Origin of the sequence: Roseixanthobacter pseudopolyaromaticivorans (genome assembly GCF_043195145.2) — a bacterium.
Lineage (GTDB): Bacteria > Pseudomonadota > Alphaproteobacteria > Rhizobiales > Xanthobacteraceae > NCEH01.
Genome location: NZ_CM195539.1, coordinates 4,195,610 through 4,252,254, shown reverse-complemented (window position 1 = coordinate 4,252,254; position 56,645 = coordinate 4,195,610). Strand labels below are relative to the sequence as shown.

General features: G+C 67.0%; 49 protein-coding genes and 1 riboswitch (2 of these 50 running past the window's edge). Of the genes, 20 read left to right on the top strand and 29 right to left on the bottom strand.

Annotated features, from left to right (window positions below; genetic code table 11):
* The 5 genes from V5F68_RS19925 to V5F68_RS19905 form a co-directional block, all read right to left on the bottom strand.
* Positions 1-2,377, bottom strand: partial view of an EAL domain-containing protein gene (locus V5F68_RS19925; protein WP_394015826.1) — the 5' portion only. It extends 977 nt beyond the left edge of the window; 2,377 of the gene's 3,354 nt are visible here — the first part of the coding sequence; it begins with the start codon at positions 2,375-2,377; its stop codon lies beyond the left edge, outside the window.
* A 1-nt stretch (position 2,378) separates the two neighbouring features.
* Complete coding sequence (locus V5F68_RS19920) at positions 2,379-2,759, bottom strand: response regulator (RefSeq protein WP_394015827.1); 381 nt, start codon at positions 2,757-2,759, stop codon at positions 2,379-2,381.
* Positions 2,756-4,258 (bottom strand): sensor histidine kinase, encoded by a 1,503-nt coding sequence (locus V5F68_RS19915; protein ID WP_394015828.1) that lies wholly within the window; start codon positions 4,256-4,258, stop codon positions 2,756-2,758. The genes V5F68_RS19920 and V5F68_RS19915 overlap by 4 nt, the downstream gene beginning before the upstream one ends.
* A gap of 370 nt (positions 4,259-4,628) precedes the next feature.
* Positions 4,629-6,527: a molecular chaperone HtpG gene (gene htpG / locus V5F68_RS19910; protein ID WP_394015829.1), complete on the bottom strand. Its 1,899-nt coding sequence runs from the start codon at positions 6,525-6,527 to the stop codon at positions 4,629-4,631.
* 117 nt (positions 6,528-6,644) lie between these two features.
* A complete protein-coding gene (locus tag V5F68_RS19905; protein WP_394015830.1) occupies positions 6,645-7,658 on the bottom strand; it encodes an SDR family NAD(P)-dependent oxidoreductase in 1,014 nt (337 codons plus the stop codon).
* Between the two features lie 85 nt (positions 7,659-7,743).
* On the opposite strand from V5F68_RS19905, the gene V5F68_RS19900 reads away from it, so the two are divergent.
* The 3 genes from V5F68_RS19900 to V5F68_RS19890 all read left to right on the top strand — a co-directional run bounded on the left by V5F68_RS19900 (position 7,744) and on the right by V5F68_RS19890 (position 11,663).
* Positions 7,744-8,640: a LysR family transcriptional regulator gene (locus V5F68_RS19900; RefSeq protein WP_394015831.1), complete on the top strand. Its 897-nt coding sequence runs from the start codon at positions 7,744-7,746 to the stop codon at positions 8,638-8,640.
* Positions 8,641-8,724: 84 nt separating this feature from the next.
* Positions 8,725-11,082 (top strand): Orn/Lys/Arg family decarboxylase, encoded by a 2,358-nt coding sequence (locus V5F68_RS19895; RefSeq protein ID WP_394015832.1) that lies wholly within the window; start codon positions 8,725-8,727, stop codon positions 11,080-11,082.
* A gap of 23 nt (positions 11,083-11,105) precedes the next feature.
* A complete protein-coding gene (locus tag V5F68_RS19890) occupies positions 11,106-11,663 on the top strand; it encodes a GNAT family N-acetyltransferase (protein ID WP_394015893.1) in 558 nt (185 codons plus the stop codon).
* Between the two features lie 39 nt (positions 11,664-11,702).
* On the opposite strand, the gene V5F68_RS19885 is transcribed toward V5F68_RS19890, so the two are convergent.
* The 4 genes from V5F68_RS19885 to V5F68_RS19870 form a co-directional block, all read right to left on the bottom strand.
* Positions 11,703-12,884, bottom strand: a complete 1,182-nt coding sequence (locus V5F68_RS19885; protein WP_394015833.1) for a TDT family transporter — start codon at positions 12,882-12,884, stop codon at positions 11,703-11,705.
* A 259-nt stretch (positions 12,885-13,143) separates the two neighbouring features.
* Positions 13,144-13,920, bottom strand: coding sequence for a heme ABC transporter ATP-binding protein (locus tag V5F68_RS19880; RefSeq protein WP_394015834.1), 777 nt, complete (start codon positions 13,918-13,920; stop codon positions 13,144-13,146).
* Between the two features lie 3 nt (positions 13,921-13,923).
* A complete protein-coding gene (locus tag V5F68_RS19875; protein WP_394015835.1) occupies positions 13,924-15,006 on the bottom strand; it encodes a FecCD family ABC transporter permease in 1,083 nt (360 codons plus the stop codon).
* On the bottom strand, positions 15,003-15,755 hold the full coding sequence (locus V5F68_RS19870; protein ID WP_509274587.1) for an ABC transporter substrate-binding protein: 753 nt from the start codon (positions 15,753-15,755) through the stop codon (positions 15,003-15,005). Before V5F68_RS19870 ends, V5F68_RS19875 begins: the two co-directional genes overlap by 4 nt.
* Before the next feature lie 451 nt (positions 15,756-16,206).
* Here V5F68_RS19870 and V5F68_RS19865 point away from each other — a divergent pair, with 451 nt between their 5' ends.
* Together V5F68_RS19865 and V5F68_RS19860 are read left to right on the top strand one after the other, a co-directional pair.
* Positions 16,207-18,456, top strand: coding sequence for a TonB-dependent hemoglobin/transferrin/lactoferrin family receptor (locus V5F68_RS19865; protein ID WP_394015837.1), 2,250 nt, complete (start codon positions 16,207-16,209; stop codon positions 18,454-18,456).
* Positions 18,457-18,529: 73 nt separating this feature from the next.
* Positions 18,530-19,114, top strand: a complete 585-nt coding sequence (locus tag V5F68_RS19860; RefSeq protein ID WP_394015838.1) for a biliverdin-producing heme oxygenase — start codon at positions 18,530-18,532, stop codon at positions 19,112-19,114.
* A gap of 63 nt (positions 19,115-19,177) precedes the next feature.
* Here V5F68_RS19860 and V5F68_RS19855 read toward each other — a convergent pair whose 3' ends face one another.
* From V5F68_RS19855 to V5F68_RS19840, 4 genes are read right to left on the bottom strand one after another with little or no spacing between them, the layout of a single operon-like run.
* Positions 19,178-19,963, bottom strand: a complete 786-nt coding sequence (locus V5F68_RS19855; RefSeq protein ID WP_394015839.1) for an ABC transporter ATP-binding protein — start codon at positions 19,961-19,963, stop codon at positions 19,178-19,180.
* A complete protein-coding gene (locus V5F68_RS19850; RefSeq protein ID WP_394015840.1) occupies positions 19,960-20,967 on the bottom strand; it encodes a FecCD family ABC transporter permease in 1,008 nt (335 codons plus the stop codon). The genes V5F68_RS19855 and V5F68_RS19850 overlap by 4 nt, the downstream gene beginning before the upstream one ends.
* Positions 20,964-21,875, bottom strand: coding sequence for an ABC transporter substrate-binding protein (locus tag V5F68_RS19845; protein ID WP_394015841.1), 912 nt, complete (start codon positions 21,873-21,875; stop codon positions 20,964-20,966). The genes V5F68_RS19850 and V5F68_RS19845 overlap by 4 nt, the downstream gene beginning before the upstream one ends.
* Before the next feature lie 7 nt (positions 21,876-21,882).
* Positions 21,883-23,886 (bottom strand): TonB-dependent receptor plug domain-containing protein, encoded by a 2,004-nt coding sequence (locus tag V5F68_RS19840; RefSeq protein WP_394015842.1) that lies wholly within the window; start codon positions 23,884-23,886, stop codon positions 21,883-21,885.
* A gap of 107 nt (positions 23,887-23,993) precedes the next feature.
* A riboswitch (cobalamin riboswitch) is annotated at positions 23,994-24,204 on the bottom strand.
* Between the two features lie 224 nt (positions 24,205-24,428).
* Between V5F68_RS19840 and V5F68_RS19835 the strand changes: the two genes are divergently transcribed.
* Positions 24,429-25,496 carry a catalase family peroxidase gene (locus V5F68_RS19835; RefSeq protein ID WP_394015843.1) on the top strand — a complete coding sequence of 356 codons (1,068 nt, stop codon included), beginning with the start codon at positions 24,429-24,431 and terminating at the stop codon, positions 25,494-25,496.
* A complete protein-coding gene (locus V5F68_RS19830; RefSeq protein WP_394015844.1) occupies positions 25,493-26,056 on the top strand; it encodes a cytochrome b in 564 nt (187 codons plus the stop codon). The genes V5F68_RS19835 and V5F68_RS19830 overlap by 4 nt, the downstream gene beginning before the upstream one ends.
* A gap of 64 nt (positions 26,057-26,120) precedes the next feature.
* Here V5F68_RS19830 and panE read toward each other — a convergent pair whose 3' ends face one another.
* Together panE and V5F68_RS19820 are read right to left on the bottom strand one after the other, a co-directional pair.
* Positions 26,121-27,041 (bottom strand): 2-dehydropantoate 2-reductase, encoded by a 921-nt coding sequence (gene panE / locus V5F68_RS19825; protein ID WP_394015845.1) that lies wholly within the window; start codon positions 27,039-27,041, stop codon positions 26,121-26,123.
* Between the two features lie 50 nt (positions 27,042-27,091).
* Positions 27,092-28,498 carry an MATE family efflux transporter gene (locus V5F68_RS19820; RefSeq protein ID WP_394015846.1) on the bottom strand — a complete coding sequence of 469 codons (1,407 nt, stop codon included), beginning with the start codon at positions 28,496-28,498 and terminating at the stop codon, positions 27,092-27,094.
* A gap of 128 nt (positions 28,499-28,626) precedes the next feature.
* On the opposite strand from V5F68_RS19820, the gene V5F68_RS19815 reads away from it, so the two are divergent.
* Both V5F68_RS19815 and V5F68_RS19810 read left to right on the top strand, forming a co-directional pair.
* Positions 28,627-29,148, top strand: a complete 522-nt coding sequence (locus tag V5F68_RS19815) for a MarR family winged helix-turn-helix transcriptional regulator (RefSeq protein WP_394015847.1) — start codon at positions 28,627-28,629, stop codon at positions 29,146-29,148.
* A gap of 119 nt (positions 29,149-29,267) precedes the next feature.
* Positions 29,268-30,113, top strand: coding sequence for an oxidoreductase (locus V5F68_RS19810; RefSeq protein WP_394015848.1), 846 nt, complete (start codon positions 29,268-29,270; stop codon positions 30,111-30,113).
* Between the two features lie 74 nt (positions 30,114-30,187).
* On the opposite strand, the gene V5F68_RS19805 is transcribed toward V5F68_RS19810, so the two are convergent.
* Together V5F68_RS19805 and ribA are read right to left on the bottom strand one after the other, a co-directional pair.
* Positions 30,188-30,937, bottom strand: a complete 750-nt coding sequence (locus tag V5F68_RS19805) for an SDR family oxidoreductase (protein WP_394015849.1) — start codon at positions 30,935-30,937, stop codon at positions 30,188-30,190.
* 174 nt (positions 30,938-31,111) lie between these two features.
* A complete protein-coding gene (gene ribA / locus V5F68_RS19800) occupies positions 31,112-32,221 on the bottom strand; it encodes a GTP cyclohydrolase II RibA (RefSeq protein WP_394015850.1) in 1,110 nt (369 codons plus the stop codon).
* 228 nt (positions 32,222-32,449) lie between these two features.
* Between ribA and V5F68_RS19795 the strand changes: the two genes are divergently transcribed.
* Both V5F68_RS19795 and V5F68_RS19790 read left to right on the top strand, forming a co-directional pair.
* Positions 32,450-33,256, top strand: coding sequence for a RibD family protein (locus V5F68_RS19795; protein WP_394015851.1), 807 nt, complete (start codon positions 32,450-32,452; stop codon positions 33,254-33,256).
* Positions 33,216-33,767 (top strand): cytochrome b, encoded by a 552-nt coding sequence (locus V5F68_RS19790; protein ID WP_394015852.1) that lies wholly within the window; start codon positions 33,216-33,218, stop codon positions 33,765-33,767. Before V5F68_RS19795 ends, V5F68_RS19790 begins: the two co-directional genes overlap by 41 nt.
* Here V5F68_RS19790 and V5F68_RS19785 read toward each other — a convergent pair.
* The 4 genes from V5F68_RS19785 to V5F68_RS19770 are packed head-to-tail and all read right to left on the bottom strand — an operon-like array spanning position 33,754 to position 37,134.
* Positions 33,754-34,641 (bottom strand): SAM-dependent methyltransferase, encoded by an 888-nt coding sequence (locus V5F68_RS19785; protein ID WP_394015853.1) that lies wholly within the window; start codon positions 34,639-34,641, stop codon positions 33,754-33,756. The two genes, V5F68_RS19790 and V5F68_RS19785, sit on opposite strands and share 14 nt — an antisense overlap.
* Complete coding sequence (locus V5F68_RS19780; RefSeq protein WP_394015854.1) at positions 34,638-35,699, bottom strand: glycosyltransferase family 4 protein; 1,062 nt, start codon at positions 35,697-35,699, stop codon at positions 34,638-34,640. The genes V5F68_RS19785 and V5F68_RS19780 overlap by 4 nt, the downstream gene beginning before the upstream one ends.
* Entirely contained in the window at positions 35,696-36,100 is a 405-nt protein-coding gene (locus tag V5F68_RS19775; protein WP_394015855.1) for a 6-pyruvoyl trahydropterin synthase family protein, read from the bottom strand. The genes V5F68_RS19780 and V5F68_RS19775 overlap by 4 nt, the downstream gene beginning before the upstream one ends.
* A gap of 20 nt (positions 36,101-36,120) precedes the next feature.
* Positions 36,121-37,134, bottom strand: coding sequence for a zinc-dependent alcohol dehydrogenase (locus V5F68_RS19770; protein ID WP_394015856.1), 1,014 nt, complete (start codon positions 37,132-37,134; stop codon positions 36,121-36,123).
* A 120-nt stretch (positions 37,135-37,254) separates the two neighbouring features.
* Between V5F68_RS19770 and mdoH the strand changes: the two genes are divergently transcribed.
* On the top strand, positions 37,255-39,045 hold the full coding sequence (mdoH, locus tag V5F68_RS19765; RefSeq protein ID WP_394015857.1) for a glucans biosynthesis glucosyltransferase MdoH: 1,791 nt from the start codon (positions 37,255-37,257) through the stop codon (positions 39,043-39,045).
* 243 nt (positions 39,046-39,288) lie between these two features.
* Here mdoH and V5F68_RS19760 read toward each other — a convergent pair whose 3' ends face one another.
* Positions 39,289-41,673, bottom strand: coding sequence for a carbohydrate-binding family V/XII (locus V5F68_RS19760; protein WP_394015858.1), 2,385 nt, complete (start codon positions 41,671-41,673; stop codon positions 39,289-39,291).
* Between the two features lie 191 nt (positions 41,674-41,864).
* Between V5F68_RS19760 and aqpZ the strand changes: the two genes are divergently transcribed.
* On the top strand, positions 41,865-42,551 hold the full coding sequence (aqpZ, locus tag V5F68_RS19755) for an aquaporin Z (protein WP_394015859.1): 687 nt from the start codon (positions 41,865-41,867) through the stop codon (positions 42,549-42,551).
* Positions 42,552-42,645: 94 nt separating this feature from the next.
* Here aqpZ and V5F68_RS19750 read toward each other — a convergent pair whose 3' ends face one another.
* Positions 42,646-44,151, bottom strand: coding sequence for a catalase (locus tag V5F68_RS19750; protein WP_394015860.1), 1,506 nt, complete (start codon positions 44,149-44,151; stop codon positions 42,646-42,648).
* Positions 44,152-44,274: 123 nt separating this feature from the next.
* On the opposite strand from V5F68_RS19750, the gene V5F68_RS19745 reads away from it, so the two are divergent.
* From V5F68_RS19745 to V5F68_RS19720, 6 genes are all read left to right on the top strand, one after another.
* On the top strand, positions 44,275-45,195 hold the full coding sequence (locus tag V5F68_RS19745; protein ID WP_394015861.1) for a hydrogen peroxide-inducible genes activator: 921 nt from the start codon (positions 44,275-44,277) through the stop codon (positions 45,193-45,195).
* Positions 45,196-45,370: 175 nt separating this feature from the next.
* The gene (gene purM / locus V5F68_RS19740) at positions 45,371-46,453 is read left to right on the top strand and encodes a phosphoribosylformylglycinamidine cyclo-ligase (protein ID WP_394015862.1); all 1,083 of its coding nucleotides are present in this window, start codon (positions 45,371-45,373) and stop codon (positions 46,451-46,453) included.
* Positions 46,453-47,103: a phosphoribosylglycinamide formyltransferase gene (purN, locus tag V5F68_RS19735; RefSeq protein ID WP_394015863.1), complete on the top strand. Its 651-nt coding sequence runs from the start codon at positions 46,453-46,455 to the stop codon at positions 47,101-47,103. Before purM ends, purN begins: the two co-directional genes overlap by 1 nt.
* An 89-nt stretch (positions 47,104-47,192) precedes the next feature.
* The gene (locus V5F68_RS19730) at positions 47,193-47,867 is read left to right on the top strand and encodes a YoaK family protein (RefSeq protein WP_394015864.1); all 675 of its coding nucleotides are present in this window, start codon (positions 47,193-47,195) and stop codon (positions 47,865-47,867) included.
* 188 nt (positions 47,868-48,055) lie between these two features.
* A complete protein-coding gene (locus tag V5F68_RS19725) occupies positions 48,056-48,913 on the top strand; it encodes a HipA family kinase (protein WP_394015865.1) in 858 nt (285 codons plus the stop codon).
* Position 48,914: 1 nt separating this feature from the next.
* Entirely contained in the window at positions 48,915-49,832 is a 918-nt protein-coding gene (locus V5F68_RS19720; protein ID WP_394015866.1) for a hypothetical protein, read from the top strand.
* A gap of 101 nt (positions 49,833-49,933) precedes the next feature.
* Here the strand turns inward: V5F68_RS19720 and V5F68_RS19715 are convergent, their stop codons facing one another.
* From V5F68_RS19715 to V5F68_RS19690, 6 genes are all read right to left on the bottom strand, one after another.
* Positions 49,934-52,036 carry a molybdopterin-containing oxidoreductase family protein gene (locus tag V5F68_RS19715; protein ID WP_394015867.1) on the bottom strand — a complete coding sequence of 701 codons (2,103 nt, stop codon included), beginning with the start codon at positions 52,034-52,036 and terminating at the stop codon, positions 49,934-49,936.
* Positions 52,037-52,181: 145 nt separating this feature from the next.
* Positions 52,182-52,922 carry a TerC family protein gene (locus V5F68_RS19710; protein ID WP_394015868.1) on the bottom strand — a complete coding sequence of 247 codons (741 nt, stop codon included), beginning with the start codon at positions 52,920-52,922 and terminating at the stop codon, positions 52,182-52,184.
* A gap of 140 nt (positions 52,923-53,062) precedes the next feature.
* Positions 53,063-53,764, bottom strand: a complete 702-nt coding sequence (locus tag V5F68_RS19705) for a TerC family protein (RefSeq protein ID WP_394015894.1) — start codon at positions 53,762-53,764, stop codon at positions 53,063-53,065.
* 174 nt (positions 53,765-53,938) lie between these two features.
* Entirely contained in the window at positions 53,939-54,361 is a 423-nt protein-coding gene (ndk, locus tag V5F68_RS19700) for a nucleoside-diphosphate kinase (RefSeq protein WP_348843792.1), read from the bottom strand.
* 180 nt (positions 54,362-54,541) lie between these two features.
* Complete coding sequence (locus V5F68_RS19695) at positions 54,542-54,793, bottom strand: hypothetical protein (protein WP_394015869.1); 252 nt, start codon at positions 54,791-54,793, stop codon at positions 54,542-54,544.
* A gap of 176 nt (positions 54,794-54,969) precedes the next feature.
* The gene (locus V5F68_RS19690; RefSeq protein WP_394015870.1) at positions 54,970-55,626 is read right to left on the bottom strand and encodes a TetR/AcrR family transcriptional regulator; all 657 of its coding nucleotides are present in this window, start codon (positions 55,624-55,626) and stop codon (positions 54,970-54,972) included.
* Positions 55,627-55,798: 172 nt separating this feature from the next.
* On the opposite strand from V5F68_RS19690, the gene V5F68_RS19685 reads away from it, so the two are divergent.
* Positions 55,799-56,645, top strand: partial view of an aldo/keto reductase gene (locus tag V5F68_RS19685; RefSeq protein ID WP_394015871.1) — the 5' portion only. 137 nt of this gene lie beyond the right edge of the window; the window shows 847 of its 984 coding nt (coding positions 1-847); it begins with the start codon at positions 55,799-55,801; its stop codon lies beyond the right edge, outside the window.

Below are 56,645 nucleotides of genomic sequence, written 5' to 3'. Positions count from 1 at the left end.
AGAAGGCTTCGTCCAGCGAATGGTCCATGCGCAGGGTGGGTTCGCTCGCGGCCGTCCTGTTCGGCAGGAAGGTTGCGAACAGATTGCCGGAGATCCGGGCGACCCGGTCCGGGAAACGCGAGACCGCCTTCAGCCGGTGCGCGACCTGGCGCAGCACGTCGTCGCCCGCAGCCCGGCCCAGCGTGGTGTTGATGGAGACGAAATTGCGCAGGTTGCCCACCACGACGAGAAGCTGCTCCCCGTCTTCGTGGGCATTGTGCATCGCCTGCCGAAGGCGTTCGAGGAACAGGACCCGGTTGGGAAGGCCGGTCAGGCCGTCATACTGGCTCAGCTGCACCAGCCGGTCCTGGGTCGACAGGTGGGTGAGGGCGAAGGAAATGTCCGCCGCCAACTGCTTGAGCAAGAGCATCTCATCGGCCGTGAAGAAGCCGGAGACGCGCGCCCGCAGCACCAGCACGGCCATCGGCCGGGTCCCCTCCGCGAGCGGTAACGCGACGCAGGAGGCCGTTCCCGTCAGGGCGTCGTTGTCGATGGCGGGGGCGGAGGTCGCGATGGCCTCCGCAATCAGTTGCTCGGTGTCGATCGATGCAAGGCGGGGCGCATCGCCCGTGCCGGCCTGTGCGGGGCGCTCGCCTTCGGCGCAGGCGGCGATCCGGTGCACGCGGGGTCCGCCATCCGGCACGCCGCCCTCAAGCAGGATGACTTCGGCCTTGGCGAACTGGCCTTCCTCGACCGCGATCTCGCACGCCCCCTCCAGCAGAGCCGTGCGGTCCGCCACGCGGACGATCAGGGAATTGATGCCGCTGAGGACCGCACGGATGCGGGAGAGCCGCACGAGGCGCAATTCCTGCCCGCGCCGGTCGATGAACTGGCCCACCTGGCTGCCGATGGCCGTGAACAGGGCGCTGAGCGCCGGATTTGAGACATGCGGCGCGGCGCCGAAGAAGCCAAGCACGCCGATCACCTTGCCGCCGGTGACCACGGGAAACGCCAGGGCCGAATTCAGGCCGAGCGCGCGCACCAGGCGCGCGCGGCGCGATACCGTGTCGAGTTCGGCCTCGTCGAGCCAGACAGGGACGCCGCTTTCCCACGCGCGCGCGAGGAGGCCCGAGCCTTTGGGAAAGTCGAATTGGCGTGTCTGGGCGAGAAATTCGGCGGCGGCGGTGCTGTCGGCATGCCAGGTGGCGACATGGCGCAGACGGCTTGCCTCCTCGTCCACCTCCCAAAGTTCGCCCAGCTGGAAATTGGCGCAGGCGCAGATGGTGCGCAGGATTTCGGGGGCGGCCTGGTCGACGGTGGAGGTCACCGCCAATACGCCTGCGAGGGCATATTGGATCTCCAGCCGCCATTGCGCCGCGGCCCGCTCGGCCACTTCCTCCTCGAGCTGCCCGGAGCGCTCCGCCAGCTCGCTGAACAGGCAGTGGTTCTCGAAGATGCGCCCCACGTAGGAGGCGAAAATGGAGAGCAGGCGCTCGTCGTCCGGCGAGAACCCGTTGCGCCCGATCTTGTTCGAGGCGCACACCCACCCGAACGTCTGGGTGGCCGAGCGCACCGGCACGAACAGCAGCGAGCGCACGCGGGGAAAGGCGACGGGCAGGCCAAGGTTGGCCGCGTCCGTGGGCTCGCCCAGGTGGCGCGCCACGCCGTTGGTGCCGAGCGGAATGGGCTGCGGCCCGTTCAGCAGAAGCTGGCTTTCCACTTCGCTGATCAGAGCTTCGGGCAGTCCGCTCGCGGCCGCATAGCCGGTGCCCGGCTGGCCCGGTTCCCACAGTCCCACCACGGCATGGCGAGCGGCGACGAGATCGCGGGTCCAGCGGCAGAACACCCGCGCGATCTGCAGAGGCTCCCGCTCGGCCGCGATCTGGAGGCTCATCTCGATCAGGGCCATGAGGCGGCTGGTGGTCCATTCCAGCTCCTCCGTGGCCTGCACGAGCTTGTTGGAGACCAGCCGCAGGTGCTTGCGGTCGAACCCGGGATGATCTTGCTGCTGGGGCGGAACGATCGTGTGCTTTCGGGTCAGCACGTCGTTGACCACTTCCAGGATGAGGGCGGGATCGGCTGGCTTGGTCAGCACATATTGCACGCCGCACGCCTGGGCGAGGGTGAGCGCCTCGCGCTCGTTGTAATGGGCGGTGTAGAAGATGACCGGGATATCGGCGAGCCCGCCCGCCTGCCGCAGGGCGCGGACCAGTTCGTAGCCGTCGCCCGACGGCATCAGGATGTCGGAGATGACCAGGTCGGGGAATTCGGCATGCGCGATGGCCAGGGCGGTCGTGCCGTCCGAGGCCTCGATCAGCCGATGATCGCCATACTTGAGCAGCGTGACCAGGAATTCACGGTTGATGGCGTGATCATCGACGATGAGAATGGTCGCCATGTCATCGGCTCGATCGCTGCGGGGGCAGGTGACGGACGATCTGCTGCGCAAACGTCTCCGGGTCGATGGGCTTGGACAGGTAGTCATCAAAGCCTGCGGCGATGATGTTTTCGCGGTCACCCGACATGGCCGAGGCGGTGACCGCCACAACCGGGGTTCCGGCAAGGGCAGGGTCCCGCTTGATCGCGGCGACGATCTCGAAGCCGTTCATGCCGGGCAACTGCACGTCGCTGATGACGAGGTCCGGTCGGTGCGCGCGGACCAGATCGAAGCCCTCACGCCCGTCGCCGGTTTCAACCACGTCATGGCCGGCGCACCTGAGAAGGTAGGTCATGAGCTCGCGGCTGGTGGGATGGTCTTCGATGACCAGGATCTTGGTCATGAAACCGACCCCGCCGGCAAGGTGAGGGTAAAGGTGGAGCCCTTGCCGTATTCGCTTTCCAGCTCGATGCGGCCTCCAAGATGCTCGGCCAGCCGGCGGCTGATGTGCAGGCCGAGGCCGCTGCCCTCGCGCGGCCCGGTCTCGGATTCGAAGCGGGCGAAGGCGTCGAATACGGTCGGCAGATGCTCGGCGCGAATGCCCATACCGGTATCGGTCACGGTGAACTGAACCTCGCCCGCCACTCCCCCGGCCGCTGGACCCAGGCCCACGTGGATGCTGCCGTGGTCGCAGAACTTCACGGCATTGGCGCTGAGATTGGTGAGGATCTGCGTCAGCGCGCGGCGGTCGGTGAGGGCGATCAGGTTCTCCTCGGGCATGGCGAGGCTGAATTGAAGCCCTTTTTGCTCCACCTGATGCTGGAGCGCGCCGAACACGCCGCGCAGCACGTCCTGGCATACCACCGGCTCCATGCGCAGCTCGAACTTGTCCGCCTCGATGCGGGCGAGATCCAGCAGGTCATTGATGAGCGACAGAAGGTGGCGCCCGCTGCTCTGGACGGTCTTGAGCTGTCGCTCCTGGTCGTCGTTGAGGGGGCCGGGCAGGCGCATCAGCAAGGTGCCCGTAAAGCCGATGACGGCATTCAGCGGCGTGCGCAATTCATGGCTCATGGTCGCCAGGAAACGATCCTTGGCTTGCATGGCGCTGGCGAGTTGCTCGTTCTTCTCCCGCAGCGCCGCTTCGAAGCGCTTGCGCTCGGTGGCGTCGCGGATGGCGCTCAGCACCAGCGTGCCTTCCGGCGTCTGAAGCGGGCTGAGGCTGATGTCGACCGGGAATTCCGAGCCGTCCACGCGCCGCCCGTGCAGCTCAAGGCCCACGCCCATGGCGCGGACGCGGGGCTGCGCCACATAGCCCGCCCGATGGTGCAGATGGGCCGCGCGCAGGCGCTCCGGCAGGAGGCGCTCCACCGGCTCGCCGATCAGGCTGCCCGCCGGATAGCCGAACAGAGCCTCGGCCTGGCTGTTGATGAGCACGATGCGGCCGGTCGCGTTGAGCACGACGATCGCATCCGGCATGAGTTCGAACAGGTCGCGGAACCGGGTCTCCAGCAGCTTTGCGTCGCGCTGGACCCGCAATTGGGTCACGTCCTTTTCGCCGAGCACGATCAGCGGCGCGTTGCCGCCGCCGTTGAGGGGGGCGATGCGCTTGGCGGTGACGTCCACATACATCAGCACCCCGTCCTTGCGGCGGCGCAGGGCCTCATAGGTGCTGGGGCCGGCGGGCGGCAGATTGTTGAGGGGATCGGCCGCGCCATCGGGCGCATCGTTGGGCTGTACGAGTTCGCGCAGGCGTTCGCCGAGGGCTTCCGACTGGGCATAGCCATAAAGACGCTCGGCGCCGCGATTCCACAGCAGCACACGATGGTCCGCATCGATGGCGATCACCGCGTCGGGCGCCTCTTCGAGGATCAAGGCATCGTAGGCGCGGTCGCTGTCGATCATCTGTAGCTCTCTGCTCCGGCGCGGATCCCATCCGAAGCTTGCGTGCAGCTGAAGTGCCGACGCCTTTTCACAAGTATTTCACGGCGGCGTTCCCGCTTGCCTTTCAGCGGCGAGACATTTCCATTATTATAATAGTACCTGACAACCCGCGATAGATGTCGCGATCAAAAATCACCACCCTAATAAGTGGTTGCCGGGCCCCGAATCTGTTGCAAGTGCGAAAAGCACCTGATGCGCGGCGATCGCTTCACCAGTCGAACGTCGTCGATTGGATGGATGGATCATGACCTCGGCGAATAGACCACGGAAACGCCTTTCGGGCGACCGCACGGGTGCCGATCAGGCCGGTGCGGCCTGATCGGCCGCGTTTTCACCGCAGCGCGCGGGCGATCAGCCGGCCGAGCCGGGCGGAAAAGGCGCGCGGATCGCTCGGGCGTTCGCCATCGGCGATCTGCGCCTCATCGAGCAGCAGGCGCGCGGCATCCTCGCGGAAGGCGGCCTCGTCCTCGCCCAACTCGGCCAGCTTCACCACCAGATCGTGGCGTGGATTGATTTCCAGCACCGGCTTGGCGCCGGCACCGCCGCGCCCGGCGCTGGCCAGCAGCTTTTCCAGCTGCCGGTCCATCCCGGTGTCGGCGGCGACCAGGCACACCGGGCTTTCCGTGAGCCGGTCGGACGCGCGCACGTCGGAGACCGCCTCGTCCAGGGCCGTCTTGAGATAGGCGATGAAGGCCGAAACCGCTTCGCTCGCCTCGGCGGCGGGCTGGTCGGCGCCCGCCAGCAGCGGGATCAGCTTCAGGTCCGCCGAGCCCTGGGTGACGGATTTGAACGGCTTGCCCTCATAATCGAGGCCCGCCGTGACCCAGAAGCTGTCCACCTGGTCCGGCAACAGCAGCACCTCGATGCCGCGGGCGCGGAACCCCTCGAGCTGCGGGGAAGCGGCGATGCGTTCCAGGTCGCTGCCGGTGGAATAATAGATCGCGGTCTGGTTCTCCTTCAGCGCCGCGACATAATCCTTCAGCGTACGCCACGCGCCGCCGGAGGCCGTGGTCTTGAAGCGGGCGAGGTTCAAAAGCGCGCTGCGGCGCTCGTAATCCTCATAGAGCCCCTCCTTCAGCACCGGGCCGAAATTCTCCCAGATGGCCTCATAGGCTTTGGCATCGTTGGTCGCGAGCTTCTCCAGTTCGCTGAGGATGCGGTTGGAGACGCCTTTCTTGATGGCGGCGAGGATCGGGCTTTCCTGGATCATCTCGCGCGACATGTTGAGCGGCAGGTCGGCGGAATCCACCAGCCCGCGCACGAAGCGCAGGTAGCGCGGCAGCAATTCGGCTTCGTCGGTGATGAACACGCGTTTCACATAGAGCTTCATGCGCCCGTGGCGGTCCGGGTCGAACAGATCGAAGGGCTTGCTGCCGGGCACGAAGGCGAGCACCGCATATTCGTGCCGTCCTTCCGCGCGGTAGTGCAGGGTCAGCGCCGGATCGTCGAACTGGCCGGCGACGCTCCGGTAGAAATCTGCATATTCCTCTTCGCTTACCTCGGACCTGGGCTTGGTCCAGAGCGCCGCGCCGTCGGCGATCTCGGAGGGCTCTTCCTCGCTGGAGCCGATCAGCACGATCGGCACCGGCACATGGCCGGACTGGGCCTTGACGATGCGCTCCAGATTGTAGCGCTCGCAATAGGCGAGGGCGTCTTCCATCAGGTGCAGCACCACGCGGGTGCCGCGCGCGGGCGCCTCCGCCAGATCGATCGGGGCGATGGTGTAGGTGCCCTTGCCATCCGAGGACCAGAGCGAGGCCTGTTCGGTGCCGGCGCGACGCGAGAGCACGTCCACCTTGTCCGCCACCATGAAGGCGGAATAGAAGCCGACGCCGAACTGGCCGATGAGCTGCGTGCCTTCCCCGCCCGCAGTGGCGGCGATGCGGTCCATGAATGCCTTGGTGCCGGAACGGGCGATTGTGCCCAGCGCTTCCGCCATGTCGATCGCGCTCATGCCGATGCCGTTATCCTCGATGACGAGGCGGCGCGCCTCCGCATCGGGATGCAGGGTGATGCGCAGCTTCGGGTCGTCGCCCAGAAGGGTGGGTTCGCTGATCGCCTCGTAGCGCAGCTTCTCGCAGGCATCGGCGGCGTTGGAGATCAGCTCGCGCAGGAACACGTCCTTGTCCGAATAGACCGCGTGCACCATCAGGTGCAGCAGCTTGGCCACATCGGCCTCGAAGGCGTGGGTCTCGGGGGCGGGGACGCTTGGGGCGCTCTCGGTGGTCATGGCGCAGCTCTCCAGTTGAAGGCGACGACCAGATGGCGGATGCCCCCGCCGATTTCAAGGGCTCGCCCGGGCGTGCACCGTCCGGCGGGGCAATGTCTCGCCGATCACGCCCCGCTCTCACGGTGCGGTCTGATGGCGCGGAATACCGGCCTCGTCTGGCAAGCAGCCGAGGCCCGCGAGGGTCTCGCGCACCGCCGTGACGAGAGGTGTATGGGGTTCCGCGCCGAGAACCGCCACGAGGCGGGCATTGTTCATGCGCAGCGGCACCCGCCAGAGATAGCGCATCTCCCCCATTTCCCGGAACGTGGTCACGAAAGGCGCGGCGAGCGTGACGAGCCACCAGGGAAAGGGCCGGACCTTGAGGTCCGGCCGGCCGCAAGCCGCGCGGATGGCGGCGCTCATCGCGTGCCCGTCGGCGTCCCAATGGCCGTCCATGTGGAACACCTCGAAAGCGCCGAGCGCGTCGCCGCGTTCCGCCAACTGGACCATGGTCCGCGCCACGTCCGGCAGATAGGCCCATTGGTGGCCGATGCCGGACTGTCCGGGCGTGCTGATGGCGCGCACCGGCCGACCGGGCCGCACCAGGCCTTGGGAGAACCAATTGTTGCCGGCATGGGGGCCGAAGAAATCACCCGCCCGCACGATCAGCGACCGGACCCCTTCGGCCGAGACTGCGCGCAGCCGGCGTTCCATGGTGACGCGAATCGCGCCCTTGCGGGTGCTCGGGTTCTGCGGGGCGTCTTCGCGGGGGGCGAGGAAGGCATCGGGGCCGAAATTATAGACCGTGCCCGGCAGCAGGATGCGCGCACCGTTCGCCCGCGCCGCCGCGATGGAATTCTCCAGCATGGGCAGCACGAGCTTATCCCAGTCGCGATAGCCGGGCGGGTTGACGGCATGGACGATCAACGTCGCCCCTTTCGCCGCCGCCACCACTGCGTCCGCATTCATGGCATCTCCCTTGATCCACTGGAGGCCGCGCTCCGGCCGGTGCCAGCGCGGGGCGGCGGTTTCGGGATCGCGGGCCAGCGCACTCACCTTCCAGCCCCGGCGCAGCAGTTCCGCCGCCACCTCGCCGCCGATGCCGCCCGTGGCGCCCAGCACCAGGGCCGTCTTCTCCAAAGTGGTTGTCATGTTGGTCTCCCGTTCGGCGGGATAGAACGGCGTTTCGGGCTCATATGGAATTGTCAAATCTGGCGCTATAGCTAGTATGAAATGTATGAGCCTATCCGCTGCCGACTGGGAAAATCAGCGCGCGTTTCTCGCGGTGCTGGAGCATGGCAGCCTCTCTGCCGCCGCGCGGGAACTCGCCGTGGCGCAGGCGACCGTTCGGCGGCGGCTGGAGGCGCTGGAACGCGGGCTCGGGCAGGCACTCTTCACCCGCTCGCCCTCCGGCCTTACGCCCACCGAGGCGGCGCGGGCCCTCGGGCCGCATGCACGCGCCATGGCGGCGGCGGCCGCCGCGTTCGCGCGCACGGCCTCGGCGGACGCGGGCGCCGTCGCCGGCAGCGTGCGCATCACCGCGAGCGAGATGGTGGGCGCCCACGTACTGCCCGCCATCCTGGCCGAATTGCTGGAGCGCCACCCGCGCCTGCGGTTCGAGACCCATCTCAGCAACCGCACGCAGGATCTGCTGCACCAGGAGGCGGACATCGCCGTGCGCATGGTGCGACCGGTGCAGAGCGCTCTGGTGGTGAAGCATGTGGGTGCGGTGAAGCTGGGCCTGTTCGCTGCGCCGGCCTATCTGGAGCGCGCGGGCGTGCCGCGAGATGTCGCCGATCTTGCCCGCTTCGCCATCGTCGGCCCGGATCGCGACGTGGATTTCCTGCGGGCCCTGGCGACGGTGGGCGAGGGCGTGGTGCCCGGCGCGCTGGCCTATCGCACCGACAGCCATTTCGCGCAGCTGGAGGCGATCCGCGCGGGGGCGGGCATCGGCGTGTGCCAGATCGCGCTTGCGGCGCGCGCCCCGGTGCTGACGCGCGTTCTGCCCGATCTGTTCACGCTGCAGCTGGAAACCTTCGTCGCCATGCACGAGGACCTGCGGCAGGTGCGCCGGGTGCGCGCCACCTTTGACCATCTGGTCGCGCGCCTTCAGACCTATTGCGCCCTGGTATGAGGCCGCAAGTTCGTGAGTCGCGCTGTCACGGCACTGTCATGAAACGCGTCGACACCTCCGGTTCGGATCAGAGCGGGTGCCCAGATGGATTATTTCAAGCGCTTCAATTTCCTGTTCGCGACCCCGGTCTTTGACGCGGAGGACCTGGAAGGCGCCCGCTACAACCAGATCGTCAGGGAGATTGAAAGCTCCGGCTTCGAGGTGGTGAAGGCGCGCAATCTGGAAGACGCGGAGATCGCCGTTCAGACCGATGCCGCCATCGGCTGCATGCTGGTGGACTGGGGCAAGAAGGGCCTGGAGGGCAAGACCGCCTCGCTCATCAACCTCATGCGCCGCCGCGGCCTCGATTTCCCGATCATCCTCCTGATCCGCCGCAAGCGCTTCGAGGATGTGCCGGTGGAGGTGCTCGACTTCATCGACGGCTATGTCTTCCTCTCCGAGGAGACCCCCGCTTTCATCGCCAAGAACCTCATCAGCCGGCTGAAGCAATATGCTGAGACGCTGAAGACCCCGTTCTTCGGCGCCCTGGTGGATTATGCGGAAGAGGGCAACCAGCTCTGGACCTGTCCGGGGCACAATGGCGGCGTGTTCTATTCCAGAAGCCCCATCGGCCGGGTGTTCATGGAGCATCTGGGCGAGGCGGTGTTCCGCGACGACCTCGACAATTCCGTGCTGGATCTCGGCGACCTGCTGACCCACGAAGGTCCCGCGCTCCAGGCGCAGAAGGAAGCCGCGAAGATCTTCGGCGCGGAGAAGACTTATTTCGTGCTGAACGGGACTTCCACCTCCAACAAAGTGGCACTCACCGCTTTGGTCACCGACGGCGATCTGGTGCTGTTCGACCGCAACAACCACAAGGCCGCCCATCACGGGGCGTTGCTGATCGCCGGCGGCCTCCCGGTCTATGTGCCCACCGTGCGCAATGCCTATGGCCTCATCGGCCCGATGGATTTCGCGGCGCTGGATGAAGAGGCGCTGCGCGAGCGCATCCGCACCCATCCTTTGGTGAAGGACCCCGAGGCCTGGAAGAAGCCGCGGCCGTTCCGCGTCGCGGTGGTGGAGCAATGCACCTATGACGGCACGATCCACAATGCCGAGATGATCCTGAAAAAGATCGGCCACCTGTGCGACTACATTTTGTTCGACGAGGCGTGGGCGGGCTTCATGAAGTTCCACCCGCTCTATGCCGGGCGCTTCGCCATGGGCCTTGCCGATCTTGGCCCCGACGCGCCGGGCATCATCGCCACCCAATCCACCCACAAGCAGCTCGCGAGCTTCTCCCAGGCCTCGCAGATCCACATGAAGGACCGGCACATCACCGGGCAGAAGCGGCGCGTGGAGCACCGGCGCTTCAACGAGAGCTTCATGCAACACGCCTCGACTTCGCCCTTCTATCCCTTGTTCGCCTCCCTCGACGTGGGGGCGCAGATGATGAAGGGCCGCTCGGGCGAAGTGCTGTGGGACGACACGATCCGCCTCGGCATTGAGCTGAGGAAGAAAATCCGCGCGGTGCGGCGCGAGTTCGAGGAGAAGGAGCAGCGCCCCGAGCGCCGTTGGTTCTTCGAGCCGTTCGTGCCAGACCGGGTGGCGATCCCCGACGTGTCGAGCCCCGGCGCGGTGCACGATGTGCCGTGGGAGAGCGTCGCCACCGACCAGCTCGCCACCAACCCGGCCTTCTGGCATCTGACCCCCGGCGCCGGCTGGCACGGGTTTGACGGCATGGCGGCGGGCTTCGCCATGACCGATCCCAACAAGCTGACCCTCCTCACCCCCGGCTTCGACCGCGCCACCGGCGCTTATGCCGAGCACGGCATCCCGGCGCCCGTGGTGGCGCAATATCTGCGCGAGAACCGCATCGTTGCCGAGAAGAACGATTTGAACTCGCTGCTCTTCCTGCTGACGCCGGGCGTGGAGGCGAGCAAGGCGGGCACGCTGATCAGCGGCCTCGTCGCCTTCAAGAAGCTGCACGACGACAACGCGCTGCTGGAGGAGGCAATCCCGGAATTCTTCCGCCGCCGCCCGGCCCGCTATGCCGGGGTGCGGCTGCGCGATCTGTGCGGGGAGATGCACCGCTTCTTCCGCGCCGCCAATGTCAGCGCGCTCCAAGCCATGCAGTTTTCCGCCGCGCACCTGCCGGATATCGCGATGTCGCCCCATGATGCGGCGCGCGCCCTGGTCCGCAACGACGTGGACTTCCTGCCCATCGACGCCATTTTCGGCCGCATCGCGACGACGCCGTTCGTGGTCTATCCGCCGGGCATCGCAACTATCGTTCCGGGCGAGCGGCTGACCGAGCGGGCGCAGCCGATGATTGATTACCTGAAGATGTTCGAAGCCTGCTTCAACACCTTCCCCGGCTTTGACGTGGAGATCCAGGGCGTCTATCGCGAGAACGATGCGTCGGGCCGCGTGCGGCTCCATACTTACGTCGTCGCCGAATAGGGCTGGGAATGTCGGGTTCGTCCATGGAGCAGGAAGCGGTCATCGTCCGCCCGTCGCGGGATTCGGACGTGGATGCCATGCTGGCGATCTATCGCCGCCATATTCGACGCGGGGTCGAGGAAGGGGTGGACGACGGCGATACCCCGCAGCCGGACGATCTGCGTGAGCGGCGCAAAAATCTGAAGAGCCGCCGCTTTCCCCACATCGTCGCGGTGAAGGGCGGCGAAGTGCTGGGCTATGCCTATGTGGTGCTGTTCCGCAAGCGGCCGGCCTATCGCTATTCCGTCAAGCATTCGATCTATGTGCACCACGAGCATCTCGGCCAGGGCATCGGCCGCCTGCTCATGCGGGGGCTGATTGATGCCTGTGCGGCCGCCGGCTTCCGCCAGATGATCGGCTATATCGATGCCGACAACACCGCCTCGCTCACTTTGCACGAGCGCTTCGGCTTCGTGCGCGTGGGGCTGCTGCCGGGGGTGGCCTATCGCTATGGCCGCTGGTCCGACAGCGTGATGGTTCAGCGCTCGCTGGGCGCGGGCTCCACCGCCCCGCCTCCGCCCTTGCCGCTCTCCACGCGGTGAGGCAGCCGCCGCGCGGGCCACATGCGCGGCGGCTGCAGGTCATACCACGTCGGCCTCGAAATCGGCCGGAATGGCGCCGGACAGCAGGCAGGGCGAGAAGAACAGGCTGCGATCGATGGCCCCGCGCAAGGTGCGATAGGCGATGATCGCCCACAGGACCACCAGGCAGATCACCAGCGCGCCGCCGATCACCAGCAGGAAGCTCAGATGCGTCTGGCGCGCCAGCGCCAGCGTCGCCACCGCATAGACGCCGAGCGGGAAGGTGAAGCCCCACCACCCGATGTTGAAGGGCAATCCCTGGGCGAGATAGCGCATGGTCGTCAGCACCGCGAGCAGGAACCACCACGCGCCGTAGCCCCACAGGATCACCCCGCCGACGAGGCCGATCCCGGCCGCGACGTCGCCCACGCCTGCCAAGCCGGCTGTGGCGAAGACCTGCGGTGCGGCCGCGCCGAGCAGCAGGAGCCCGAGTGCGCCGGTACCGATCGGGCCGAGCGAGAGCCAGCCGGAGGCCGCCATGTCCTTGGGCGGCAGCTTGTGCAGCACCAGGCGCAGCACCAGGATGACGAGGATGCTCATGGCCAGCGGCACGGAATAGGCCCAAAGTGCGTAAGCAATGATGAGGAGGCGCCAGGCGGCCTCGGGATCGGCGAGCTGCGGCACGATCAGGCCGGCGGTCGCGGCGGCGACTTCGGCGGCGACGATCGGCAGCAGCCAGACCGCGGTCATCTTCTCGATGCTGTGGTTCTGCCAGGTGAACATGAGGAAGGGGATCAGCACGCCGCAGGCGATCGCCATGGCGGCGTCCACCCACCACAGCGCCACCGCGATGTCGATGGCCACCGGTCCCCACAGCGGCACGCCGAAGGCCAGGAAGCCGTTGATGATGGTGGCGAGCCCCATGGGGATGGCGCCGAAGAACATCGACATGACCGAATGGCCGAAGATGCGGCGCGCTTCGGCCGGAAACAGGATCCAGCGCGCGGCATAGAGCGCCGTGAAGGTGGCGAAGAGCGCGATGTTCGCGAGCCAGATCACGGTGCCGATCTCGTGCTGGCCGGGAAAGGGAAGGGGGAACTGATTGACCGCGAGCGCCAGGATGCCGGTGCCCATGGTGGCGGTGAACCAATTGGGGGTGAACTGGCGCACCACCTCGCGGAGTGTGCCGGGGGACTTCGGGGCATTGCCGACCGTGGCAGCGGGGGAAGGAGAATGGGCCAAATCCGACTCCTGATCGATCTCACGCGGAAAGCGCTGGCCGCCCGCTCGCCAAAGGCGCGCGATTTTGTGCACCCCCGACCGGGGAGCATCGCGCAAAGCCTTGAAATTCATAACATGCGTAGGCCGGCGCCCGTAACGGGAGAATGACTGTCCCGGAGACTGCGCCGAGCTCGAACTTGCGCCACGTGCACCGCGCCGGACCGAGCTCCGGGCTGAGCTTCACCCCCCCCTTTCCGGGGCCGGCTGCCGGCGCCTCGGGTCACGTGTCCTCAACGCTTTGCGGCAGGATGAACGGCCCGGCCGGAACCCTGCTGACCCGCACGCGCACGCCGAACCCCGCCGCCAGCACGTCGTCGGTGAGCACCTGCGCCGGCGGTCCCTCCGCAACCACCCGTCCCGCCGCCAGCAGCACAAGGTGGTCCGCGATCATGGCGGCGAGGTTGAGATCATGCAGCACCGCGAGCACACCACCGCCTTCGGCTGCGTGTTCGCGGGCAAGGCGCAGCACCAGCAATTGATGCGACAGATCGAGGCTGGACGTGGGCTCGTCCAGTAGCAGATAACGCGGCGCGCTGGTCTCCCCCGCCGCCAATTGGCCGAGCACCCGCGCGAGATGCACGCGCTGGCGCTCGCCGCCGGAGAGGGAATCGTAGCGCCGGCCGCCGAAGCCGGGCAGGTCCACTCGCGCCAGAAGATCCCCGATCGCCGCTTCCGCCCGCGCCGTGCCGTGGGCCCCGAGCCCGATGCCCACCACTTCCGCGACGCTGAAGGCAAACGCCACCTCCGCCGCCTGGGGCAGCACCGCGCGGCGGCGGGCGAGGCGCGCGGGGGCGAGGGCATGGATGTCGGCGCCATCCAGGGTGACGCGCCCGGACGTGGGGCGACGCTCGCCGGCCAAAAGCTTCAGCAGGCTGGACTTGCCGGCGCCGTTGGGGCCGACCACCACCGTCACCGCGCCCGGTTTCACCGCGAGACGAACACCATCGAGCAAGGTCTTGCCCTGCAGGCGCAAGGTCAGGTCGTGCGCTTCGTACATGCTTCACCCGATCGCCGAACGGCGCCGCAGCAGCCACAGGAAGAACGGTGCGCCGACCAGCGCGGTCACCACGCCGAGCGGGAGTTCCGCGGGTGCCGCGATCAGCCGCGCGAGAATGTCGGCGCCGAGCAGAACGGCCGCGCCCAGCAGCGCGCAGGCCGGCAGCAGCGCGCGATGGCCGGGCCCGATGGATAGGCGCACCAGATGAGGCACAACCAGGCCGATGAAGCCGACGACGCCGGCCGCAGCCACCGCCGCGCCCACGCCCGCCGCCACCACGACGATGGCGATGCGTTTCAGGCGCTCCACCCGCAGGCCCAGATGAAACGCCTCGGCCTCGCCCAGGGCCAGCGCGTCGAGCCCGCGCGCCAGGAACGGGGCAATGGCGAGCAGCAGGATCACGAACGGGGCGGTCAGCCCCACCTTCATCCAGGTGGCGCCGCCGAGGCTGCCGAGAGTCCAGAACAGGAATTCGCGCGATTGCTGCTCGCTGGCCATGAACACGAGGACCCCGGTCCCGGCGCTCGCCAATGCACCAAGCGCGAGCCCGGCAAACAGGAGCGTCGCCATGGAGGTGTAGCCCTCGCGCATGGCGAGGCGCGCGATCAGCAGCGTGGTCGCGAGTCCTCCAGCGAAGGCGGCGAGCGGCAGACCGAGATTGCGCGCTTCGAGCGGCAGAAAGGCGGCCGCAGAGCCGCCCAGCACGATCCAAGCCACAGCGGAAAGCGCGGCCCCGGGAGAAACGCCGATCAGGCCGGGGTCGGCGAGGGGATTGCGGAAGACACCTTGCATGATCGCGCCGGCCATTGCCGTGCCCGCTCCGACCAGCGCGCCCAGCACCGCGCGCGGCAGGCGCACATCCAGCACGATGACGGTGTCCCGCAGGCCCGCACCGGCCTGTTCGCGATAGCCGACGATGCCTTCAAACAGAACCTGGGCGACCCGCCCGAACGGCAATGTCACGGGCCCGAGCGCGAGCGCGGCCAGAAAGACAATGAGCGCGAGCGCCGCGAAGCCGGCGAGACCCGGCCCTGCGGGCCAGAGGCCGGAGGTGGACGCCCGAGCGCGGCGCGGGTTTGCACTCATGGCATCGTCTCGTCCGCCCAGGGGCGGGGCGGCAAGGGTGCAAGCGTCTCGCCGGGCCGCAGCGCGAGCGCGAGATCGCGCACGGCCTGTGGGGTGCGCGGGCCAAACCCCAGCAGATAAGAGCCGGGCAAGGCGATGAAGCGGTTTTCCCGCGCCGCATGGGTGCCCTTGAAGGCGGGGAGGGCGAATATCATGGGCGCGGTGAGCGCCTGGCCTGCGCCGCTCATCACGACCACGGCGTCAGGGTCGGCGGCGAAGGTGGCCTCGTCCACGGCCGGCTTGTAGCCTTTGATGGCGGAGAGGGCGTTCTGCGCGCCGGCAAGCTGAAGCATGGCGTCCGCGCTGGTATCGGCCCCGCCCACCACGGCCGTGCCGCCGGAGGCGGAGAGTACGAACGCGGCCCGCGGCCGGCTGTGCAGGCGGGCCACCTCGTCCGCGACTTGCGCGAAATCGGCCTTGAGCGCGCTGGCGAGCCGCGCGCCGGCCGCGCCGGCGCCCACCGCGTCGGCGACCGTCTCCACTTTGCGGATCACCCCGGCCGCATCGTGCCCGTCCGGGATCATTACGACCGGCACGGCGGCGCTCTTCAAGACCGCGAGGGCCTCTGGCGGGCCCGATCCCTCGATGGCGAGGATCAGGTCCGGGCCGACGGAGAGCACGCCTTCCGGGGTGAGGGTCCGCGCATAGCCGATGTTCGGGCGGGCGCGGGCGGCGGCGGGGTAGCTGCTGGTCTGATCGACGGCGATCACGCGGTCGCCGAGGCCGAGCGCGAACAGGATCTCGGTAACAGCCCCACCGATGGAAACGATCCGGCGAGCCTCCGCCGGCGGTCGTGCTTCCGCACCAAGGGCTGTTCCACCGATTGGCGCGAAAATTAGAATTAGAGTGAGTATAAATATTATTCGCGCTTCTTGCATTCGAATCGCTCGTTTTAATGTGAGTCGAGTCATCGAAAGTTTGACCTCGATATGGTGTGATTCGTCCCGCTCAAGTTTTAATTATTCGAGATATGAAAGATCAGAACGCATTTAGATTCTGCATTTGTCATGCATGAAGTTTATATACATTGCAATATTAGAACTAATCCACTTGACCATATGGAAGCCACGCCTTAGGCGGGACTGAGGCGCCCGATTGCGCGCCGGAGCCCGCAAAGCCCGCTTGGGTGGTAGCCAGCAGCCATTTTTCAGGAGCCTCGACATGACTCGCACCCTTGCGGGAGAGCGGACGCGCGCCGTTTTGCGTCGCGCCTGGCTGTCCAGCGCCGCAGTCGCGGCGGTTTCGACCTGCGCCGGCATTGGCTGGTCCAGCGGTGCCTGGGCGCAGGTCGCCCCACAGGGCGTGCCCGTTCAGATCGTGCAGCCCGGCCCGGACGATGCCCTTGCGCTCGACACCATCACGGTCGTGGCGACGAAGACCGAGCAATTGGCCATCGATACGCTCGCCGGCGTGAGCGTGCTGCGCGAAGACCAACTCGAACCGCTCATGGCGACACGCATGTCCGATCTTTTCATCGGCATGCCCGGCACGACGGCGCTTCAGAATGCCAATTCATCCGGCACCTCCATCAATATCCGCGGCTTGCAGGATTTCGGGCGCGTCGCGGTGATCGTAGACGGCGCGCGCCAGGACTTCGCACAGCTCGGCCATGCCAATCAGGCCGGCAGCTTTTTCCTGGAGCCCGGACTTGTGGCGGGCGTGGACGTGGTGCGCGGGCCGGTCTCGAACATCTTCGGCTCGGGTGCGATCGGCGGCGTGGTGACTCTGCGCACCAAGGATGCCAACGACATCATCCTGCCGGGCAACACCTGGGGCGTGGAGGCCAATTCCGAATTCGGCTCCAACGGACCCATGGGATTCGGCTCCCTGTTCGCCGCCACGCACATCGGGCAGAACGTGGATCTGTTCGCCGGCGGCACCTATCGCAACCAGTCCGATTACAAGGACGGAAACGGGGATGTCGTCCAGAACTCGGGCTATGACACCTGGACCGGGATTGCCAAGGTCACGGTGCGCCCTGCCGACTTCCATGAAGTGAAGGTCACGGCGCTCAACTACGATAGCAGCTACACCACCAGCGACAGCGTGCCGACCTCCACGACCACACAATATGCCACCAACGTCACCAATCGCACGGTGACCGGCAGCTGGAAATATTCAAACCCCGACGACAACCTGTTCGACTGGCGCAGCAGCGTCTATTGGAATCAGGTCGCCCTCGATCAGACCAAGGTGGCCGGCAGTTCGAACGCCATCACCGGCGCCGTCGGAAACCCGCGTACCTTTACGATCGATACGGTGGGCTTCGACGTGAACAATACGTCGCGCTTCGATTGGGGGGCGGTGCGCAATGCCGTCACCATCGGCGGCGATTACTTCCACGACGATGTCAGCAACATCGACAATTACGGCTTCGGCGACGGCTACAACCCCTCGGGCGAGCGCGGCGTCGGCGGTGGGTTCGTGCAATGGCAGGCGAACTATTCCACCTGGTTCCAGGCCATCGCCGGCCTGCGCTATGACACCTACGAACTGAGCGGCGACGGCACCAGGACCAGCGGCGATCACCTTTCGCCCAAGCTGACCATCGGCCTCACGCCGCTGCCTTGGTTCACCTTCTACGGAACCTATGCCGAAGGATATCGCGCCCCGAGCGTGACCGAGGCGCTGGTTGCCGGGCCTCACCCCGCGGTGTTCCCCGGCGGCGCGGCACCCTTCAGCTTCGTGCCGAACCCGAACCTCCAGCCGGAAATCGGCAAGAACAAGGAACTCGGCATCAACATCAAGTATGACGACCTGTTCGCCAAGGGCGACAAGCTTCGAATCAAGGCCAATGTCTATCGCAACGATGTCGAGAACTATATCGACCTCGTCACCTATGGCCCGCCCAAGTGCCTGGTGAATTTGCCGTCCTTCATTCCCTGCCCGGCGAGCGCGCAGAATCCCTATTCGCTCGCCCAGTACCAGAACGTCGCCGAGGCGCAGCTGGAGGGTTTCGAGTTCGAGGGCAATTATGACGCGGGCGTATGGTTCGCGGGCCTTTCCGGCCAGACCAGCAGCGGTAAGGCGACCGCCGGCCCCACCAGCGGCCAGCCGCTGGGCACCGTGCCGCCTGACCAGATCACCTCGACGCTCGGCCTGCGGTTCATGGAACGCAAGCTCAGCCTCGCCGTGCGCTGGACGGCGGTGGCAGCGAAGACGGAAGCAGACCTGCCGGTGAACTCGGTCTATGACCCGTCCCCGAGCTTCAATCTCGTCAGCGCCTATCTCGGCTACCAGCCTTCCGAGAACGTGCTGATGCAGCTCTCGGTCGAGAACTTGCTGAACGAGCAATACACCCAGTTCGAGAACTTCCTGCCAAGCGCTGGCCTCACGGTGAAGGGCGGCCTGACGATCCGCTTCGGCGGCGGGGCGGTTGCGGCGAATACTCCAGCGAGGATCGTGAAATGAGGGCGTTCAATACGTCGGGCACGCGTGCGGCCGCGTGCGCCTTGAAGCCACGGAACAGAACGGAGTGCGGAACATGAGCATCGAGGGAGATGTGTTGAATCCCAGCCGGATTCTGAGATTTCGCGCGACTTCCAGTGCATTCCACCAGCGCGTGGACGACACCGTGATGCAGGCCGCGCCCTTTGCCAGCCGGCAGAATTACGCCCGCTTCCTGCGCTTTCAGTATCGTCTGCACCATCATGTCGCACCGCTCTACGCGGCGCCCGCGCTCCGACAGCTTCTGCCGGAGCTCGCCAGCCGCGCGCGGCTTTCGCGCGTGGAGAGCGATTTGCTGGACCTCCGGCTCGCCCGGCCCGAGGTTGCGGAGCCGGCGCCTGTGCTGGCCCTGCCGGAAGCGCTCGGGTGGCTCTACGTGGTGGAAGGTTCCAACATGGGGGCGGCCTTCCTGCTGAAGGCGGCCATCAAGCTCGATCTCTCGGAAGACTTCGGCGCCCGCCATCTCGCCGCCCATCCCGAAGGGCGCGGCCTGCACTGGCGGCGTTTCACCGAAGCGCTCGACGCCATCCCATTGACGTCGGAAGAGGATAGCCGTGCGGAAGCCGCCACCGTCAGCGCATTCTCCCATGTGCTTGACCTGGTGCGCGAGGAACTCGCCTGAGCGCTAATGGGCGGCGGGTCCAGGACCGGCCGCCCCACGTGGTGCGTGCATCGATGGTGCGCTTCAGGGGCGCACCATCGGCTCGGTATGCGCGGCATCGCACCGCCGCCAAGGCAAGACGAACGGCTCGCCGTCGCGTGTGCCGGTCTCCACCGTAACCCCATAGGCGCGCGCCACCAGCTCGGACGTGAGCACCTCCGCCGGCGGACCGGCGGCCAGGAGGGCTCCGTCCTTCATCAAGGCCAGCCGGTCGCAGAAGCGGGCGGCGAGAGTCAGGTCATGCAGCACCACAACGACCGTTGTGCCGGCGCGCGCAAGGGTGCGCACCAACTCCATGGTCTGGAGCTGGTGGTAAGGGTCCAGCGCGGCGACCGGCTCGTCGGCCAGCAGCACCGGGGCTTCGACCGCAAGCGCACGCGCGAGCAGCACGCGGGCGCGCTCGCCGCCGGAGAGGGAGCCGGCCGCCCGCTCCCGCAGGTGCATCACGTCCGCCGCCTCCATGGCGCGCACGGTTGCGGCATCCACCTCAGCCGCGCCATGCGGCAGGCGGCCGAGCGCCACCACCTGATCCACCCGCAGAGGCCAATGGATTCGCCCGCCCTGCGCGAGATAGGCCAGGATGCGCCCGCCGGCGCGCCGGCCGATCTCAACCAGGGTGCGCTCGCCATAGGTCACGCGGCCCGACGCGAGCGGTTCGAGCCCGCACAGCGCGCGCAGCAGAGAGGTTTTGCCGGCGCCGTTGGGGCCGATGAGGCCGAGCAGCTCGCCCGGCTGTGCCTTGAGTGAAAGATCGCGCACCACGCGGGCCGTGCCGCGCGCGACGCTGACCTGGAGCGCTTCGAGGATCATTCGCCCTCCACCTTCAGACGCCGCAGCATGGCGAGGAAGAACGGCGCGCCGATGATCGCCGTGACGACGCCCAGCTTCAGCTCCGGCCGGGTTGGGATGAGCCGCACGGCGATGTCGGCACCGAGAGTCAGCGCCGCGCCGGCAAGGCCGCTCAGCAGCAGAAGCCGGCCGGGCCGGTTTCCTGCCAGCGGCCGCATCAGGTGGGGCACCACCAGGCCGACGAAGCCGATGGCGCCCGCCACCGCCACGCTCGCGCCGACGGCCGCAGCGGCCCCGCCCACCACCAGCAGCCGCGTGCGGGAGAGGGAAAAGCCGAGGCTCGCCGCGGTATCCTCGCCGAGCGTCAGCGCATCCATGGCGCGGCCGGTGGAGAGCACGAGGCCCCAGCCGACGATCATGAAGGGCAGCGCCAGCGCCACATGGACAAGGCTGCGGTCGGACAGCGAGCCCATGAGCCAGAACACCACTTCCAACGCCGCATAGGGGCTTGGCGCGAGATTGAGGGCGAGCGCGGTGAGCGCCCCGGTCAGGCTGTTGAGCGCGACGCCGGCGAGGATCAGCGTCGCCGTTCCCACGCCCTGCCGCGCGAGCATGAGCAGAAAGGCCGTGGCGATGCCGGCGCCCACGAGCCCGCCGAGCGGAAGGGCAAGGGAGAAGGTCGCGGAGAGGCCGAAATAGAAGGCCACCACCGCACCCAGCGCCGCCGCGCCGGATACGCCCACCACGCCGGGATCGGCCAAAGGATTGCGCATGAGCCCCTGGAGCGCGGCGCCGGTGATGCCGAGGCTGAACCCCACCGCTGTGCCGAGGATGGCGCGCGGCAGGCGCAATTCCGAAAGAACCAGCGCCGGCAGGCTTGGCCGCCCGGCGATCAGGTCGTCAAGGGCGGCGGAGATGTCGAGCGTCGCATAGCCGATGGCAGCGGAACCCGCGAACAGCGCAAGGACGAGAAAGGCGAGGGCGGTCACCAGCAGGGCGTGGCCGGGACGGGCGCGATCCATCATCTCGCCATGCCGATGCGTGCCGCCGACAACCGTTTCGCTGCCAGGCGCTGGGCCGCCTGCGCGAGCTCGGGTCCCGCGCAGGTCCACAGGCGGGTGGGGAGGGACAGCGTGCGCCCGTCCGCTGTGAACGGCGTGAGGGCCGGATGGTGCAGAAGCTCATCGGCCAGCGAGGGGGGCGCATCTCCGCCGCCGTTGATTACCAGCAGGTCCGGCTGCGCTTCCACGATTTCTTCCAGATTGAGCTGGCCGAGACGATCCGTGGAGAGCCGCGCCGCAAGGTTCTCATAGCCTGCGCGCCCGAGGATCTCGTCCACGATGGAACCGCGTCCGGCGGTGAAGCCGTTCGGCCGCAGCACGATGGCGGCGGCAGGATGCGCGGGGACCGGCGGCAGGTCGGCGAAGTCCCGCTGCATGGCGGCGATCATCGCTTCCCCGCGCGCGGGCTCGCCGATGCGCGCGGCGACGGTTCGGATCTCGGCATAAGCCTCTTCGAGGCTGTCCGGCGCGCCGAGTTCCAAGATCGGCAAGCCGAGGTGCTGCAGCATGGCTGTGGTGGCGCGGGTGGTGAATGCGCCGACGATCACGAGATCGGGCGCCAGCGGGACGATCTCCTCGGCGAGGCCCCGGTTCACCGGGACCGCCTTTGCCAGATCCGCGACATTCGAGCTGCGCGGATCGCGGGCGAGATAGGTCACCGAGGCGACCTTTCCGGGGTCCGCGAGCCGCAGCACCAATTCGTCCCCGCACAGATTGAGCGAAGCGATGCGGGAAGGCTTCGGCGCGGCGGTGGCCGCCGTGGCGCCGAGGAAGGCGGCGATGCCGCACACGGCAAGGCGAAGGGCCGGTCGTGAACGCAGGACCCATTCCCCTTCCCGGCGCGGGTTGTGGCGGCGTGACGTGGTCTTCATCGCCGCCTCAATAGGTGAACTTAAGGCCGCCGTACGCTCCGAAGCCGGGAGCAAGGTAGCCGTTGGGGTTCTGATAGGTCTGGTCGAACAGATTGTCGATCCGCCCGAACAGCGTCGCCTGTCGTGTCAGGGCATAATTCGCCGCGACGTTCACCACCGTATAGCCCGGCTGGTCGATGTAATCGCTGGTGAGGCGCACGACATCCCACCAGGCGGAGGCATAGATCAGCGTGGCGGAGAGATTGAGCTGGTCGGTGGGGTTCCAGTCCGCACTGACGCTCACCTTGTTGTTGGGCCGTCGCAGCGGGGTGCAGGAGGTGTCGGTCAGCGGTGCGCAGGCGGCGCCGAAGGAGGTGTCGGGCGGCATGTAGCCGACCGCCTGCGTGTAGGTGTAATCGACCCGCAGCTTCAGCCGGTCTGTCACCGCAAAGGCAATGAACGTCTCCGCGCCCTGCGTCGTGGCGCTGGAGATGTTGACGTTCTGGTACGTCACCGGGTCGTAGCTGATGAGATTGGTGATGTCGTTGTGGAAATAGGTGGCGCCGAAGGTCACCCGCCCGCCCAACACCTCTTGCTCGAAACCGGCGTCGTAGCCCGTGCTTTCCTCCGGCTTCAGCGCCGCATTGCCGTAATAGGGCGCATAGAGCTGGTAGAGGGACGGCGCCTTGAAGCCGGTGCCGTAGCTCGCCTTCAGCGTGGTGCCGGTCTCGGGAATGAGAATGCCCGGCGCGAGGCGGAAGGTGGAATGGTCGCCGAACGTATCGTCGCTGTCGAAGCGGATATTCGCGGCCCCGAAGAAGCGCTCGCCCAGCTTGCCCTGGAGCTCGGCATAGACGCCGGTGTCGCCGGTGCTGGCGGAAAGATCGGTGTATTGGGTGGACGAGGTCATCGCCTCGTTGCGCCGCTCCACGCCCACCAGCAGATTCTGTCCGGGGGCGAAGGCGAGGTTCGAGCGCAGGTAATAGGTCTGCCGGTCACCCTCATATTGGCCGTTCACATCGGCATTCGGTCCGGTGGTCGGGTTCGATGTGGTCATCGCGCTGACCCCGAAAGTGGTGTTCAGCGCGCCGTCGAGCGCAGTCCACACCCCCTCGCCCTTGGTGAAGAACATGCTGGCGAGGCTGGTGGAGCGTTCCGCCGCCGGCAGGCCCTCGTACAGCGGCGGGGGATAGACATCCGGCGTGTAGGCGAGCCCACTGTCGATGTAGCGGGCGACGAAATTGACCGCGAATGCATCGCTCATCTGGAAATCGAGGCGGGTCGAATAGGTCCAGTTGTCATAGGCGTTCGGGTTGATCGGATAGCCGGGCGGCACGATGCCGGGCGGCGTGACGGGGATGTCGGTCGAAGAGAAATGGGTGACGTTGAAGGAATAGCCGACCTTTTCCGTTGAGCCGCTAAGTGCTGCGGCCTGGTTGAAGGTTCCGAGCGCGCCGCCTTCCACATAACCGAACACCTTGGCCGGCCCCTCGCCCTTCTTGGTGGTAATGGAGATCACGCCGCCGATCGCGTCCGAGCCGTAGAGGCCGCTCTGGGGACCGCGCAGCACCTCGATGCGCGCAAGGTCCGTGGCGAGCAATTGGCCGAAGTCGAAGGCGCCGGTGGGGCTGGACGGATTGCCGGCGTCGATGCCGTCCACCATCACCTTCACATGGTTGGAATTGGTGCCCCGGATGAACACCGAGGTCTGCCCGCCGGGGCCGCCGGTCTGCACCACGTTGAGCCCCGGAAGGGACTGAAGCACTTGGGGAACGGTGCGCAATTGCTGGCGGTCGATATCCTCGGCTGTGACGACGCTCACCGAGGAGGCGACCTGGTCCGCCGGGGTCGGCATGCCGGTGGCGCTGACGACCACCTCGGGCAGCTCGATGGATTGGGAGGCGCCGGCAGCCGGCGCTGCCGACTGGGCGCAGGCCAATTCGGATACGGACGAGAGCAACAGCGCGGCAAGTATGGATCTGCGGGCGGCGCGCGAGGCGCCGCGAGGGGGAAAAACAGGGACGGAAGGCATCGGGGCCTCAGCGGGACGAGTGGTCCGTCACCGCGAACGAGGCCTCCGTGCGGCTGAAAAGCCGCCTGGAAAAACCACCATCAGGACACCCCGCCCAATGTGCTCGCGCGTGACCACGGCTGACGGCAGGTCTCCTGGCTCGCGGGTCAGCGTCCATCTCGTCGCCTTCCCAGGCCTGAAGGCCCAGTGGCTGATGACGAAGGACTCGCCGCTTACAGTTGCGGGGGCAGCCGCGGCTTCGCCCAACTCCTGTTTCCAGGCGCCGACTCACCGCGTTCCCTTTTGATCCCCTAGGGGAACCGTCGCCATGACGGTAGACGCACCGCAGGCGAACCGTCAAGCTGGCCGAACGCGCACGAAGGACGACCAGTAGTGCCGCTGCGACAGGGATATGCTGCAGTCTCTCGCTGCCCTGCGGCGGCGCGAACGGCAGGCCTTTTTGAAAGAGTTGCCGGCCGCGACAGGTTACGTCTCTCCCCGAGTGTGGACAGCACGAGCACATCCCTCGGCCGTCAAGACGACCCGTCTCACGGAGACATGGAATGACCGACCCCTCTGGATTGCCGCCCAAACGCGCGCTTGCGTCATTCGCGCTTATCGGCGCCGTCATGGCGGCCGGCGCGGGCGCGTTCGCTTATACTGCAGGCTGGCTTTCGCCGGATCGGCTGACCCCCGGCAAGATCGTGGCGGCGCTCGCGCCTCCCTCGGGGCCGGCGCTTGGGCACCGGCGCAATCATGCCAAGGGCATCTGCTTCACCGGCATATTCGAATCGAACGGGAACGGCGCGGAGCTTTCGCGCGCAGAAGTCTTCGCGCCGGGCCAATATCCGGTGCTCGGCCGGTTCAATCTCGGCACACCGGACCCTAATGCGCCGGACGCGACCGTGCGGGTGCGCGGCCTGGGACTCCAGATCACCACGCCAGGCGGGCAGGTCTGGCGCAGCGCCACGATCGATCTGCCGTTCTTTCCCGTGGCCACGCCCGAGGCGTTCTACGCTCTGCTGACCGCATCCCACGACAAGAACCCGCAGGCGATGAAGGACTTCGGCGCCGCCCATCCGGAGTTTGCCGCGTTTGGGGCCTGGGCCGGCAGCGCGCCCTGGACCGCCAGTTATGCGGAGGAGCGTTACAACAGCCTCAACAGCTTCGTCTTCAAGAGCAAAGCCGGCCTGGAGCAGGCCGTGCGCTGGTCGTTCGTGCCGCAAGCGCGCGTGGTGCCGGTGACCAAGGACGAACTTGCAAAACTCGGCCCGGATCATCTTGAGCAGGACATCGTCGCGCGGGTGGGCCAGGCGCCGCAGCGCTGGACCTTGGAGGTCACGCTGGCCAATCCGGGCGATCCCACCTCGGATCCCACCAAGGCGTGGCCGCCGGGGCGGCGGACCGTGGAGGTCGGAACGCTTGTGGTTCAGCACATCGAGGCCGAACGCGACGGCCCGTGTCGCGATATCAATTTCGACCCGACGATCCTGCCGGATGGCATCAGCGTTTCCGACGATCCTTTTCCGGCCGCACGCTCATCGGCTTACGCGAAATCGTACGATCTGCGGACTTCGGAAGCTAAATATTATCCGCATGACATGAATACCGCGACCGGAGCCCGGCCATGACGAGAGATCATTCGCATTTCAATTTCGTCCAGCGGTTGTTTCACTGGGTCATGGCCGTGTGCATTTTGGCGATGCTGTTCATCGGCGTGGGCATGGTGTCGACCGTCATGCCGAAATACGTGCCGCTTCTCGCCGCGCACAAGACGCTAGGCATCGCGATTCTTGCGCTCGCGCTGATCCGTCTCGCGGTGCGTCTGCGCTACGGCGCGCCGCCCTTGCCGGAAGATCTGCCAGCGCCGATGCGGCTCGGGGCGCACCTTTCACATTATGCGCTTTACGGTCTCATGCTCGCCATGCCGCTGGTCGGCTGGGCCATGATGTCCGCGGGTGGGTATCCGGTGGTGCTTTATGGGGGCATCCATCTGCCGCCTCTGCTTGCGCAGAGCGATGCCCTCCATGCCTTGCTCTGGAATGCGCATTTCTATCTCGCATTCGCCTTCTTCGCGCTGGTTCTGCTCCATATCGCGGCGGCGCTTTTTCACGGATTGATCCGGCGGGACGGCGTCTTCGAAAGCATGGCGCCGGTCCCGGTTCATGACGAGGCCACAGCTCCCAAGTGATGGACTGCGCGATCTGCTCCAGGCAGCGCGCGCCGTCCTTCGCTCGATCCTGCTCCCGCGCGGATCACGCCTGCGCGCGGCGGTTCTCATAAAGCTTGAGCGCGACGCCCACCGCTTCCAGCAACGGTGTCGGTATGTCGAACGCGCGGGCGCGCGCGGCGAGGTCGCCGATGATCTGATCGGCTTCCACCGGATTGCCCTGGCTAAGATCGCGATACAGGGACGAGGTCATGGGCGAGCCGTCCGTCGTCAGCTGCGCCTGTGTCCAGGCGAGGAAGGCCGGTCGCGGGTCGAAACCCGCCGCCTGCGCGATGGCGGTGCATTCGGCGACGATGGCGCGCGCGACAGTTTTACCACCGGCAGCCGCAACCTCGCCGATGCTGCCGCGCAGCAGGCAGGTGGTGGCGCCGAGGCTCGCGAGGAACACCCACTTCTCCCACATGTCGAGCAGGATGTGATCCGAGAGCTGCGCGTCGAAGCCGGAGCCCTGCATCACGGCGTCGAGGGCTTCGATGCGCGCCGAGTGGGTGCCGTCGGTTTCGCCATAGGTGAGCTCCTGCAGCGGGCTCATCTGCACGACGCGGCCTTCGTCGTCGATGCGGCCCATGATCTTGCAGACCCCGCCGAGGAGCCGCTCCGCCCCGAAGCGCGCGGCCAGTAGATCCATGTGCTTCATTCCGTTGAGCACCGGCAGGATCATGGTATCCGGGCCTATGGCGGGGGCGACGTCGGCGAGCGCGGCTTCCAGGGCGAACGCCTTCACCGAGACCAGAACGAGATCGTACGGCCCGGTGATCTCGTCGGCGGTCACGATGCCGGGGTGAAGCGTCACGTCGCCGAGGGGGCTGACGATCTCAAGCCCGCGGGCCCTAAGGCGGGCCGCCCGGTTGGGGCGGACGAGGAAGGTCACGTCGCGTCCCGCCTGAGAGAGGCGACCGCCGAAATAGCCGCCGGTGGAACCGGCACCGACCACGAGAATACGCATCGTTTGCTCCGATAAACCGATCCGAGTCGGTGGGGGGGTGGAAGACCGCTCTAGCGAAACCAGGAGCCGGAGGCGATCGATATGCCGACCACGGTGCCATAGGCAAACAGGCCGAAAGCATAGACCGCGAACAACCAGTACAACGAACCGGTGGCGGAAAGCACCAGCGCGCCGCCGGCGGTGGCGATGATCATGCGCAGCAGGCTGGCGAGAAGCGGCCAGCCGAGGCGCCCGGCGCCCTGGGAGGCGAAATACAGCGTCATGCCCAACCCGAAGAAGCCGAAGAACGGGCCGACGATGCGCAGATACACCGTGCCCACCGCCAGCATTTCGGGCGTCGCATCGAACAGGCCGAGCCAGGCGGCTGGCCAGATCGCGGCGGCGATGCCCACCGTTTCCGTCAACGCGAAGGCGAAGCCGCCGCCGATCAGCGCGATGCGGAGCGCCCGCCTGTTCTGCCCCGCGCCGATATTGGTGCCCACCAGCGCCACCAGCGGCCCGCCGAGCCCGAAGGCCAGGGGTGGCAGCAGATATTCCAGCCGGGTGCCGGTGCCGAAGCCCGCCACCGCGCCGGGTCCCGCGTGGGCGGCAACAAGAGCCATGGTGACGGCGATCGTCAGGTTCAGCTGGATCGTGTTGACCGCCGCCACCGCCCCCACTTTCAGGATATTCCAGGCATAGGGCAGGTGCAGCCGGGTCCAGGCGAAGCGCGCCACGTTGCGCCCGCTGGCGACGTACCAGGCGAGGATCGCGGTGCCGGCGGCGTAATAAAGCAGCATGGCGATCGCCCCGCCGGCGATGCCGTAGGACGGAATCGGGCCGAATCCGAGGATCAGCGCATAAGAGAGCGGCGCCAGCAGCACTGCGCCGCCGCAGATGACGAGGCCCGGCACCAGCATGTTTCCGGTGCCGCGAATGATGCTGGCCAGCGCATTGAACACCCAGAGCAGGACCATGCCGGCGAACAGGATGTGGGCATAGGTGATGGCCTCATCCAGCGATGCACCGCTGCCGCCGAGCAACGCGAACAGATGGTGGCCGAACAGGAGAACGAGCGCGGAAAAGGTGAGGCCGAAGCCTGCATTGATGAGCAGCGCGTGCAGCACAAGGCTGTCGGCTTCCGCCCGCCGCTGGCCGCCAAGGGCGCGGGCGATGGCGGAGGAAATGCCACCGCCCATTGCACCTTGGGACATGTTCTGCATCAGGACCAGGACCGGCAGCACCAGCGCCATGCCGGTGAGGGCATCGACGCCGAGCCGGGCGATGAAAGCCATTTCGATCAGGCCCGTGCTCGATTGGGCGAGCATGACCAGGATATTGGGCCACGCGAGGCGCAAGAGCAGGGGCACCACCGGGGCGTCCAGAAGGGCCCGAGTGCGGGACGACATGGCGGCTGGTGCGATGGGCTGCGGCTGCGGGGGCGCGGCGCGGACCTGATCGGACGGGATATCGAGCATGTCGGGTTCCAATCGGCCGGAAGTCGGTAGAGCCGCGCGATCTTGATTTACGGGTATATGCCCATAAATTTGAAAATAGAGGCATATGCGCGTATTCGTCAATTGACGGCCCCGTGAGGAGCAACGGAATGGCAGGGCACAAGGATTTGTCAGCCGAAACCCAGCGCGCGTCCGACGTCCCCGCGGTGGGCGCTTATCCCAACGCGGGGCGCTGCAACGGCACGGCTTTGCGCAAGGCCATGCGCCGCGTATCGCAGCTGTACGATTCCGTGCTGGCGCCGTGTGGTTTGAAGGGCACCCAGCGCTCACTGCTCATCCACATCGCGCGGGCCGGAACGCCGACCATGGGCGAACTTTCCGCTGCCCTGGTGCTCGATCGTTCCGCGCTGGGACATAATCTCAAGCCGCTGGAGCGCGACGGCCTCGTGGCTCTGGTGCCGGATGTACAGGACAAGCGCAGCCGCCGGGTGGTGCTGACGCCGCTCGGCAAGGCGAAGCTGGACGCATCCATGGCGCTCTGGGCGCAGGCGCAGGCGCGGTTTGAGGTGGTGTTCGGTCACGACGAGGCGGCGGAGCTGCGCGCCGCGCTTGAGCGCATCGCCTCGCCGGAATTCGCCGAGGCCTTTTCCGCCAGCGACATCTGCGAATGAGCATCCGCCCGGTTCGCCCTGACGTTCAGTCAGTGCGACCGACATGGCAAATTGATTTGACGCCACGGCGCGGCGGTCTTTCTAAGGGGATCGCTCCCGCCTGAATCGAGACTGCTCCCATGACGAAAGCCCCCTCCCGGACCTGGCTCATCACCGGCTGCTCCGCCGGCTTCGGCCGCGTGCTCGCGGAGGCCGTGCTGGCGCGCGGCGACCGCGTGATGCTGACCGCCCGCGATCCCGCGACGCTTGCAGACCTTGCCGCCCGTTATCCGGACACCGCGCGCGCGGCGAAGCTCGATGTCACGCACCCCGGTGATGCTGCGGCTGCCGTCGCCGCAACGCAGGCGGCATTCGGCGGGCTCGACGTGCTGGTGAACAATGCCGGCTACGGCATTCTCGGCGCGGTTGAGGAGGCGGCACCGGAGGAATATCGCGCGCTGTTCGATGTCAATGTGTTCGGCCTCATCGAGACCACGCGTGCCGCCCTACCGCTGATGCGCCAGGGCACGGGCGGGCGCATCGTGCAGTTCTCTTCCAATCTCGGGCTGCTCTCGCGCGCAGGCTATGGCTATTACAGCGCCACCAAATTCGCCGTCGAGGGCCTCTCGGAGGCGCTGGCGGCCGAAGTGGAGCCGCTCGGCATTTCGGTGATCCTGGTGGAGCCCGGCACGTTCCGTACGGACTTTCTCGGCCGCTCCATCGCGTTCGCGGCGGACCGGATCGACGCCTATGAGGAGACCGTGGGCGCGGTGCGGACGGCGGTTCCCACCCGCGCGGGCGTGCAGCCGGGCGATCCCCGACGCGGGGTGGCGGTCATCCTGCAGGCGGTGGATGCGGAAAAGCCGCCGTTGCGTCTGGCCCTGGGGCCGGATGCCCATCGCAACATCCGCACCAAGCTCGCCCGCGTGGCGGCCGACCTCGACGCCTGGGAGGGCGTGGCGGCCGATACGGATTTTCGGGAGTAAGAAGGAGGCCTGCGGCCCGTCCCCTCCTCGCCTGCGGAGAAGGGGACGGGCCAGCGTGGTGGATGCGTCGGGGCTCAGCCGCGCCCGACGAACGGCATCTTGGTGGCCATGACCGTAATCGTCTGAACGTTCGCGCTCAGCGGCAGGCTCGCCATGTAGAGCACCGCGTCAGCCACATGCTTGGCATCGATCATCGGCTCCGGCTTCATGGAGCCGTCCGCCTGGATGATGCCGTTCTTGATGCGCTGCGCCATTTCGGTATCGGCATTGCCGATGTCGATCTGGCCGCAGGCGATGTCATAGGCGCGGCAATCCAGCGAGGTCGATTTCGTGAGCCCGGCGATGGCATGCTTGGTCGAGGTGTAGGGCGCCGAATTGGGCCGGGGCGTGTGGGCCGAGATCGAGCCGTTGTTGATGATGCGCCCGCCCATGGGGGTCTGCGCTTTCATGATCCGGATCGCCTGCTGCGTGCACAGGAAGGGCCCGGTGAGGTTGGTATCCACCACCGTCCGCCATTGCTCGTAGGTGAGATCCTCCATGGGAACGCCGGGCGCCCCGGTGCCGGCATTGTTGAACAGCAGGTCCAGCCGGCCATAGGCTTCCTTCACCGCGGCGAACAAGGCGGCGACGGAGGCGGGGTCGGTCACATCCGTCGGCACCACCAGCGCGGGCGCGCCGCCCAGCGAAGAGGCCGTGGCCTCAAGCGCGTCTCGGCGGCGCCCGGCGAGGGCCACGCTGTAGCCTGCGCCCGCAAGGGCTTGTGCGACGGCGCGGCCGACGCCGGAGCCGGCGCCGGTGACAAGGGCGATCTTGGTGGCGGTCATGAAGTCTCTCTCCCCGATCTTCTCAAGTCTCTTCCCGTCGCCTGGAGGTAAGCCCATGGAGCGACGGCGCGCGGACCTTATGCCGCGCAACGAGCAGCCCGCCATGGAAAGCCTAAGCGGGGGGAGATTTCAATCGTTTTGATTTAGCTGCCGCAGGGGGCGGCGCGCCCGCGCTCAATCTGGGGCGCGGGCGGCCAGCACTTCAAAATCGATGTAATGGCCGGCGCGGTCGCGCTTCGAGGCGAGGTAACGCACGTTCTCCAAAGTCGGGCGGCCGAGCACCCGTTGTTCCGCAACCACGTCCAGGCCCGCTGCCTTCAGCGCCGCAATCTTTTGCGGATTGTTGGTGATGAGCTGAACCGCCTTCACCCCCAATTGCCGCAGCATCTCGGCGGCAAAATCGAAGCGCCGCTGGTCGAGCCCGAAACCGAGCACGGCGTCGGCATCATACGTATCGTAGCCTTCGGACTGCAGCTTGTAGGCGCGCATCTTGTTGGCGATGCCATTGCCGCGCCCTTCCTGATCGAGATACAGCAGCACCCCGCCGGCTCCACGGGCCATGCGCTGGACCGTGTCGCGCAGCTGGTCACCGCAATCGCACTTCAGGCTGCCGAACAGATCTCCCGTCAGGCACGCCGAATGCAGGCGGACCGGCACGGTCTGGGAGAGATCCGGCTTGCCCACAATGATCGCAACTTGGTCGCGCAGGCCCTCGCCACCACGAAACACCACGAATTCGGTTTCCGGCGCGCCTTCCAATGGCACCGGCGCCCGGCCGACGATGGTGAGGCTGGCGGCCTGGTGAGCGCGGAACGCGGCAATATCGGCGCCATCCACCCGCAACACCTGTTCGAGCCCGACGCCGTCATTGGGCGCGAGCACCGCCGCCGGGAGGACGAGCGCGAGGCCGAGAAGATCGAGCGCGGCGAGATCCAGCGCAGTGGCGGGGGCCACAGGTGCATCGACGCGCGCGTCCACCTTGAGGGTGAGCGCTTCGACGCGTTCCGGATCCATCTGCGGCAAGGCGATCGATCCGTCCTCGTCGCGCGGGGAGCCGAGGCGCGACAGGCGCGGCCCCGGCAGCACGAGACGCCCGATGCCCCGGACATGGTCGGCGAAGGCGGCGGCTAGCGTCGCGTCGAAAGCTTCGGCGCCGATCACAAGCGCGCGATCCTCGCCTTGCGACAGCAGCACCGGCCGGCCGGAGCGCAGTTCGGAAATGGCGCGCTCAACAGCGGTGATACGCGGATCCGCACGACCCAGAATATTCAAACTAGGGGACATTACAGCCTCTTCACCCACTAACATGTGCCACGGCCGCGTTTCTGCAAGCCCCGTCGTGCATCCTGCGGCGCTCACCTCGCCGCATCCGGCTGGTACGCGCGCACGCTTCTCACACACAAACGGTGCCATCGCCGTTGCGTTCCCAGCCCACCCCCGCCCGGCCTAAGGTGCCGTGCGCCGCGCCGGCCCCTGCATCCGGCGCCGCCCGTTTATGCTAAGTCGAGGGCGATGCAGAACTATGACCCATTCCTGAGCCTGAGCGCGAGTGCACAATGCACGGATCGCTCCCTCGTGATCGGCCAGCTCGGCCAATCGCTGGACGGGCGTATCGCCACGGTTTCAGGCGAATCGAAATACATCAGCGGCGCGTATGCGCTGGATCATCTGCACCGGCTTCGGGCAAGTGCCGATGCGGTTGTGGTGGGAGTGGGCACGGTTGCCGCCGACGATCCGCTGCTGAACGTGCGCCGGGTGCCGGGAAAAAATCCGGCCCGCGTCATCATTGATCCGTCCGGCCGGCTGGATCTTTCGGCCCGCTGCCTGGGCGCGGACGGGGCCCGCCGCCTGGTGCTGCGCCGCCCCGACGTTAAGGGCACACTTCCCGCCGGTGTGGAGGCGGTGGCGGTGTCCGCCGACGCCGCCGGACGCATGACGCCACAAGCGATCCTGGAGGCGCTGCGGGGGCAGGGCCTGTTCCGCATCCTGGTGGAGGGCGGCACGCGCACATTGTCGTCATTTCTGGATGCGGGCTGCATGGACGGCTTCCATGTGCTGGTGTCTCCGGTCATTCTCGGCTCCGGCCGTGCGGGCCTTGAGCTTGCTCCTATCGCCGCGCTGAAGGATGCGTTGCGACCGGCGAGCCGGGTCGAGGTGTTTCCCGACGGCGACGTGCTGTTTGCGTGCGATCTGCGCCTGCCGGCGGCCGGGGGTGCTCGAGTTTCGGAAACCGGCACCGGGGATGGCCGCTCCCCCCATGAGGACGGGACGCGCGACCATGAGCGAGCCGCAGGTCATTCCTTATTCTCCGCCGGCTAGGTGGATTCATTGGATCACCGCGGCGGCGGTGCTGCTGGTGATTCCGTTCGGCTTCATCATGCTGCGCCTGCCCGACGGGCCCGCGCAGGATCGACTTTTCGATCTCCACCGCTCCATCGGCTTCACCATCCTGTGCCTTGCGGTGCTGCGGGTGGCGGTTCGGGTGGTGAAGGGCAAGCCGCCCCGCCCGCCCGGCCTGCCGGATTGGCAATGGGCGGCCTCCAACGGCGTGCATCACCTGCTTTATGTGCTGATCTTCGTGATGCCGCTTCTCGGCTGGGCGGGCTCGTCCGCCTATGGGTCGGCGGTGAGCGTGTTCGGCCTGTTCACGCTGCCGGCCATCGCGCCGAAGAATGACGGCCTGTCCGACCTTTTGAACGGCGCCCACCAATATCTCGGCTATTTCACCGCCGCGCTGGTGACGCTCCACATTCTCGCCGGTCTCTACCACGGCATCGTGCGGCGCGACGGCGTGCTGTCGCGCATGCTGCCGGCGCTCAGCCGGGGCTGAGCGCTCGGGCCTCGGGCGGCCAGGCGAGCAGATCGGCGTGGCCGATCTCGCATGTCGCGTGCCGGCGCGCGTTCAGCCAGGCGGAGACGGTCTCTTCCGCCAGCAGCCCGGTCTGCGCCGCCGCGCCGGCCGTGCCCTGCGCCAAAGCGGCGATCAGGGGGCCATGATGCGGGCCGAGGCGCCAGGGGCTGCTCTCCTCCCGCGTGCCATAGCCCTGCCTCTGAAAGGCTTCGGCGAGCAAGGTGCTGGCCTGCGGCCCGGCGGCCGGGCCGAAGCCCTTGTCGCGCGCCTGATGGGCCTGGAAGGCGCGGGCGATCTCGCCATCGGCCGCATGGCCGGGATGCCAGGCATCGCGGCCGTCGCAGGTCAGCACCGTGTAGAACAGCGCACCCTGTTGCGCGACCTGCGCCGCGAACCGGGCGATCCATTCGGCGGAAACCAAGTCGAAGAAAGCGGAGGCGGTGACGAGGTGCGGTTCGCCCGTGCCGATGGCGCCCAGCCCGGCCGCGAGATCGGCCTCGGCGAAGGAGATGGCGATGTGCCGCCCCTTTCCTTCCAGAACCAGCCGCGACCCGGCGCTTTGCACCGCCATGCCCCGTTCGGCGCCCCAGGCCGCCAGGGCGGCGCGTGCCTCCTCCAGCAGGGCGGAATCGTGATCCAGGAGACGCCAGCTCTGGCGTGGGCCGAGCAGCGGCGCCGTGGCGCGCAGATTGGAGCCAGTGCCGGCCCCGAGATCGACGATGCGCTGCTCGCGGTCCGCGCCACCTGCGTGCCGGGCAAGGCGCAGCGCGAGATCCGCGGCGAGGCCGGCATGGCGCGCGGCCACGTCCGCGGGCTCGCGCAAGGCCAGCCATTGGGCGGAAAATTCAGTCATGACAAAGTCTCCGGCGCTGCGGCGCCCTTGAGCGCGCCGGCGATGAGCTGGGCGGTCCGGTCCCAATCGGGCAGCATCTGCCCGGCGGCGAAGGCCGCTTCGGCGAGGCGGCGGCGCTCGTTCGGGGAGAGCAGGCAGATGCGCAGGGCGCCGGCGAGGGCCTCCACGTCGCCCGGGGGCACCTTCAGCGCGGCGCGGTCCGGCACGGTTTCGTTCGCCGCGCCGCCGGTGGTGCAGACAATTGGCAGGCCGTGGCGCATCGCTTCTGCCAGCACCATGCCGTAGCCCTCGAACAGCGAGGGATGGACGAACAGGTCGCTCGCCGCAAACGCGTGCACCAATTCCTCGGCGGAGCGGGCACCAGCCAGGGTGACACGCTCTTCCAGGCCATGGGTGGCGATAAGGGTGCGCACCTGGTCGGCGGTCGAGGGATGCAGGTCGAGGCTGCCGATGATGGTCAGGCTCCAGGAAACCCCCTTCAGCCGGCCGAGGGCTTCAAGGAGCACGTCATATCCCTTGCGCGGAATGAGCGAGCCCACGGCCAGCAGGCGTGGCGGGTTGCCGTCTGCCGGCGCCCGTGCGGCCGGCGCCGTGCCTGGCACGGCAATGGTCAGGCGCGTGGGATCGACGCCGAAATCGCGGATCAGGGTACGGCCAGTGGCGGGGCTGGTCGCCACCACGTGGACGCATCGGGCCAGGGCGGCACATTCGCTCTCCGCCAGGCACGCGCGCCCTTCGGCCGGAAGGCCGGCTTCCAGAGACAGCGGATGATGGATCAGCGCGACGATGCGCCGGTCCAGCGCCGCAAGGCCATCTGCCGGCAGGGCGCCGAGGGCGAGGCCGTCGATGAACAGCAGGGTCTGCGGCGCGGTGGCGGCGAGCGCGGCCAGCGCCTCGCGCACCTGCGCGCCGGTCGGGATGGGAAAGCCGGCCGGCAGGGCGAGATGCGTCAGCGAAAGGCCGTCCATCGGAAAGCGGCTCAGCACCTCGCGGTCGTAGGCATAGCCCCCGGTCGTCAGGTTCAGGTCCCCGGGAATGGCGAAGGCCGCCGCGATCATGCGGCGATATCGCCCTCATACCAGGCCCGCGCCACATGCGATTCATGCAGCGTCACCCGCAGCTTGGCGAGCGCATCGCCGCCCGTGCCCAGGGCGCCGGTGCGCGCCGCGTCCGCCATGCGGTCGAAGATATGGCGGCACAGCACCTCGGTCGTGGTGTTGCGCCCCGCGAATTCCGGCAGGTCGTCGAGATTGCGATAGGTGAGGGGGCCGAGCACCGCTTTGAGCGCATCGAGGGCGCGGCCGATGTCCGCCACCACGCCCTCCGCCGTCAGCTCGCGGCTGAAGAAGGCCACGTCCACCACGAAGGTGGCGCCGTGCAGCGCCTGGGCCGGGCCGAACAGATCGCCCTTGAAGCTATGGGCGATCATGATGTGGTCGCGCACTTCCACTGCATACATGAGACAGATGTCCTTGCCGTTCAGGCGCTATAGCGCACCACGGTCGCCACCGCATCGGGTTGGGCTCCGAGGATGCGGTCGAGAGAATGGGGCAGATCGGCGAAGGCCACCTCGTCGGTGATCAGCGCGTCGAGCCGCGGGTCCGCGAGCAGGTCGAGCGCTTTGGCGAGCCGGCGCTTAAGGGTCCAGCGCGGCTGGCGTTCCGGCGGCACGGCGCCGACCTGCGAGGAGAGCAGGCGTAGCCTCTTGGCATGGAACGGGCCGCCCAGTTCCACGGTCACCGGCTTGTCGCCATACCAGCTCACCTCCACCAGCGTGGCCGAATGTCCGCAGCAGCCGATGGCGGCGGCGAGTCCTGCAGAGGTGGCGCTGGCATGGAACACCACGTCCGCCTCGGCGATCGGATCCGGGCAGGCGGAAAACCGCGCCCCGAACGATTCGACGATCACGCGCCGCTGCTCGCACGGGTCGAGGGCGGTCACGTCCGCGCCCGGCAATTGGGCGGCGAGGTAGACGATCAGAAGCCCCACGAGGCCCGCGCCCACCACGACGATGCGGTCGCCCGCGCCCGCGCCGCTGTCCCAGAGCGCGTTCAGCGCCGTTTCCATATTGGCGGCGAGCGTGGCACGGCGGGCGGGCACATCGCGCGGCACCAGCATCGCCTTGTCGGCGCCGATCAGGAAGCGATCCTGGTGGGGATGGAGCGCGAACACGTCGCGGCCCAGCAAGGGGGCCGGCCCGGCGGTGACGCGGCCGACCGCGCAATAGCCGTATTTGACCGGGAAAGGGAATTCGCCGGACTGCATGGGCGCGCGCATGCAGCCGCGATGCACGGGATCGGTGAGGCCGTCATAGATCATGCGCTCGGTGCCCCGGCTCACCGCGCTCCAGGAGGTGGTGATGAGAAGCTCGTCACGTTCGCGCGGGCGCAGCGTTTCGCCCTTGAGCCGCGCGCAGCGCGGGGCGACATACCACAGGGCCTCGGCATGGATGGGCTCCACGGTCTTACCTTCGGTGTGATCGGCAGCTTTCACGTCCCTGGCATCTCCGGCCCGCTCGCGAGCTTGTTCCTGGCTTTGGCGCGCAGCACGTTGTTCCATCATCGCAATCCCGCCGACCCCTTGCCTTGATCCATCCCACCCACCGGAGCCTTCATGAACGTCCGGCCAGAGCCTTCCACCTTGCTCGCCGACCTCCCGCTCGCCGCCGCTCGCCGGCGGGTGATGCAGCGCCGTCGCTTGACCATGCTGGCCCTCAACCTCGCCACACTAGCATTCGTTGCCCTGTGCGCGACCCAGCTCGCGGCGCAGAATGGCTGGCGGGCCGTCGATCTGGTGCTGCTCGCATGTGTGCTGGTCGCAACGCCCTGGAATGCGATTGGTTTCTGGAATGCCTCGGTTGGTCTTTTTCTTCTGCACGCGCGCCGTGACGGTGTGATGCAGGCGGCGCCGTTTCTGGGCCGTGGCCGCGATGCCCATGTGTCGACGCGCACGGCCATTCTTATGACGCTCCGCAACGAAGATCCCGAACGTGCGCTTTCACGTTTGCGTGCGGTGAAGGCCGGGCTCGACGCGACCGGCTTCGGCGGGCAGTTCGATTATTTCCTGCTCAGCGACACCAATCGCGAGGATGTGGCTCGGGCCGAGGAGGCGGCGGTTGCCCGCTGGCGGGCGGAGGCGGGCAGTGGGCGCATCGTCTATCGCCGCCGCCCGGTGAACAGCGGCTTCAAGGCGGGCAATGTGCGGGACTTCTGCCTGACCTGGGGCGGCGGATACGATTTCATGCTGCCGCTCGACGCGGACAGCCTGATGGGCGCGCCAGCGGTGCTCGATCTGGTGCGGATCCTGGAGGCGAACCCGCGCATCGGCATCCTCCAGAGCCTGGTCGTCGGGCTGCCCAGCGCCAGCGGCTTCGCCCGCCTGTTCCAGTTCGGCATGCGCCATGGCATGCGCTGCTACACGCTCGGCGCGACGTGGTGGGCGGGGGATTGCGGGCCGTTCTGGGGGCATAACGCGCTAATCCGGGTGCAGCCCTTCACACTTCATTGCGAGCTGCCGCTCCTGCCCGGCGAACCGCCGCTCGGCGGTCCGATTCTCTCCCACGACCAGGTGGAGGCGGTGCTGATGCGCCGGGCCGGCTACGAGGTGCGGGTGGTGCCGGTGGAGGGCGAGAGCTTCGAAGAAAATCCGCCGACCGTGCTGGATTTCATGGCCCGCGATTTGCGGTGGTGCCTCGGCAATCTGCAATACACGCGCTTGCTCTCCCTGCCCGGCCTGCTGCCCATGAGCCGGTTCCAGCTGGTGTGGGCGATCCTGATGTTCGCGGCCATGCCGGCGGTGCCGCTGGCGCTGCTGCTGCTGCCGTTTGCGGCGATGGACGCTTCCCCGGCGGTCGGGGCGGGCGCGGCGGGCCTTTATCTCGGCCTGCTGTTCATGTCGCTGTCGCCCAAGCTGGCCGGCCTGCTGGACGTCGCGCTCTCCGCGGGTGGCGCGGCGCGCTATGGCGGGGCGGGGCGCTTTACGCTTTCGGCGCTGGCGGAACTGGCGTTCGCCTTCCTGCTGGCGCCCATCATGGCGCTGTCCACCACGCGGTTCCTGGCGCTGCTGGCCTTCGGCCATGTGCACGGCGTGTGGAACGGGCAGGCGCGCGACGCCCATGCGCTGTCCTGGCATGTCGCCGCGCGCGCGCTGTGGCTGCCCACGGTGTTCGGGCTGGCGGTGGCGCTCGCCATGGCGCTGATAGCGCCGGTGCTGCTGCTCTGGACCGCGCCGCTGATCGCCGGCTGCTGGCTGGCCATACCGTTCGCAGTCTTCACCGCCGATCCGCGCTTCGGCGCGTGGCTGGCCGCCCGGGGGCTGTGCGCGACACCGGAGGAAGCCGCCCCGCCGGCGATCTTCAGCGCCCTTGCCCCGCCCGCCGCTGCGCCGCGCCGCGTGGCCGCATAAAGGCGGCGAGAACCGCTAAAGATGCCGTCCGTGTGGAAAATGTTTCACGTGAAACATGGACTTAGCGCGGACGAACAGGGGTTTCGTGGATCTTCTCCGCGCCTTTCCGGCGGATGACACCGCCTTTTCGGGCGAACGTTCACCAAGGATGAATCCGAAGCGCGCGGCCCGGATTGGAGACCGGCCGGGCCGACATGAAACGGGCGCCCCGAGGGGCGCCCGCGTGCGTCTTGGGACCTGCGCTCAGCGGCGGAAGCCGCCGCCGCCGAAGCGCGCCCCGCCGCCATAGCCGCCGAAGCGGTCGGCGCCGGAATCCACCCGCTCGTTGCCCCACTGGCGCGCCTGGCGCTCCTGGTCGAGATTGGCGGGGGCGGCATTGTGGTCCACCGACTGCCAGCCGGAAGAGGTGGCCTTGTTCCAGCCCGTGTCCGAGTGCTGGTAGACGTTGCCGTCATGGTCCGCATAGACGTTGCCGTTGTTCCAGCCCACCGTGTTGCCAGTGCGCTGGTTGGTGGCGACGCCCTTGCTGTCCACATTCACCTGGCCGTTCTCGCGGCTGACCGAGGTGGAGGAGGCGTGGGCGGTGCCGGCGGTGGGATTATAGCCGGTGGATTCGCGCGTCGCTTCCTTGTTGCCGGTATAGGCATTGCCGGTGACCGACGCGCTCGATTGGCCGCGCGCGCCCGTATAGGGATTGTAGCGGCTGTTGTCGCGGGCGGCGCCGTAATTGCCGGTATAGGGGTTGAACGCCGCCGCCGAGCGGCCGGCGAAGTCGGTCCCGCGGGCCGTGGTGCCGGACCAGGCGCGCGAGGACCAGGCGGTGCCGTTGGCGGTCACGCCCCAGGAATGGGCCACCACCGCGTCGCCGCCCCAGCGGCCATACATGTTGGTGTAGTTGAGATTGGTATAGCCCCAATGGCCGCCCCAGGGGCCGGCGCCCCAATAGGGACCCCAATAGGGGTTCACGGCGGCGCCCCAGGCCCAGCCGGCGGCGAAGCCGAAGCCGAAGCCCACGGTCGCGCCGAGCGCGAAGCCGGCGCCATAGCCATAGGTCGCCGGGCAGCCATACCACCAGGTGGCCCCGGCATAGCCGGTGCAATAATAGCCGCTGCCGTAGACCACCGTGCCGCCGGGCGCGACCATCACGCCCATATAGCCGGGCGTATAGCCCACCACCACGGTCTCGGGCTGCACCGAATAGATCCGCACATAGGTCACGTAATGCACGGGCGAGGCGACGGGGATTGTATAGATCACGTCCGGCACCGAATCGGCGACCCGCCAGGGTCCGGTGGGCGAGGCGGAGACGAACCACACGCCCTGCGAGACCATGTAGAAGCGGTTGGAGCTGACCTGGATCACCGGCAGCGGCGTGTTGACCGCATATTTCAAGCTGGTGCCGGCGATCTCCACGAATTGCGGCGCGCCCTGATAGGTGACGCTGCCGCTGGTGGAGCGCTTGACCGTCGCGGTCTGGGGAATGGTGGCGGCGATGGCCGCTTCCTTGGCCTGAGGCGTTCCGGCCACCGAAACCAGCACATTGGCCTTCGGATCCTGCGGCGAGATCTTCGCGAAATCCGCCGGCAGCGCGTCGGAGGCGACGAAGGCCCAGGGGCCGCGCAGATCGGTGGCGCGGAACCAGCGGCCCGAGATCAGCACATAATAGGCGTTGTTGGTGGGATCCATGAACACCGCGTGGTCGGCATTGCTCATGGAGAGCAGGCCGGTGCCCGCGACCGGGAGCATCTGCGGCTGGCCGTTGGTCTGCACCAGTTCGGTCGGTGTCGCCGAGACATAGATCGCCGGGGGCGGGGTGATCGGCTTGCCGTCCTGTCCCAGCAGCGGGTCGGGCGCATTCTGCTTGGCGGCGGCCTTGGCCGCGCTCTGGAGCGCGCTCGCCGGCTGGGGCGTCACCACCCAGGTGCTGTCGAGGCTGCTGGTCTCATACCAGGTGCCGGCGGCCTGGAGGTGGTAGACGCCCTTGGCGTCGCGCAGCATCAGGGGCCGCGTGTTGATGACCCGCTGGAAGCCGTTCACGCCGGCGATCGGCTTCAGGTCGGGATCGCCGGAGATCAACACCAGCACGGTGAGCGTGTCGGTGAAGACGATGCGCGGCGGCGTGTTCTCCACCGGCTGAGTCTTCAGGGCGGCGATCTTCTGGTTGACCGCATAGCTCGCCTGGAGATGGTCCAGCGCCACGGTGATGCCGTTCGCCGGCAGGCGCTTGGTGAGCGCCTCGCGGATCGAGGCCGCCTTTTCGGGCGCGGTGGGCACTTCCACCTTGGTGACGGTGATGGCGTCGAGATGGACGAGGCCCTCGGCCTTGTCCACGGTGGTGATGGCGGTGAAATCGGCGAAGCCATAGGTGGGTGCGCCGTCCTTGGCGCCGATGGCGACGGCGGCGCGGCCGCCGATCTTGTTGCCGTCCCAGCTGTCGATCTGCGGCTGGTAGAGTTCGAGCCGGCTGTCGCCCACGTCGAAATCGCGCGGCCAGGCGATTCCCGCGCCCGGCGCCTGGGTTTCCTGCTGGGCCGGGGGCTGCTGACCATAGGCAAAAGGCGCGGAGAGCATGGACGCGATGGTCAGCGCTGCGATGGCGCTGGTACCCTTAAGCCGAACTCTCAACATTGGCGTTTCCCTCTTGCATCATTGCCGCCCCATACGGCGAAGACCTAGCATCTCCCGCCGCTTCCGTCAGCCGGGGCCGGATGGCGCGCAAGCTTGACGGTCACAAAAAAAGGGATCGCTATCTAGGGGCCGCGCCCGAGGGCGCCGGCGGCGGCGGATGCGTGCAGCATCCCGGGCAGGGAGAAGACGACGTGAAGAAATATGTCGCGGAATGTCTCGGCACGGCAACGCTCGTGCTTTTCGGCTGTGGTGCTGCGGTGCTCACGGGCGCCGGCGGTGTGCATTTGGGCACCTTTCAGATCGCCTTCGCGTTCGGCCTGGCGGTGACCTCCATGGCCTATGGCATCGGCCATGTGTCCGGCTGCCACATCAATCCCGCCGTCACCCTGGGCGTGTGGGCGGCCGGGCGCCTCTCCGCGGCCGAGGTGCCGAAATACATCATCGCCCAGATCATCGGCGGCATTCTCGGCGCCGGCATCCTCTATGTGATCGCCTCGGGCCGGCTCGCCAGCTTCAGCGTCGCCGAGGGCATGGGCCAGAACGGCTGGGGCGAGGGCTATCTGGGCGGCTACGGGCTCGGCTCGGCGATCCTCACAGAACTGGTCGCCACCTTCATCTTCCTGGTGGTCATTCTCGGCTCCACCTCGAAGGCGGGCATCACCCAGGCGGCGGGCCTCGCGATCGGCCTGTCGCTGGTGATGATCCATATCGTGTTCATTCCGGTGACCGGCGTTTCGGTCAATCCCGCACGCAGCATCGGCCCGGCGCTGTTCGCCGGCGGCAAGGCGCTGACGCAGCTCTGGCTGTTCATCATCGTGCCGCCCATCGGCGCGGTCCTCGCCGGCCTGCTGTTCAGGTTCCGGGTGCTGGAAGACTAAGCGGCGAGGATAAGAAAAACGGGCGTGGATCGCTCCACGCCCGTCCCTTCTGTGGTGAGGCTGGCCTTGTCCCCGCCGGCGCGGCGGGAGGGGCTCACTCGGCGGCTTGCGGGCCCTGGGGCATCTTCTGCTGCTGAGCGGTCTCGGAGGCCTTGGCGCGCGTCATGTGCTCCAGCGCCTGGCGGACGCCCGCGCCATATTCGGGATGGACCTTGTCAAAATGGGCGATCTGCCGGTCGGCGATCTCCTGGGGAATGCCCCACATGGCTTCGGCCAGGTTGGTGAACAGGCGCTGGCGCTGGGCGGCGTCGAACAGCTGGAACAGCGCGCGCGGCTGGGAATAATCGTCATTGCCGACGCGGTGGCTGTAGCGCTCGGCATCGCCCGAGATCTTCAGCGGCGGCTCCAGCAAGGCGGGGTTTTCGGCCGCGCCGTTGAACGAGTTGGGCTCGTAATACGCGTCCGTATTGCCGGTCATCTGCGGGAAGAAGCGCATGGCTCCGTCCTTGTGATAGTGATGGACCGGGCAGCGGGCGGCGTTGACGGGCAGGTGCTCGTAATGGGTGCCGAGGCGATAGCGGTGCGCATCCGCATAAGAGAAGATGCGGCCCTGCAGCATCTTGTCGGGCGAGAAGCCGATGCCGGGCACGATGTTCGAGGGCGAGAAGGCGGCCTGCTCGATCTCGTTGAAATAGTTTTCCGGGTTGCGGTTCAGCTCCAGCACGCCGACGTCGATCGGCGGATATTCACCGTGCGGCCACACCTTGGTGAGGTCGAAGGGATTGTAGCTGGTGTTCTCCGCATCCAGTTCCGGCATGATCTGGACCTGCACCTTCCACTTCGGGAAGTCGCCCTTCTCGATCGAGCCGAACAGGTCTTCCTGGGTGGATTCACGGGTGCGGCCGACGATCTCGCTGGCTTCGCCGTTGGTCCAATGCTTGTGGCCCTGAATGGTCTTGAAGTGGAACTTCACCCAGAAGCGCTCATTGGCGGCATTGATGAAGGAATAGGTGTGCGAGCCGTAGCCGTTCATGTGCCGCACGTCGGTGGGCAGGCCGCGGTCGGAGAACAGGATGGTCACCTGGTGCAGGCTCTCGGGCGAGAGCGACCAGAAATCCCACATGGCGGTGGGCGAGCGCAGGTTGGTCTTGGGGTGGCGCTTCTGGGTGTGGATGAAGTCCGGGAACTTATAGGGGTCGCGGACGAAGAACACCGGGGTGTTGTTGCCGACCAGGTCCCAATTGCCTTCCGGGGTATAGAATTTCAGGGCGAAGCCGCGCACGTCGCGCTCCGCGTCCGCCGCGCCGAGTTCGCCGGCCACGGTGGAGAAGCGCGCCAGCATGTCGGTCTTGGTGCCGGGCTGGAACACCTTGGCCTTGGTGTATTTGGTGATGTCGCCGGTGATCGTGAGGGTGCCGAACGCGCCCCAGCCCTTGGCATGCACCACGCGCTCGGGAATGCGTTCGCGATTCTGGTGCGCCAGCTTTTCGATCAGTTGGTAGTCCTGCAGCAGCACCGGGCCGCGCGCGCCGGCGGTGATCGAATTCTGGTTGTCGGCGATCGGGGCGCCGGCCGTCGTCGTCAGTGTCGGCTTGGTCATGGCTCTTCTCTCGTTTGCGCTGCCGCTCAGGAAGCAGCCCTCGGATGGCGCGCACCATGACCCCTTCCGGCCATCAGGACAAATCAGTTTGCATCGGTTCCAAGATAAGATTATCTTATCGCGATGCTTTCCACCCGACAGCTTCGCTATTTCGAGGCCCTTTCGCGCCACCGCCATTTCGGCCGCGCGGCTGAGGAATGCGCGGTCACCCAGCCAGCACTCTCCATGCAGGTGAAGGAGATGGAAACCTTGCTCGGCGTCGATCTGGTGGAGCGCGGTCGCAACGGCGTGAGCCTCACGGCGGCCGGGGAGGAAGCGGCGCTGCGTGCGCGCGCCGTGCTCGCCTCCATCGCCGATCTCGAACGGGCGATCCGCGCGCGCGGGCGGCTGCTGGAAGGCCGGCTGCGCCTTGGCGTCATTCCCTCGGTCGCGCCCTACCTCTTGCCGCGCCTGCTGCCGGAAGTGGGGCTCCAGCATCCTGGCCTTGAACTCGCCCTGCGCGAAACCCAGACCGAGCAGCTCATCGCCGAACTGGCCAACGGCAGCCTCGATCTGCTGATCCTCTCGCTGCCGGTGGAGCATCCGGCGCTCGCGACCATGCCGCTGTTCGATGATCCTTTCCTGCTGGCCATCCCCGAGCCGGCCGGCACCGGCCCGCCGTTCGCCTCGCCCGACCAATTGGCGCCGGAGGACCTGCTGCTGCTGGAGGACGGGCATTGCTTCCGCGACCAGGCGCTGCAGGTGTGCGGCGCCATGGACCAGAAGCGGCTGCGCCGGTTCGGCGCGACCAGCCTCTCCACCCTGGTGCAGCTGGTGGCCAACGGGCAGGGCATCACCTTGCTGCCCGACATGTTCGTGCAATCGGAGGGCGGCGCCATTCCGCGTGTGCGGCTGATGCGCTTCCCCGAGCCGCAGCCGAGGCGCACCATCGGCCTCGTCTGGCGCAAGACCTTGCCGTTTTCCACCGATGTGGATGCCTTTGCCCGGCTGGTAGAGGCATGCCGACCCCGCGCCGCGCCGCGCCCGGTGCTCACGCCGCTCTGAGCTTTGCGGGACGGCGCTTTCCCGCCTCTCGCCGGCCCCCCGGCCGCGCTCGCGCGCCGGAGGCCCGCCGCGGGCGGGCCCTGTGGGCGCCGAGGTGCCATGCGCTCTTGCGCCGCGCCTGAGCCTTGCCACCCGCGCGGTTCGCGGCTAAGCCCGCTGAAAGCGTGAGGATGGAATGGCTCAGGACGGTCTCAATTATCGCGACGCGGGGGTCGATATCGATGCCGGGAACCGGCTCGTCGATCTCATCAAGCCGCTGGTCAAGGCGACCGCCCGGCCTGGCGCCGAGGCCGATATCGGCGGATTCGGCGGCCTGTTCGATCTCAAGCGGGCCGGCTTCCTCGATCCGCTGCTGGTCGCCACCACGGACGGCGTCGGCACCAAGCTGAAGATCGCCATCGAGACCGGCAAGCACGACACCATCGGCATCGACCTCGTCGCCATGTGCGTGAACGATCTGGTGGTGCAGGGCGCGGAGCCCCTGTTCTTCCTGGATTATTTCGCCACCGGCCACCTTACCCCGGATGTCGGCGCGCAGATTGTCGCCGGCGTCGCGCGCGCCTGCAAGGAGGCGGGATGCGCGCTCATCGGCGGGGAGACCGCCGAGATGCCGGGCATGTATTCGGAAGGCGATTACGACCTCGCCGGCTTCTCGGTGGGGGCGGTGGAGCGCTCCGCCGTGCTGCCCCGCCCGGACGTGGGGTCGGACGACGTGATCCTCGGCCTTGCCTCTTCCGGCATCCATTCCAACGGCTATTCCCTGGTGCGCCGGATCGTCGAGCGTGCGGGCCTCGCCTGGGACGTGGAGGCACCGTTCGCGCCCGGTGTCGACCTCGGCGTGGCGCTGCTGGAGCCGACCCGGCTCTATGTGCGCAGCGTGCTGGGCGTGGTGCGCCAGACCCATGCGGTGAAGGCGCTCGCCCATATCACCGGCGGCGGCATCACCGAGAACCTGCCGCGCGTGCTGCCTGCGGGCACCATCGCGCGCATCGACCTTTCCAATCTCATCGTGCCGCCGGTGTTCCGCTGGCTCGCCCAGGCGGGCGGCGTGGCGCCGGAGGAAATGCTCCGCGCCTTCAATTGCGGGGTCGGCATGGCGGTGGTGGTGGCGGCCGAGGATGCGGAACGGGTGGCCGACGCGTTCGCCGACATGGGCGAAAGCGTGATCCGCCTCGGCGTCATCGAGCCCGGCGAGGGCGCGGCCCGCGTGGTCTATGACGGCGCGCTGGGCCTCGATGCGGGCGAGGCTGGCGCCTGATGCACAAGAAGCGCGTCGCCATTCTGATTTCCGGCCGGGGCTCTAACATGGCGGCCCTGGTCAAGGCCGCCGAGGCGCCCGATTTTCCCGCCGAGATCGCCCTCGTCGTCTCCAACCGGGCGGATGCGGCCGGCCTGCAATTCGCCGAGGAAGCCGGCATCCGCACCATGGTGCTGAGCCATCGCGATTTCGCCGACCGCATCGCCTTCGACGCCGCGCTCGACGCGCATTTGCGCATCGAGGGCATCGAGATCATCTGCCTTGCCGGCTTCATGCGCATTCTCACCCCATGGCTGGTGGAGCGCTGGCGGGACCGCATGATCAACGTGCACCCCTCGCTGCTGCCGAGCTTCAAGGGGCTGGACACCCATGCCCGCGCGCTGGAGGCGGGCGTGCGCTTCCACGGCTGCACGGTGCATCTGGTGCGGCCGGAAATGGACAATGGGCCGATCGTGCTGCAGGCGGTGGTGCCGGTGCGGCCCGACGATACGCCCGAGGCGCTGGCCGAGCGGGTGCTGGCGCAGGAGCACATCATCTATCCGCGCGGGCTGGCCCTGCTGGCCGGCGGGCGCATCCAGGTGAAGGATGAGCGCGCCCTCATCTCCGGTGCGCGCACCCCCCTCGATGTGCTGATCGCCCCGCGGGTGTAAGGCCGGGCTCGGCGCCGGATCAGGCGGGTCTTGCGCGCGTCGCCTCTTGCGCGCGTCGCGTCTGAGCGTGGGGGAAGGAACGGGTTGGCATGACATCCTCGCCGTCGAAGCCCGCGCCTTCGAAGCCCGGCGCCGCGCGCTATCCCCTGGTGCTCGCAACCCTGATGACCGGGGCGGCCGGCTATGTGGACGCGGTGGGCTATGCCCAGGCGGGCGGGCTCTATCTCTCCTTCATGAGCGGCAACACCACCCGCCTCGGCACCGCGCTCGCGGCGCTGAACCTGCATGTGCTCCTCGGCACAGCCATGGTGATCTGCGCGTTCGTGATCGGCGCGGTGGCGGGCACGCTGGTGGCCGAAGCGCCGGTGCGCCGGCCCATGCTGGCGGTGCTCGGGGTTGAAATCGCGCTGCTGTGCGGCGCGCTGGCCCTGGTGGCGGCGGGCAGCCTGATGCCGCCGCTGTTCCTGATCTCCATCGCCATGGGCATGCAGAATTCCGCGCACCAAGTGGTGCTGGGGGCCGACGTGGGCAAAAGCTTCGTGACCGGGGCCCTATTCAGCTTCGGCCAATCCCTGGTTGCGGCGGCCAAGGGCCGGGTGCGGCCGATGGAATGCGCGATCTACGGCCTCTCCTGGCTCACCTTCATCGCCGGCGTGGCCCTGGGCGCCCTGACGGTGAATGCCTTCGGCCTGTTCGAGGCGCTGGCGATCCTGGTGGCGGCGCTGGCGGTGGCGATGGTGGGGATTTGGGGCGGGTGGGTTTAGGGGGGAGGGGGGTTCTACGCGTTCCGCTCCTGACCGAAGCGGCGCTCGCAACTTCTAAACGAATGCCCGAGCCCAACTTCTGCTGAGGACCGCAATCATCCCAATAAACCGAACGTGACGTTCAAGTGCGACTTGCCCTATCGTCCTCGCAATGAAGGCTTTAAAGGAGACTGTCGGGGGGCATTTGGATGAACGACAATTCGGTAACGACGGCCAATGACAATAGCACTGTCGGCATTGTCGATTTTGCCCAGGTCATGTCCGGAGCGTCGTCTTTCAAAGACGCAGGTATCGCGAACGTCACGGACACCTATCAGGGGCAGATTCTCACTCGCAACAAAGAGTTAAAGACGGCAATCCTGAAAGATTTGGCCCCCAAGGAGCTGGCAAACGAGATTATGGCAGCGAGCCTCGCTTCAGCGCTGGATCTCCCCGTTCCTCCTGCCTTTATCGGCATTACGGAGCCGGGAAATCCGTGCGCGACCCGCACTATCATGCAGGACGGTCGCGGCCTTATGTTTGTTAGCGTTAACGTGAATAGCCCGTCAGTCGCTTCGCTCGTGAAAAGGCCAACTGACCAAGAAACGCTAAAGTTGCTTCGCCCAATCGTTGAGTTATTGGCGAAAGAGTCTTGGTTAGGTAATCTATATGGTTTCGACGCGTGGATTGCAAACGTGGACCGCCACGTTGGAAACGTGCTGTTTGCAACTGGAGCGAATATCTGGATTATTGATCACGGTAGATGTTTCACGGGCCCGGCCTGGACGAAGGCTGACCTTGTAGCGGCCGGAACGTATACGCATCGGCTGCGCGAATGGGTCACCCTATTTTTGTCAGCTGCCGAGCGAAAGAGGCTGGCCAATGAAGCCGCCGCCCTGCCGATCCGACTCTGTGGAGTTGATGTAAGGGAGGCTGGGACAAAGAACAGTGTCGTTAACCTAATTGGTGCGTCAGACTTCGAGGCGTTGATCTCGTTTCTGACAGATAGAATACCCTTTGTTCCGCGCGCCGCTGGTGACGCGCTCGACGAGCCCAGGATAGCGTGAAATGATCTCGCTAGACGCTCCGATTTTCCAAGACTTTGATCGCCTTCAACGGGCGGTTTGGTCTCCTGTACTCTTTCGGCCGATCATGGGGTCACCGGAACAATTCGTGATCGGCATCGCTGTTGTCGGCGCGCACGGCGTCCACTTGGAGCGCGCGAATCAACTCCAGCGTCTCGAATGCATCTTTGCCGATACGTCGGAAATGGCGATCACACTTGCCGAGACTGCGCTCAACGTACTTGAGGCCGATTTATTAAAGCGGTCGAAATCCGCGTTGATCGACTTCAAGCCAGCAATTTCCAGCGTTTTGCTAGGAGACCTTCGCGAGGGACAAGGAATTTCGCTTCAACAGATCGCGACGTCGTGGATGACCGCGATGTCCTCTCTTTATAAGCGAAGCGACGCCCTTGAACTTTCTGAGGAACTGGCGGAGGCTCCGAAAGAAGTTGTGGAGGCTGGAGAAGGTGGGGACCGTCTGCCGGCGCTCGTGTTCGAATATGTGAAAATGGAACGGCCAACGCTGGGACAATTCTTCAGCAGCGAGATCAGGCACGGCCAACAACGGCGCCGGAATGCACATACCGTGATCATTGATTTCGCCGGCTCGAAGCTGGTAGCCAACTTTGGGACGCTTGCCAGTAGCAACTTCTCCGCGTCCGTGGGGCGGATCAAGACTCGTTTGTGGGAGCTTAAGGTTGATCGTGACCGAGAGCCTTCAGCTTTAATAAAGCGGGATCACGAAATGATCGTGCAATACCCGTTTATGAATGATCCTCAGTTGACCCAGAAGCAAGTTGATCGCTTCGGGGAAGCTCTCGAAGCACTCGAAGCGCAGGCGGATCAGGAAGAGATCAGGTTACGTCCCATGAACACCGTGGACGAGATCGGCACCCATATACTAATGAAGGAAGCTGCTTAAGGGATGATTACATTTACAGTCACTTCTTTTCCGTCCCGCTAGGCCTGTGCAGCCTCGTGAACCAACAGGCCAATTCCACCCCCCGCTCCTCCTCACCCCCCTCACACCTTCCCCACCCCCACCCGATTATCATGAAACGCCGCCCCGCCCACCGGGGCCACCGGGTCGGCGCCGGTGAGGGTGTTGATGCCGCGGCCGCCCGCGTGGGCGGCGTTGGGGTGGATCTGCTCGGCCACCACCACGCCGCGCCGCACGCCGTCGAACAGGCGGGCGGTCAAGGTCACGCGGCCGCGCGGGTTGAAAACCTCCACCACATCCCCGGTTGAAATGCCGAGCGGGGCGGCGTCTTCGGGGTGGATGAGCAAGGTCGGCTCGCCCTCCTTCTTCGTGGAGGTCGCGGTCTGGTTGAAGGTGGAATTGAGGAAATTGCGCGCCGGCGCGGTCACGAGGCGGAACGGGTGCTCCGCCGTCGCCTCCTCGATCACCGCCCAATGGTCGGGAAATTCCGGCATGTCGGCGACACCGAATTTTTCCGGCGCGGCGAACGGCACCTTGTCCCAGCGCGGCTTCAGGCGAAAGCGCCCGTCGCGATGGCCGAAGCCGTTGAGATAATGGGCGGTGGCGAAATCCGGCTGCACATCCTTGAAGCGCGCGGCCTCCAGCTCCTCCAGCGTGCCGCGCTCCGAGGCGCGCAGGGTCCAGTCCACCAGCTCGCGCGCGCTCATCTCGAAGCCTTGATGCTGCGCGCCGACGCGCGGGGCGAGCGCGCGCAGAAGATCGTGGTTGGAGCGGCATTCGCCGGGCGGCTCCACCAACTGCGGACCCATCTGGATGTGCTGGTGCCCGCCTGAGAGATAGAGATCGTCATGCTCGGTGAACATGGTGGCGGGGAAGACGATGTCCGCCTGCCGCGCGGTTTCGGTGAGGAAATGCTCGTGCACCGCCACGAACAGGTCTTCGCGCGCGAACCCGCGCTTCACCGCCTCCTGGTCGGGCGCGACGCTCAGGGGATTGGTGCTCTGGATCAGCATCGCGTGCACCTGCGGCCCGTCATACAGCGCCGCGCGGTCGCCGGTGAGGATGGCGCCGATGCGGGATTGGTCGAGTTCGCGCGTGGTGCCGTCGCGCACGTCCAGCCCCTCGATCAGCGTCTTCTTCAGCCGGTAGATGCCGGAATTGGAATGAAACGCGCCGCCCCCCTCGTGCTGCCAGGCGCCGGACACCACGGGAATGCAGGAGGCCGCATGCATGTTCACCGCGCCGTTGCGGCTGCGCGACATGCCGTAGCCGAGGCGGAAATAGCTTTTCGGCGTGGTGCCGACCAGCGCCCCGAAGGCCTCGATCTCCTCCACGCTCAGGCCGGTGATGGCGGCCGCCCAGGCGGGCGTGCGGGTTTCGAGATGGGCTTCCAGCGCGTCCGCATCATTGGCATAGCGGGCGAGATAGGCGCGGTCGGCCCGGTTGTCGCGGAACAGCACGTGCATCACCGCGCAGGCGAGCGCGCCGTCGGTGCCGGGGCGGATCAGCAAGGGAATGTCCGCCTGCTCCATGGTGGGGGTGCGATAGACATCCACCACCGCGATCTTCGCGCCGCGCTCCTTGCGGGCACGAATGGCGTGGGTCATCACATTCACCTGCGTCGCCACCGCATTGGTGCCCCAGATGACGATCAGGTCCGCCGCGCGGCTGATCTCGCGCGGGTCGGCGCCCGCGAGCCGCCCGGTGCCGGCCATATAGCCGCTCCAGGCGGGGTTCACGCAGATGGAGGAGAAGAAGCGCGAATAGCCCTTGGCGTGGGTCAGGCGGTTGATGCCGTCGCGCATCACCAGCCCCATGGTGCCGGCATAATAATAAGGCCACACGCTCTGCGCGCCGTGGGCGTGCTCGGCGGCGAGCAGGCCTTCGGCGGTGCGGTCCAGCGCCTCGTCCCAGGAGATGGGGGCAAACTGGGTGGAGCCCTTGGGCCCGGTGCGCCGGAGCGGCGTCATCAGCCTTTCGGGATGGTGCGCGCGCTCGGCATAGCGGGCGACCTTCGCGCAGATGACGCCGGCGGTATAGGAATTGTCCGCCGCCCCACGCACCCGGCCGATTCTGTTGTCCGCCAGCACCTCCACCTCCAGCGCGCAGGTGGAGGGGCAATCATGGGGGCAGACCGAGGCGCGCATCCCCGATGCGGGCAAGGGCGAGCGGACGTGATCGTTCATGGGCGAAGCAACTCCTCCGCCTCCTTATAGCCGCCCCGGCCTAGCGTATCGAGCCGGCGCGTGATCCCGGCGCTTCAAACGAAATCGCCCCCGACGTTGCGGCCGGGGGCGATGGGAACCGGACGTGGGGGCGCAGGCATGCGCGTCAGGCGGCGTGCACCTTCTCCTTGCCGCGGCCGCGCAGCAGCAGGCCGAGGAGAACCACCACCACGGCGCCGAGGGCGCTGGCCAGATAATGCGGCAGGTTGGCTGGCTTCAGCCCGTTGGGCGCCTCGACATCGGGCTTCACCCATTCGGGATTGACGCTCTGCATATATTGCAGGGACATCACGTCGCCGACCACCATTTCCCCCGCGATCCAGCCCAGCAGGGCCGCGCCGGCCCACACCAGAAGCGGCAGGCGGTTGAGGATCGCCATGACCAGCTGCGAGCCGGCGATGATCAGCGGAATGGTGAGCAGCAGGCCGAAGATGAACAATTCGGGATGGCCGCGCGAGGCGGCGGCGATGGCCACCACATTGTCCAGGCTCATCACCGCGTCGGCGATGGCGATGGTGCGCACCGCCTTCCACAGGCTGTCGGAGGCGGCGACCTCGTGCGCCTCGCCCTCATTGTCGGTGACGAGCTTGACCGCGATCCAGATCAGCAGCAGGCCGCCGGCGACCTTCAGTAGCGGGATGCCGAGCACATAGGAGACCGCGAGGGCGAAAATGATGCGCAGGCCGACCGCCGCGCCCGCGCCGAGCAGAATGCCCCAGCGACGCTGGCCGGGCGGCAGGGAGCGACAAGCGAGCGCGATCACCACCGCATTATCGCCCGACAGCAACAGGTCGATCCAGATGATCTGTAGAAGCGAGACCCAAAAGGTCGGATCGGAAAAATCCATGCGACAGTCCTTCTGCCTGAATCCGATGGGCTTCCGCGTGAACGGCGAAAGCGTCGAGAGACGCGCCGTAGTCTTATGACGTTACGGCAGGTATGAGGCGCAAAAAAGGGGGCGACTGCCCCCTTTGCGAACGGTCTCGCTCAGTTGTGCGATGCCGCCTGCTTGGCGTGGCGGATGCGCCCGATGATCCAGGCGATGGCCACCACGAGCACGGCGCCGGCCGCGGCGGCGGGCAGATGCCAGGCTTCGCTCGCGTCATGTCCGCCGATCCGGTCGGTGATGGCGACGTCGCTCAGCAGCATTTCGCCGGCGACCCATCCCAGCAGAGCGGCGCCCAGCCAGATCAGGATCGGGAACCGGTCGAGCATGGCCATGACGATGGAGCTGCCGGCAACGATCAGCGGAATGGAAATGGCGAGGCCGAAGATCAGCAAGGTCCAATTGCCGTTGGCGACGGCGGCCACGGCCACCACATTGTCGAGACTCATGACGATATCGGCGATCGCCACGGTGCCGACGGCCTTCCACAGATTGTCGCTGGCCGCCACCGCCTCGTCGGACTCCTCATTGGGGAGGGCGAGGTCGACGGCGATGTACATCAGGGCGAGGGAGCCGACCACTTTCAGCCAGGGCAGCGCCAGCAAGGTGGCGACGAGGCCGGTGAACACGATCCGCAGGCCCACCGCCACGCCCGCGCCGAGCACGATGCCCCAGCGGCGCGTTTTCTCGGGCAGCGAGCGGCACGCCATGGCAATCACCACGGCATTGTCGCCGGACAGCAGGATATTGATCCAAATGATCTGCAGCAACGCGAGCCAAAGCACCGGAGAGTCTAGCGACATCATACCCCCACCCATCCTGGAGTCAGCGTTCCCTGCGGGTATGCTGCGTCTGGTGCGCCGTATTATGCATTCCCTAACGGGAGGCTAATGGAGACGCGCAGGGTCCACAACCAAAACCGGACACCGCGCCGCGCAAAAAGCATTGTGCGCCGCGGTGTCCGTAGAGGAAACGTCTCAGCCGACGATTTCGTTGCCCGAGAAGAACTGGGCGATTTCGATCGCCGCGTTCTCGGCGCTGTCGGAGCCGTGCACGGAGTTCGCCTCGATGGATTCGGCGAACAGCTTGCGCAGGGTGCCTTCCGCCGCATTGGCGGGGTTGGTGGCGCCCATGACTTCGCGATACTTGGCAACCGCGTTGTCGGCCTGAAGCACCTGCACGACCACCGGGCCGGAGGTCATGAAAGCCACCAGATCGCCGAAGAACGGACGCTCCCGATGGACGCCGTAGAAGGTTTCGGCCTGTTCGCGGGTGAGCTGAATGCGCTTCTGGGCGACGATGCGCAGACCCGCAGTCTCGATCACGGCGTTGACCGCACCGGTGATGTTGCGACGCGTCGCGTCGGGCTTGATGATCGAGAAAGTGCGCTCGATCGCCATGGTGACCGTCCTGTCGTTATGAATGAAAAGGCTCCGCGACTGCCGCGGACGGGCGGGCTTTAGCAGCGATACCGCCCTGCGGCAAGGGAAGCCGGCAGGATCGCGACGCAAACGGCCGGCGCGGTCCTCTCGAACCGGCCGGCCGGATGGGTGGCGCCGCGGCGTGCGGCCCGGCTGGGCTCAGCCCGCCGGGGAAGTGGCGTGGCTGTGGGTCTGATGGCTGGCGCTGCGGATGACATGCGGCGCCCGGGCCTGCTGATGCAGCGCCGCCGGCGCAGGCACGGAGGGATGCATCATCTCGTAGTCGCGCTCGTTGACCGCATATTGCTCGCGGTTTTCCTGGGACACGTATTCATCTGCCCAAGCCGCGCTGGCGAGACCCGTCACGCTCATGATCGCGCCGAGGCCGAAAGCAAGAATCTTGGTATTCATGGTACAACTCCAAGCCGCCCCAGCGATGACCAGGAGATATTGCGCTGCAGCAGTCAAAGCAAATCCCGATTTCGTGAGTCAAATTCAAAGTAAAATATTTGCTTTGTTCCATTTACGAAACGTCATTTCTCGCGAATGTGTAGTGACCTAGCGGAGTCGTCTCGCCGCATTCCGCATCAGTGGCGCAGGATATCCGCGATGGCGCGGTCCGTGACCGCATCGATGGAAAACCTGATCGGATTTCCAAGCACGCGCGGCCAGAACAGAGGTTCCTTGATGGCGCCGAGGAATTGCGCGGCGGCAAGGCTGGGATCGAGCCCGGCCGGCAGCTTTCCGGCGGAGCGCAGCATCTCCAGATAGGCGGTGAGATTGCGCAACGTCGGCTCCTTGCCGGTGCGCGAGAAAGCCTCAGAGAGTTCGGGAAAGCGCGGCGCTTCCGCGATGATCAGCCGGAGGATGGGGATGACGTCCGGCTGGTCCCAATGGACGCACATGCGCGCGACGAACTCGCGCAGCACCACGCGCGGGTCGTCCTCCGCCGTATCCGGCAGCACCGGGCCGCCGATGAAATGCGCCCAAACCTCGGCGATGATCGCGCCGAAGAGCTCCGCCTTGCTGGGATAATGCTGATACAGCGTGCGCTTGGATACGGGCGCGGCGGCGGCGATGGCGTCCATGCTGGTGTTGCCGTAGCCGCGCTCGAGAAACAGCCGCCGCGCGGCCGCGCGGATGCGTCGGCCGGTGCCGCGTGGATCGCGTGCCGCCAGCTTGGCGTCGGGCGCCGGACTTGCGGTCGTGCCCTGGTGGGCGGGGGGCGGTTTGGCAGAGTTCATGATTGACAATGTAAACTATACGGTGTAGTTTACATATGGTGATTGAGAGCGCGCCCCGCCAGACCGGTGTCTGCGGCCCGCCTCCGACCGCCCCGGCGCTCCGCCGTGTCCCGGCCCGTAAGCGCCGCCTTCCTTTTGTCCATCGACCAGTCTCTCTTCCGCGAGGTCTTTCATGAACCGCCGCTTCCTAGGCCGTTCCGGCCTGTCCGTGTCCGCCATCGGCCTCGGCTGCATGGGCATGTCCGAATTCTACGGCACCAGCAACGATGTTCAATCGCTGGAAACCCTCGACGCCGCATTCGAGCTCGGCGTGACGTTTTTCGATACCGCCGACATGTACGGCGCCGGCCACAATGAACGCCTTGTGGGTCAATTCCTGAAAGGGAAACGCGAAAAGGTGGTGCTGGCCACGAAATTCGGCGTCATGCGCGGCCCGAACGGCGAGCGCCTGGGCATCAGCGGCAAGCCGGATTATGTCCGCACCGCCTGCGATGCCAGCCTCGCCCGCCTCGGCACCGATGTGATCGACCTCTATTATCTCCACCGGGTCGACCCCGCGACCCCCATCGAGGATACGGTCGGCGCCATGAAGGGGCTGGTGGAGGCGGGCAAGGTGCGCTTCATCGGCCTTTCCGAATGTTCGGTGGCCACGCTGAAGCGGGCGAGCGCGGTGCATCCCATCACCGCCGTGCAGAGCGAATATTCCCTGTGGAGCCGGGAGCCAGAGGGTGGAATGCTCGAGGCGTGCCGCGACCTCGGCATCGCCTTCGTGGCCTACAGCCCTCTCGGCCGCGCCTTCCTGACCGGTACCGTCGGAGCCGGCACGCTGGAGGCGAGCGATTTCCGCACCCACAATCCCCGCTTCCAGGGCGAGGCTGCGGCGCAGAACGGCCGTCTGGTCGCGGCGCTGGCGCAGATCGCGGCCGGGCTCGGCATCACCTCCGCCCAGCTGGCGCTGGCCTGGATCCTCAACAAGCAGGACAATGTGGTGCCGATCCCGGGCACCCGCCGCATCAAGT

Bases quoted from the DNA above. Each gene is read 5' to 3' on its own strand.
- V5F68_RS19865 (WP_394015837.1), top strand. From the start codon at position 16,207: ATGACTCGCACCCTTGCGGGAGAGCGGACGCGCGCCGTTTTGCGTCGC.
- V5F68_RS19785 (WP_394015853.1), bottom strand. From the start codon at position 34,641: ATGACTGAATTTTCCGCCCAATGGCTGGCCTTGCGCGAGCCCGCGGAC.
- V5F68_RS19810 (WP_394015848.1), top strand. From the start codon at position 29,268: ATGACGAAAGCCCCCTCCCGGACCTGGCTCATCACCGGCTGCTCCGCC.
- V5F68_RS19775 (WP_394015855.1), bottom strand. From the start codon at position 36,100: ATGTATGCAGTGGAAGTGCGCGACCACATCATGATCGCCCATAGCTTC.
- htpG (WP_394015829.1), bottom strand. From the start codon at position 6,527: ATGACCACCGAGAGCGCCCCAAGCGTCCCCGCCCCCGAGACCCACGCC.
- V5F68_RS19790 (WP_394015852.1), top strand. From the start codon at position 33,216: ATGAGCGAGCCGCAGGTCATTCCTTATTCTCCGCCGGCTAGGTGGATT.
- V5F68_RS19815 (WP_394015847.1), top strand. From the start codon at position 28,627: ATGGCAGGGCACAAGGATTTGTCAGCCGAAACCCAGCGCGCGTCCGAC.
- V5F68_RS19745 (WP_394015861.1), top strand. From the start codon at position 44,275: ATGCTTTCCACCCGACAGCTTCGCTATTTCGAGGCCCTTTCGCGCCAC.
- V5F68_RS19840 (WP_394015842.1), bottom strand. From the start codon at position 23,886: ATGCCTTCCGTCCCTGTTTTTCCCCCTCGCGGCGCCTCGCGCGCCGCC.
- V5F68_RS19705 (WP_394015894.1), bottom strand. From the start codon at position 53,764: ATGTCGCTAGACTCTCCGGTGCTTTGGCTCGCGTTGCTGCAGATCATT.
- V5F68_RS19900 (WP_394015831.1), top strand. From the start codon at position 7,744: ATGAGCCTATCCGCTGCCGACTGGGAAAATCAGCGCGCGTTTCTCGCG.
- V5F68_RS19715 (WP_394015867.1), bottom strand. From the start codon at position 52,036: ATGAACGATCACGTCCGCTCGCCCTTGCCCGCATCGGGGATGCGCGCC.
- ribA (WP_394015850.1), bottom strand. From the start codon at position 32,221: ATGTCCCCTAGTTTGAATATTCTGGGTCGTGCGGATCCGCGTATCACC.
- V5F68_RS19880 (WP_394015834.1), bottom strand. From the start codon at position 13,920: ATGTACGAAGCGCACGACCTGACCTTGCGCCTGCAGGGCAAGACCTTG.
- V5F68_RS19805 (WP_394015849.1), bottom strand. From the start codon at position 30,937: ATGACCGCCACCAAGATCGCCCTTGTCACCGGCGCCGGCTCCGGCGTC.
- V5F68_RS19890 (WP_394015893.1), top strand. From the start codon at position 11,106: ATGGAGCAGGAAGCGGTCATCGTCCGCCCGTCGCGGGATTCGGACGTG.
- V5F68_RS19850 (WP_394015840.1), bottom strand. From the start codon at position 20,967: ATGATGGATCGCGCCCGTCCCGGCCACGCCCTGCTGGTGACCGCCCTC.
- V5F68_RS19915 (WP_394015828.1), bottom strand. From the start codon at position 4,258: ATGATCGACAGCGACCGCGCCTACGATGCCTTGATCCTCGAAGAGGCG.
- V5F68_RS19845 (WP_394015841.1), bottom strand. From the start codon at position 21,875: ATGAAGACCACGTCACGCCGCCACAACCCGCGCCGGGAAGGGGAATGG.
- V5F68_RS19820 (WP_394015846.1), bottom strand. From the start codon at position 28,498: ATGCTCGATATCCCGTCCGATCAGGTCCGCGCCGCGCCCCCGCAGCCG.
- V5F68_RS19895 (WP_394015832.1), top strand. From the start codon at position 8,725: ATGGATTATTTCAAGCGCTTCAATTTCCTGTTCGCGACCCCGGTCTTT.
- panE (WP_394015845.1), bottom strand. From the start codon at position 27,041: ATGCGTATTCTCGTGGTCGGTGCCGGTTCCACCGGCGGCTATTTCGGC.
- V5F68_RS19860 (WP_394015838.1), top strand. From the start codon at position 18,530: ATGAGCATCGAGGGAGATGTGTTGAATCCCAGCCGGATTCTGAGATTT.
- V5F68_RS19690 (WP_394015870.1), bottom strand. From the start codon at position 55,626: ATGAACTCTGCCAAACCGCCCCCCGCCCACCAGGGCACGACCGCAAGT.
- mdoH (WP_394015857.1), top strand. From the start codon at position 37,255: ATGAACGTCCGGCCAGAGCCTTCCACCTTGCTCGCCGACCTCCCGCTC.
- V5F68_RS19695 (WP_394015869.1), bottom strand. From the start codon at position 54,793: ATGAATACCAAGATTCTTGCTTTCGGCCTCGGCGCGATCATGAGCGTG.
- V5F68_RS19710 (WP_394015868.1), bottom strand. From the start codon at position 52,922: ATGGATTTTTCCGATCCGACCTTTTGGGTCTCGCTTCTACAGATCATC.
- V5F68_RS19725 (WP_394015865.1), top strand. From the start codon at position 48,056: ATGAACGACAATTCGGTAACGACGGCCAATGACAATAGCACTGTCGGC.
- purN (WP_394015863.1), top strand. From the start codon at position 46,453: ATGCACAAGAAGCGCGTCGCCATTCTGATTTCCGGCCGGGGCTCTAAC.
- V5F68_RS19760 (WP_394015858.1), bottom strand. From the start codon at position 41,673: ATGTTGAGAGTTCGGCTTAAGGGTACCAGCGCCATCGCAGCGCTGACC.
- V5F68_RS19730 (WP_394015864.1), top strand. From the start codon at position 47,193: ATGACATCCTCGCCGTCGAAGCCCGCGCCTTCGAAGCCCGGCGCCGCG.
- V5F68_RS19830 (WP_394015844.1), top strand. From the start codon at position 25,493: ATGACGAGAGATCATTCGCATTTCAATTTCGTCCAGCGGTTGTTTCAC.
- V5F68_RS19750 (WP_394015860.1), bottom strand. From the start codon at position 44,151: ATGACCAAGCCGACACTGACGACGACGGCCGGCGCCCCGATCGCCGAC.
- V5F68_RS19875 (WP_394015835.1), bottom strand. From the start codon at position 15,006: ATGAGTGCAAACCCGCGCCGCGCTCGGGCGTCCACCTCCGGCCTCTGG.
- V5F68_RS19795 (WP_394015851.1), top strand. From the start codon at position 32,450: ATGCAGAACTATGACCCATTCCTGAGCCTGAGCGCGAGTGCACAATGC.
- V5F68_RS19720 (WP_394015866.1), top strand. From the start codon at position 48,915: ATGATCTCGCTAGACGCTCCGATTTTCCAAGACTTTGATCGCCTTCAA.
- V5F68_RS19855 (WP_394015839.1), bottom strand. From the start codon at position 19,963: ATGATCCTCGAAGCGCTCCAGGTCAGCGTCGCGCGCGGCACGGCCCGC.
- V5F68_RS19905 (WP_394015830.1), bottom strand. From the start codon at position 7,658: ATGACAACCACTTTGGAGAAGACGGCCCTGGTGCTGGGCGCCACGGGC.
- V5F68_RS19920 (WP_394015827.1), bottom strand. From the start codon at position 2,759: ATGACCAAGATCCTGGTCATCGAAGACCATCCCACCAGCCGCGAGCTC.
- V5F68_RS19835 (WP_394015843.1), top strand. From the start codon at position 24,429: ATGACCGACCCCTCTGGATTGCCGCCCAAACGCGCGCTTGCGTCATTC.
- purM (WP_394015862.1), top strand. From the start codon at position 45,371: ATGGCTCAGGACGGTCTCAATTATCGCGACGCGGGGGTCGATATCGAT.
- ndk (WP_348843792.1), bottom strand. From the start codon at position 54,361: ATGGCGATCGAGCGCACTTTCTCGATCATCAAGCCCGACGCGACGCGT.
- V5F68_RS19780 (WP_394015854.1), bottom strand. From the start codon at position 35,699: ATGATCGCGGCGGCCTTCGCCATTCCCGGGGACCTGAACCTGACGACC.